The organism is Psychrobacter frigidicola (assembly GCF_007997305.1).
GTDB classification, from domain to species: Bacteria; Pseudomonadota; Gammaproteobacteria; order Pseudomonadales; family Moraxellaceae; genus Psychrobacter; species Psychrobacter frigidicola.
The window spans coordinates 288357-342376 of sequence record NZ_VORZ01000003.1; the positions used below are offsets into that span (position 1 = coordinate 288357).

General features: G+C 41.5%; 65 protein-coding genes (1 of these 65 only partly in view). 52 read left to right on the plus strand and 13 right to left on the minus strand.

The window, feature by feature from the left end:
- From rpsS to rplQ, 23 genes are all read left to right on the plus strand, one after another.
- Positions 1-132, plus strand: the 3' portion of a protein-coding gene (gene rpsS, locus ES754_RS10465) for a 30S ribosomal protein S19 (RefSeq protein WP_068034604.1). 144 nt of this gene lie to the left of the window's left edge; 132 of the gene's 276 nt are visible here — the last part of the coding sequence; the start codon falls outside the window, past its left edge; its stop codon occupies positions 130-132.
- A gap of 10 nt (positions 133-142) precedes the next feature.
- A complete protein-coding gene (gene rplV, locus ES754_RS10470; protein ID WP_010196689.1) occupies positions 143-472 on the plus strand; it encodes a 50S ribosomal protein L22 in 330 nt (109 codons plus the stop codon).
- A gap of 3 nt (positions 473-475) precedes the next feature.
- Positions 476-1201: a 30S ribosomal protein S3 gene (gene rpsC, locus ES754_RS10475; protein ID WP_147224130.1), complete on the plus strand. Its 726-nt coding sequence runs from the start codon at positions 476-478 to the stop codon at positions 1199-1201.
- A 3-nt stretch (positions 1202-1204) separates the two neighbouring features.
- Positions 1205-1618 carry a 50S ribosomal protein L16 gene (rplP, locus tag ES754_RS10480; protein WP_147224131.1) on the plus strand — a complete coding sequence of 138 codons (414 nt, stop codon included), beginning with the start codon at positions 1205-1207 and terminating at the stop codon, positions 1616-1618.
- Positions 1618-1815, plus strand: coding sequence for a 50S ribosomal protein L29 (rpmC, locus tag ES754_RS10485; protein ID WP_147224132.1), 198 nt, complete (start codon positions 1618-1620; stop codon positions 1813-1815). Before rplP ends, rpmC begins: the two co-directional genes overlap by 1 nt.
- Positions 1812-2087 (plus strand): 30S ribosomal protein S17, encoded by a 276-nt coding sequence (gene rpsQ, locus ES754_RS10490; RefSeq protein ID WP_147224133.1) that lies wholly within the window; start codon positions 1812-1814, stop codon positions 2085-2087. The genes rpmC and rpsQ overlap by 4 nt, the downstream gene beginning before the upstream one ends.
- Before the next feature lie 181 nt (positions 2088-2268).
- Positions 2269-2637, plus strand: a complete 369-nt coding sequence (rplN, locus tag ES754_RS10495) for a 50S ribosomal protein L14 (RefSeq protein ID WP_010196702.1) — start codon at positions 2269-2271, stop codon at positions 2635-2637.
- An 8-nt stretch (positions 2638-2645) separates the two neighbouring features.
- Positions 2646-2963, plus strand: coding sequence for a 50S ribosomal protein L24 (rplX, locus tag ES754_RS10500; RefSeq protein ID WP_147224134.1), 318 nt, complete (start codon positions 2646-2648; stop codon positions 2961-2963).
- A 21-nt stretch (positions 2964-2984) separates the two neighbouring features.
- Positions 2985-3521 carry a 50S ribosomal protein L5 gene (gene rplE, locus ES754_RS10505; protein WP_147224135.1) on the plus strand — a complete coding sequence of 179 codons (537 nt, stop codon included), beginning with the start codon at positions 2985-2987 and terminating at the stop codon, positions 3519-3521.
- Between the two features lie 12 nt (positions 3522-3533).
- A complete protein-coding gene (gene rpsN, locus ES754_RS10510; protein ID WP_147224136.1) occupies positions 3534-3839 on the plus strand; it encodes a 30S ribosomal protein S14 in 306 nt (101 codons plus the stop codon).
- A gap of 11 nt (positions 3840-3850) precedes the next feature.
- On the plus strand, positions 3851-4249 hold the full coding sequence (gene rpsH / locus ES754_RS10515) for a 30S ribosomal protein S8 (protein WP_147224137.1): 399 nt from the start codon (positions 3851-3853) through the stop codon (positions 4247-4249).
- 219 nt (positions 4250-4468) lie between these two features.
- Positions 4469-5002, plus strand: a complete 534-nt coding sequence (gene rplF, locus ES754_RS10520; RefSeq protein ID WP_147224138.1) for a 50S ribosomal protein L6 — start codon at positions 4469-4471, stop codon at positions 5000-5002.
- A gap of 11 nt (positions 5003-5013) precedes the next feature.
- Positions 5014-5364 carry a 50S ribosomal protein L18 gene (rplR, locus tag ES754_RS10525; protein ID WP_147224139.1) on the plus strand — a complete coding sequence of 117 codons (351 nt, stop codon included), beginning with the start codon at positions 5014-5016 and terminating at the stop codon, positions 5362-5364.
- Positions 5365-5366: 2 nt separating this feature from the next.
- Positions 5367-5882 carry a 30S ribosomal protein S5 gene (gene rpsE, locus ES754_RS10530; RefSeq protein ID WP_147224140.1) on the plus strand — a complete coding sequence of 172 codons (516 nt, stop codon included), beginning with the start codon at positions 5367-5369 and terminating at the stop codon, positions 5880-5882.
- A gap of 20 nt (positions 5883-5902) precedes the next feature.
- Complete coding sequence (gene rpmD, locus ES754_RS10535) at positions 5903-6082, plus strand: 50S ribosomal protein L30 (protein WP_147224141.1); 180 nt, start codon at positions 5903-5905, stop codon at positions 6080-6082.
- Positions 6082-6522: a 50S ribosomal protein L15 gene (rplO, locus tag ES754_RS10540; RefSeq protein WP_147224142.1), complete on the plus strand. Its 441-nt coding sequence runs from the start codon at positions 6082-6084 to the stop codon at positions 6520-6522. Before rpmD ends, rplO begins: the two co-directional genes overlap by 1 nt.
- 19 nt (positions 6523-6541) lie before the next feature.
- Positions 6542-7873, plus strand: coding sequence for a preprotein translocase subunit SecY (gene secY, locus ES754_RS10545; RefSeq protein WP_201538838.1), 1332 nt, complete (start codon positions 6542-6544; stop codon positions 7871-7873).
- A gap of 31 nt (positions 7874-7904) precedes the next feature.
- Positions 7905-8021 carry a 50S ribosomal protein L36 gene (gene rpmJ, locus ES754_RS10550; RefSeq protein ID WP_147224144.1) on the plus strand — a complete coding sequence of 39 codons (117 nt, stop codon included), beginning with the start codon at positions 7905-7907 and terminating at the stop codon, positions 8019-8021.
- A 257-nt stretch (positions 8022-8278) separates the two neighbouring features.
- A complete protein-coding gene (rpsM, locus tag ES754_RS10555) occupies positions 8279-8635 on the plus strand; it encodes a 30S ribosomal protein S13 (RefSeq protein WP_102077936.1) in 357 nt (118 codons plus the stop codon).
- Between the two features lie 20 nt (positions 8636-8655).
- Positions 8656-9045 (plus strand): 30S ribosomal protein S11, encoded by a 390-nt coding sequence (rpsK, locus tag ES754_RS10560; RefSeq protein ID WP_045454458.1) that lies wholly within the window; start codon positions 8656-8658, stop codon positions 9043-9045.
- 47 nt (positions 9046-9092) lie between these two features.
- Complete coding sequence (rpsD, locus tag ES754_RS10565; protein WP_147224145.1) at positions 9093-9734, plus strand: 30S ribosomal protein S4; 642 nt, start codon at positions 9093-9095, stop codon at positions 9732-9734.
- A gap of 99 nt (positions 9735-9833) precedes the next feature.
- On the plus strand, positions 9834-10841 hold the full coding sequence (locus ES754_RS10570) for a DNA-directed RNA polymerase subunit alpha (RefSeq protein ID WP_147224146.1): 1008 nt from the start codon (positions 9834-9836) through the stop codon (positions 10839-10841).
- A 19-nt stretch (positions 10842-10860) separates the two neighbouring features.
- A complete protein-coding gene (gene rplQ / locus ES754_RS10575; RefSeq protein WP_147224147.1) occupies positions 10861-11220 on the plus strand; it encodes a 50S ribosomal protein L17 in 360 nt (119 codons plus the stop codon).
- Positions 11221-11310: 90 nt separating this feature from the next.
- Here the strand turns inward: rplQ and ES754_RS10580 are convergent, their stop codons facing one another.
- Together ES754_RS10580 and ES754_RS10585 are read right to left on the minus strand one after the other, a co-directional pair.
- Positions 11311-11931 carry an L-threonylcarbamoyladenylate synthase gene (locus ES754_RS10580; RefSeq protein WP_147224148.1) on the minus strand — a complete coding sequence of 207 codons (621 nt, stop codon included), beginning with the start codon at positions 11929-11931 and terminating at the stop codon, positions 11311-11313.
- A gap of 352 nt (positions 11932-12283) precedes the next feature.
- A complete protein-coding gene (locus tag ES754_RS10585) occupies positions 12284-13051 on the minus strand; it encodes an elongation factor P hydroxylase (RefSeq protein ID WP_147224204.1) in 768 nt (255 codons plus the stop codon).
- Between the two features lie 193 nt (positions 13052-13244).
- Here ES754_RS10585 and ES754_RS10590 point away from each other — a divergent pair, with 193 nt between their 5' ends.
- From ES754_RS10590 to lysM, 6 genes are all read left to right on the plus strand, one after another.
- Complete coding sequence (locus ES754_RS10590) at positions 13245-13841, plus strand: YceD family protein (RefSeq protein WP_147224149.1); 597 nt, start codon at positions 13245-13247, stop codon at positions 13839-13841.
- A 332-nt stretch (positions 13842-14173) separates the two neighbouring features.
- The gene (gene rpmF, locus ES754_RS10595) at positions 14174-14356 is read left to right on the plus strand and encodes a 50S ribosomal protein L32 (protein WP_147224150.1); all 183 of its coding nucleotides are present in this window, start codon (positions 14174-14176) and stop codon (positions 14354-14356) included.
- Between the two features lie 327 nt (positions 14357-14683).
- Positions 14684-15652: an ACP S-malonyltransferase gene (gene fabD / locus ES754_RS10600; RefSeq protein ID WP_147224151.1), complete on the plus strand. Its 969-nt coding sequence runs from the start codon at positions 14684-14686 to the stop codon at positions 15650-15652.
- Positions 15649-16377, plus strand: a complete 729-nt coding sequence (fabG, locus tag ES754_RS10605) for a 3-oxoacyl-ACP reductase FabG (protein WP_147224152.1) — start codon at positions 15649-15651, stop codon at positions 16375-16377. Before fabD ends, fabG begins: the two co-directional genes overlap by 4 nt.
- Before the next feature lie 303 nt (positions 16378-16680).
- Positions 16681-16917: an acyl carrier protein gene (acpP, locus tag ES754_RS10610; RefSeq protein WP_147224153.1), complete on the plus strand. Its 237-nt coding sequence runs from the start codon at positions 16681-16683 to the stop codon at positions 16915-16917.
- 356 nt (positions 16918-17273) lie between these two features.
- Positions 17274-17783 (plus strand): peptidoglycan-binding protein LysM, encoded by a 510-nt coding sequence (gene lysM, locus ES754_RS10615; RefSeq protein WP_147224154.1) that lies wholly within the window; start codon positions 17274-17276, stop codon positions 17781-17783.
- A 122-nt stretch (positions 17784-17905) separates the two neighbouring features.
- Here lysM and queG read toward each other — a convergent pair whose 3' ends face one another.
- Positions 17906-19024 (minus strand): tRNA epoxyqueuosine(34) reductase QueG, encoded by a 1119-nt coding sequence (gene queG / locus ES754_RS10620; protein ID WP_420825348.1) that lies wholly within the window; start codon positions 19022-19024, stop codon positions 17906-17908.
- Positions 19025-19314: 290 nt separating this feature from the next.
- On the opposite strand from queG, the gene ES754_RS10625 reads away from it, so the two are divergent.
- Entirely contained in the window at positions 19315-21111 is a 1797-nt protein-coding gene (locus ES754_RS10625; protein WP_147224156.1) for an NAD(P)H-hydrate dehydratase, read from the plus strand.
- 8 nt (positions 21112-21119) lie between these two features.
- Here the strand turns inward: ES754_RS10625 and ES754_RS10630 are convergent, their stop codons facing one another.
- Positions 21120-21566 carry a DUF4124 domain-containing protein gene (locus tag ES754_RS10630; RefSeq protein WP_227677810.1) on the minus strand — a complete coding sequence of 149 codons (447 nt, stop codon included), beginning with the start codon at positions 21564-21566 and terminating at the stop codon, positions 21120-21122.
- Between the two features lie 812 nt (positions 21567-22378).
- Here ES754_RS10630 and ES754_RS10635 point away from each other — a divergent pair.
- The 8 genes from ES754_RS10635 to ES754_RS10670 all read left to right on the plus strand — a co-directional run bounded on the left by ES754_RS10635 (position 22379) and on the right by ES754_RS10670 (position 30230).
- Positions 22379-24211, plus strand: a complete 1833-nt coding sequence (locus ES754_RS10635; protein ID WP_147224205.1) for an acetolactate synthase 3 large subunit — start codon at positions 22379-22381, stop codon at positions 24209-24211.
- Complete coding sequence (gene ilvN / locus ES754_RS10640; RefSeq protein ID WP_147224158.1) at positions 24211-24708, plus strand: acetolactate synthase small subunit; 498 nt, start codon at positions 24211-24213, stop codon at positions 24706-24708. Before ES754_RS10635 ends, ilvN begins: the two co-directional genes overlap by 1 nt.
- A 150-nt stretch (positions 24709-24858) precedes the next feature.
- Positions 24859-25875: a ketol-acid reductoisomerase gene (gene ilvC, locus ES754_RS10645; protein WP_147224159.1), complete on the plus strand. Its 1017-nt coding sequence runs from the start codon at positions 24859-24861 to the stop codon at positions 25873-25875.
- Between the two features lie 247 nt (positions 25876-26122).
- On the plus strand, positions 26123-26548 hold the full coding sequence (locus ES754_RS10650) for a hypothetical protein (protein WP_147224160.1): 426 nt from the start codon (positions 26123-26125) through the stop codon (positions 26546-26548).
- 403 nt (positions 26549-26951) lie between these two features.
- Positions 26952-27164, plus strand: coding sequence for a cold-shock protein (locus ES754_RS10655; RefSeq protein ID WP_057758834.1), 213 nt, complete (start codon positions 26952-26954; stop codon positions 27162-27164).
- 266 nt (positions 27165-27430) lie between these two features.
- Positions 27431-28015, plus strand: coding sequence for a DUF421 domain-containing protein (locus ES754_RS10660; RefSeq protein WP_147224161.1), 585 nt, complete (start codon positions 27431-27433; stop codon positions 28013-28015).
- A gap of 409 nt (positions 28016-28424) precedes the next feature.
- Positions 28425-29174 carry an electron transfer flavoprotein subunit beta/FixA family protein gene (locus ES754_RS10665; protein ID WP_147224162.1) on the plus strand — a complete coding sequence of 250 codons (750 nt, stop codon included), beginning with the start codon at positions 28425-28427 and terminating at the stop codon, positions 29172-29174.
- Between the two features lie 123 nt (positions 29175-29297).
- Positions 29298-30230, plus strand: a complete 933-nt coding sequence (locus tag ES754_RS10670) for an electron transfer flavoprotein subunit alpha/FixB family protein (protein WP_147224163.1) — start codon at positions 29298-29300, stop codon at positions 30228-30230.
- A gap of 117 nt (positions 30231-30347) precedes the next feature.
- Here the strand turns inward: ES754_RS10670 and ES754_RS10675 are convergent, their stop codons facing one another.
- A complete protein-coding gene (locus ES754_RS10675; RefSeq protein WP_147224164.1) occupies positions 30348-31151 on the minus strand; it encodes a TrmH family RNA methyltransferase in 804 nt (267 codons plus the stop codon).
- Positions 31152-31218: 67 nt separating this feature from the next.
- Positions 31219-32202 (minus strand): class 1 fructose-bisphosphatase, encoded by a 984-nt coding sequence (locus ES754_RS10680; RefSeq protein WP_147224165.1) that lies wholly within the window; start codon positions 32200-32202, stop codon positions 31219-31221.
- 399 nt (positions 32203-32601) lie between these two features.
- Between ES754_RS10680 and ES754_RS10685 the strand changes: the two genes are divergently transcribed.
- From ES754_RS10685 to ES754_RS10695, 3 genes are all read left to right on the plus strand, one after another.
- Positions 32602-33684, plus strand: a complete 1083-nt coding sequence (locus ES754_RS10685) for an aspartate carbamoyltransferase catalytic subunit (protein ID WP_147224166.1) — start codon at positions 32602-32604, stop codon at positions 33682-33684.
- A gap of 113 nt (positions 33685-33797) precedes the next feature.
- The gene (locus tag ES754_RS10690; protein ID WP_201538798.1) at positions 33798-35009 is read left to right on the plus strand and encodes a dihydroorotase; all 1212 of its coding nucleotides are present in this window, start codon (positions 33798-33800) and stop codon (positions 35007-35009) included.
- Entirely contained in the window at positions 35002-35559 is a 558-nt protein-coding gene (locus ES754_RS10695; protein ID WP_227677808.1) for a DUF2127 domain-containing protein, read from the plus strand. The genes ES754_RS10690 and ES754_RS10695 overlap by 8 nt, the downstream gene beginning before the upstream one ends.
- 113 nt (positions 35560-35672) lie before the next feature.
- Here the strand turns inward: ES754_RS10695 and ES754_RS10700 are convergent, their stop codons facing one another.
- The 3 genes from ES754_RS10700 to ES754_RS10710 all read right to left on the minus strand — a co-directional run bounded on the left by ES754_RS10700 (position 35673) and on the right by ES754_RS10710 (position 40307).
- Entirely contained in the window at positions 35673-36941 is a 1269-nt protein-coding gene (locus ES754_RS10700) for a cation:proton antiporter (RefSeq protein WP_147224168.1), read from the minus strand.
- 119 nt (positions 36942-37060) lie between these two features.
- Positions 37061-38683 carry a DUF2254 domain-containing protein gene (locus tag ES754_RS10705; RefSeq protein WP_227677806.1) on the minus strand — a complete coding sequence of 541 codons (1623 nt, stop codon included), beginning with the start codon at positions 38681-38683 and terminating at the stop codon, positions 37061-37063.
- 109 nt (positions 38684-38792) lie between these two features.
- Positions 38793-40307 carry a YihY/virulence factor BrkB family protein gene (locus ES754_RS10710; RefSeq protein ID WP_147224169.1) on the minus strand — a complete coding sequence of 505 codons (1515 nt, stop codon included), beginning with the start codon at positions 40305-40307 and terminating at the stop codon, positions 38793-38795.
- 204 nt (positions 40308-40511) lie between these two features.
- On the opposite strand from ES754_RS10710, the gene wrbA reads away from it, so the two are divergent.
- Both wrbA and ES754_RS10720 read left to right on the plus strand, forming a co-directional pair.
- A complete protein-coding gene (gene wrbA, locus ES754_RS10715; RefSeq protein WP_147224170.1) occupies positions 40512-41129 on the plus strand; it encodes an NAD(P)H:quinone oxidoreductase in 618 nt (205 codons plus the stop codon).
- Between the two features lie 225 nt (positions 41130-41354).
- Positions 41355-41750, plus strand: a complete 396-nt coding sequence (locus ES754_RS10720) for a hypothetical protein (RefSeq protein WP_227677992.1) — start codon at positions 41355-41357, stop codon at positions 41748-41750.
- Positions 41751-41959: 209 nt separating this feature from the next.
- On the opposite strand, the gene ES754_RS10725 is transcribed toward ES754_RS10720, so the two are convergent.
- Positions 41960-42640, minus strand: coding sequence for a DUF3108 domain-containing protein (locus ES754_RS10725; RefSeq protein ID WP_420825347.1), 681 nt, complete (start codon positions 42638-42640; stop codon positions 41960-41962).
- Positions 42641-43175: 535 nt separating this feature from the next.
- On the opposite strand from ES754_RS10725, the gene ES754_RS10730 reads away from it, so the two are divergent.
- Together ES754_RS10730 and groL are read left to right on the plus strand one after the other, a co-directional pair.
- Positions 43176-43466: a co-chaperone GroES gene (locus ES754_RS10730; RefSeq protein WP_011279842.1), complete on the plus strand. Its 291-nt coding sequence runs from the start codon at positions 43176-43178 to the stop codon at positions 43464-43466.
- 148 nt (positions 43467-43614) lie between these two features.
- A complete protein-coding gene (groL, locus tag ES754_RS10735; RefSeq protein ID WP_147224172.1) occupies positions 43615-45264 on the plus strand; it encodes a chaperonin GroEL in 1650 nt (549 codons plus the stop codon).
- A 148-nt stretch (positions 45265-45412) separates the two neighbouring features.
- Here the strand turns inward: groL and yaaA are convergent, their stop codons facing one another.
- Positions 45413-46213: a peroxide stress protein YaaA gene (gene yaaA, locus ES754_RS10740; protein ID WP_147224173.1), complete on the minus strand. Its 801-nt coding sequence runs from the start codon at positions 46211-46213 to the stop codon at positions 45413-45415.
- 282 nt (positions 46214-46495) lie between these two features.
- On the opposite strand from yaaA, the gene ES754_RS10745 reads away from it, so the two are divergent.
- The 4 genes from ES754_RS10745 to ES754_RS10760 all read left to right on the plus strand — a co-directional run bounded on the left by ES754_RS10745 (position 46496) and on the right by ES754_RS10760 (position 48739).
- Positions 46496-47032, plus strand: coding sequence for an acyl-CoA thioesterase (locus ES754_RS10745; protein WP_147224174.1), 537 nt, complete (start codon positions 46496-46498; stop codon positions 47030-47032).
- Between the two features lie 82 nt (positions 47033-47114).
- Positions 47115-47324, plus strand: coding sequence for a Fe-S cluster assembly protein IscX (gene iscX / locus ES754_RS10750; RefSeq protein WP_147224175.1), 210 nt, complete (start codon positions 47115-47117; stop codon positions 47322-47324).
- Between the two features lie 86 nt (positions 47325-47410).
- A complete protein-coding gene (locus ES754_RS10755) occupies positions 47411-47938 on the plus strand; it encodes a GyrI-like domain-containing protein (RefSeq protein ID WP_147224176.1) in 528 nt (175 codons plus the stop codon).
- Between the two features lie 138 nt (positions 47939-48076).
- Positions 48077-48739, plus strand: coding sequence for a hypothetical protein (locus ES754_RS10760; protein WP_147224177.1), 663 nt, complete (start codon positions 48077-48079; stop codon positions 48737-48739).
- An 87-nt stretch (positions 48740-48826) separates the two neighbouring features.
- Here the strand turns inward: ES754_RS10760 and dapE are convergent, their stop codons facing one another.
- Both dapE and ES754_RS10770 read right to left on the minus strand, forming a co-directional pair.
- Positions 48827-50074, minus strand: a complete 1248-nt coding sequence (dapE, locus tag ES754_RS10765; RefSeq protein WP_147224178.1) for a succinyl-diaminopimelate desuccinylase — start codon at positions 50072-50074, stop codon at positions 48827-48829.
- 79 nt (positions 50075-50153) lie between these two features.
- Positions 50154-50921, minus strand: a complete 768-nt coding sequence (locus tag ES754_RS10770) for a 2OG-Fe(II) oxygenase (protein ID WP_147224209.1) — start codon at positions 50919-50921, stop codon at positions 50154-50156.
- Positions 50922-51051: 130 nt separating this feature from the next.
- Between ES754_RS10770 and ES754_RS10775 the strand changes: the two genes are divergently transcribed.
- The 3 genes from ES754_RS10775 to ES754_RS10785 all read left to right on the plus strand — a co-directional run bounded on the left by ES754_RS10775 (position 51052) and on the right by ES754_RS10785 (position 53693).
- A complete protein-coding gene (locus ES754_RS10775) occupies positions 51052-51927 on the plus strand; it encodes a 23S rRNA (adenine(2030)-N(6))-methyltransferase RlmJ (RefSeq protein ID WP_147224179.1) in 876 nt (291 codons plus the stop codon).
- Between the two features lie 10 nt (positions 51928-51937).
- On the plus strand, positions 51938-52855 hold the full coding sequence (pssA, locus tag ES754_RS10780; RefSeq protein ID WP_227677804.1) for a CDP-diacylglycerol--serine O-phosphatidyltransferase: 918 nt from the start codon (positions 51938-51940) through the stop codon (positions 52853-52855).
- Between the two features lie 523 nt (positions 52856-53378).
- On the plus strand, positions 53379-53693 hold the full coding sequence (locus tag ES754_RS10785) for a hypothetical protein (RefSeq protein ID WP_227677802.1): 315 nt from the start codon (positions 53379-53381) through the stop codon (positions 53691-53693).
- Positions 53694-54020 lie beyond the last annotated feature (327 nt).

Below are 54020 nucleotides of genomic sequence, written 5' to 3' on the forward strand. Positions count from 1 at the left end.
TTATCTGTTCACAACGGCCGTACTCATGTACCGGTTATTGTAAGCGAACAGATGGTTGGTCATAAACTAGGTGAATTTGCTCCGACTCGTACGTATCGTGGTCATGGCATTGACAGAAAAGCTAAGAAATAAGGTGCTCACCATGGAAGTAACTGCAAAATTACGCGGTGCCGCCATATCGGCACAAAAAGTTAGACTCGTTGCTGATGAAGTTCGTGGCAAATCTATCGAGCGTGCTTTGGATATCCTAACGTATAGCAATAAAAAAGGCGCTGTATTCGTTAAGAAATGTCTTAACTCAGCCATCGCCAATGCTGAAAACAACAACGGTTTAGATATCGATACTCTTAAAGTATCAACTATCTACGTTGATGAAGGCATTACGCTAAAACGTATCCTACCACGTGCTAAAGGTCGCGCTGACCGTATCAGTAAGCGTACCTGTCACATCACTATAAAGGTAGGAGAATAAGTTATGGGTCAAAAAGTACATCCAATCGGAATTCGTCTTGGTGTTGTCAAGAAGCATAATGCAAATTGGTATGCTAGCCCTAAACAATACTCAGAATACCTCATCAACGATATACAAGTACGCGATTATCTACGTAAAAAGCTAGATAACGCTATGATTAGTAATATCATGATTGAGCGTCCTACTGGTGCCGCTAAGATTACCATCGCCACTGCGCGTCCTGGTATCGTTATCGGTAAAAAAGGCGAAGATATTGAGAGACTTCAAAAAGAATTGACCAAGATGATGGGCGTACCCGCTCAGGTCAACATTGAAGAAATCACCTCACCTGACCTTGATGCTCGTCTGGTAGCAGATGGCATTGGTAGCCAGCTTGAGCGCCGTGTTATGTTTCGCCGTGCAATGAAGCGCGCCGTACAAAATAGCATGCGTTCTGGTGCTAAAGGTATTAAAGTTGAGTTGTCTGGCCGTCTTGGCGGTGCTGAGATTGCTCGTACTGAATGGTACCGTGAAGGTCGTGTGCCACTACATACGCTACGTGCCGATATTGACTATGCGTCAGTACGTGCGGAAACCACTTACGGCACCATTGGTGTTAAAGTTTGGATTTTCCGTGGCGAAATTCTTGACGGTATGAACAGTGTATACAATCCCGTCAAAGAAGAGCAGACTCGTGCGCCAAAACGCCGTGGTCGTGGTGGAAACCGTCGAAACACAGACAGAGGTTAAACTATGTTACAGCCAAAACGTACCAAGTTTCGTAAAATGCACAAAGGTCGTAACACTGGGCTCGCTCATCGTGGAAGCACCGTTGCATTTGGACAATTTGGTCTAAAATCTTTGACTCGCGGTCGTATGACTGCCCGTCAAATTGAAGCGGCACGTCGTACCATTACTCGTAAAATTAAGCGTGGTGGTAAAATTTGGATTCGTGTTTTCCCAGACAAACCTATTTCCAATAAACCATTAGAAGTACGTATGGGTAAAGGTAAAGGTCCTGTAGAATACTGGGTATGCGAAGTCAAACCTGGTAAAATGCTATATGAACTTGAAGGGGTTTCAGAAGAGCTGGCTCGCGAAGCTTTAACGCTTGCTGCAGCAAAACTGCCCTTTAAAACTACCATTGTTAAGCGGACGATAATGTAATGAAGATCAGTGAATTACGTGATAAATCATTAGAAGAACTGACCCAGTTACTTGATGAAAAGCAACTTGATGCTTTCCGTATTCGTATGGCTAAAGCAACTGGTCAGTTGGGGAATACCCATGAAGTCAGAGTTAATCGTCGTACGATTGCTCAGGTTCAGACTTTGATTAACGAGAAACAACGAGGCGACTCATGAGCGAAAACGATCAAGCAACTACCAACGCTAGCGTATTGACAGGAAGAGTTGTCAGCGACAAGATGGACAAATCCATCACGGTTTTGATTGAGCGTCTTGTTCGTCATCCTTTATATGGCAAACAGCTTCGTCGTTCGACTAAAATTAAAGCCCATGATGAGAATAATGTCTGCCAACAAGGTGACCTTGTCCGCATCAAAGAAACGCGTCCAATCTCAAAAACTAAGTCTTGGACTTTAGTTGATGTGGTTGAAAAAGTAGAAAAAATCTAAGTAAATTGCATTAAAAGTCAGAAGCTGTTAAAATGTCCGCCTTTTTAAGGATGCTGATTGCGCCGAGCGTATATCACTCACATTAAGAGTAAGCTGCGGTTATTTACATTAAATGCCGTCTACTCATACTGTGCTAGCGGCAGCAACTGGCTTTTATTGCTCATACGTGCGGAGTAACGCTATGATTCAGGTTGAGTCAATGCTGGAAGTTGCAGATAATAGCGGTGCAAGACGAGTTCAGTGCATTAAAGTACTGGGTGGTTCTCATCGTCGTTATGCATCAGTCGGCGATATCATTAAAGTAACGGTTAAAGAAGCCATTCCTCGTGGTCGTGTCAAAAAAGGCGACGTGATGAATGCAGTAGTTGTACGTACCAAAAAAGGCGTTCGTCGTCCTGATGGTTCTGTGCTACGTTTTGATGACAATGCTGCGGTATTGTTGAACCAGAACAAAGCACCGATTGCAACTCGTATTTTTGGACCGGTAACTCGTGAACTACGTGGTGATCAGTTTATGAAAATTGTATCCCTAGCACCAGAAGTATTGTGAGGTAATCCATGTCAAAATTACGTAAAGGCGATACAGTCGTTGTGATTGCTGGTAAAGACAAAAGCAAGCAAGGTACTGTACAAGCTGTAAAAAACGATCGTATTAAAGTTGAAGGTGTTAATATTGTTACTAAACATCAGAAGCCAAATCAGGCAACTGGCGTTGAAGGCGGCATTATTAAGAAAGAAGCTTTTCTACATATCTCAAATGTCGCAATTCTAAATGCGCAAACCCAAAAAGCAGACCGTATTACTTACCAAACCAATGATGATGGCGTTAAACAACGCGTTTATCGTTCAAATGGTGAAGTCGTGGCGACTGCGTAAGACACTAAGGGTGTAATTGTAATGGCAAGATTAAAAGCTTTATATAACAATGAACTAAAGCAGCAAATCAAAGAAGAGCTTGGTTTAGCTAATGTGATGCAAGTGCCTAAAATCACTAAAATCACACTTAATATGGGTGTAGGCGGGGCATCTCAAGACAAGAAATTGCTTGAAGGCGCTGTAGCTGACATGACTGCGATTGCTGGTCAAAAACCTGTAGTCACCAAAGCGCGTAAATCAATCGCTGGCTTTAAGATTCGTGAAGAATGGCCAATTGGTTGTAAAGTAACGCTACGCGGTGAGCAAATGTACGAATTTTTAGATCGTCTCATTGCCGTTGCAATTCCTCGTGTTCGTGACTTCCGTGGTTTTTCACCTAAAGCTTTCGACGGACGTGGCAACTACTCATTGGGTATTAAAGAACAAATCGTATTCCCAGAAGTAGACTTTGACAAGATTGATCGTATCCGTGGTATGGATGTGACTATCACTACGTCAGCTGCTACTGATGATGAAGGTCGTGCGCTGCTTAAAGCATTCGGCTTCCCATTTAAATAAGGTAAAGACGTTATGGCAAAGAAGAGCATGATTAACCGCGAATTAAAGCGCGAAAAAATGGTTGCTAAATATGCTGATAAGCGTATCAAGCTAAAAGAGACCATCGGTGATATGAATGCAAGTGACGAAGAGCGTATGGACGCGATGTTAGAGCTACAAGCTTTACCACGTAACTCATCGCCAGTACGTCTGCGCAATCGTTGTGCTATCACAGGTCGTCCTCATGGCTACTTCCGTAAGTTTGGCTTATCACGCAATATGCTGCGTGAGCGAGTCATGCAAGGCGATGTGCCTGGTGTTCGTAAAGCAAGCTGGTAAGGAGTAACTACATGAGTATGCAAGATACCGTTGGGGATATGCTAACCCGTATTCGTAACGCACAAATGGCTAATAAAGTTTCAGTGGCTATGCCAAGCTCAAAACTACGTAAATCTATTGCTGATTTATTAGTTAATGAAGGCTATGTAGCTAGTGCTGTTGTTAAAGCAGAAGACAACAACAAAGCGACCCTATCTATCGAATTAAAATACTTCGAAGGTAAACCTGTCATCGAAACAATCCAACGTTTCAGCCGTCCTGGCTTGCGCCAGCATCGCGGTAAAGATGCTATCCCTACTGTTAAGCAGGGTATGGGTGTTGCTATCGTATCAACTAGTAAAGGTATCATGAGTGATCGTGCTGCTCGCGCTGCTGATATCGGTGGTGAAGTCGTCGCGTTTGTAGCATAAGCTACACACTGGCAAAGTCTATTTGTATCTCGTTAGACTCACGCCATCCTAATAATTCTTTATTTCAAGGATGGCGTACAACATACCTCAACAATTATTTAAAATTGATGAGTGTCTAATACGATCAATTATGCTAAACTAACACGCTTTTTAGCCTGTTAGTTTTTTCGCTATTATTTATCGCTAACAGAAGTTGTTAATTTTTTAAGGAATACTCCTATGTCTCGTGTGGCTAAAGCCCCAGTGACGCTGCCAAACGGCGTAAGCGTTACTTTGAACGATCGGCAGGTCGAAGTGAAAGGCAAGAACGGCAATTTGTCTTTACGCCTGCATGAATTGGTCGAGCTGAAACAGGAAGATGATGCTATTCTTCTCTCACCTGCAGTCGACTCAAAAGAAGCCATGATGCACACTGGCACTATCCGCGCTCTACTTAACAATTATGTTATAGGCGTGACTGAAGGCTTTGAAAGACGTCTTCAATTGATTGGTGTTGGTTATCGCGCTCAAGCTACTGGTAATAAAGTAACTTTAAACGTTGGTTACTCACATCCAGTAGAATATACGCTACCTGAAGGTGTGTCAGCTGAAACCCCAACACAAACTGAAATCGTTTTAAAATCAAACGATAAGCAGCAACTTGGTCAAGCAGCGGCTAAAATCCGTGGTTTCCGCCCACCGGAGCCTTACAAAGGTAAAGGTATTCGCTATAGCGACGAACATGTGATTCGTAAAGAAGCTAAGAAAAAATAAGGTGAGTTGAAATGTTTGATAAAAAAGCAGCTCGTCTGCGTCGATCTAAGAAAACCCGCGCGCATATCCGTTTCTTGGGCGTTCATCGTCTAACGGTTAATCGCACGCCAAAGCATATTTATGCCCAGATTATCTCTCCGAACGGTGGTGAAGTGATTGCTCAGGCATCTACCTTAGACGGCAGCTTGCGTTCAGGCGCGACTGGTAACGCTGATGCAGCGACGTCTGTAGGCCAAATGATCGCAGAACGTGCAAAAGCAGCTGGTATTACTAAAGTTGCATTTGACCGTAGTGGTTTCAAATATCATGGTCGAGTAAAAGCTTTAGCTGAAGCGGCTCGCGAAAACGGATTGGAGTTTTAATCATGGCTAGAAATGATAAAAATGATAAAAACGAACAGACTGACGGTTTAGTAGAACGCTTAGTTACCGTTGATCGCGTTGCAAAAGTGGTTAAAGGTGGTCGTATCTTCTCTTTCACTGCTTTAACAGTAGTAGGTGATGGCAATGGCCGTGTTGGTTTTGGTCGTGGTAAAGCACGTGAAGTGCCAGCTGCTATTCAAAAAGCGCTAGAAGCTGCCAAACGTAATATGATTACGATTGAGCTTAACGACACAACTTTGTTCCACCCTATTAGCGCTCGTCATGGTGCAAGTAAAGTCTATATGCAGCCTGCATCTGAAGGTACTGGCGTAATCGCTGGTGGCGCAATGCGTGCGGTATTAGAAGTTGCTGGTGTCAAAGACGTTTTGACTAAATGTCATGGTTCTACCAACATGGCTAACGTTGTACGTGCAACATTCAATGGTTTACGTGATATGTCAACTCCAGAAAAGATGGCAGCCAAACGTGGTAAATCTGTAGACGAAATTTTGGGCTAACTTAGACTAGGTGAGTTACGATGAAGACAATGAGAGTCACTCAATTAAAATCAGGTGCCCATCGCCTCAAGAGCCACAAAGCTAGCTTGAAAGGATTGGGTTTACGCCGTATCGGTCATACTGTTGAAATAGAAGATACACCTTCAACTCGTGGCATGGTACATCGCGTCAACTACATGGTAAAAGTGGAGGAAGCGTAATGGGTCTTAGATTAAATGAATTATCACCAGGTGTTGGCGCAAAGAAAACTGCCCAACGTCGTGGTCGTGGTATCGGTTCAGGTCTTGGTAAAACAGGTGGTCGTGGTGTAAAAGGCCAAAAATCACGTTCAGGTTCTAGCGTTCGCGCAGGATTTGAGGGTGGTCAAACACCATTGTATCGCCGTCTGCCAAAATTTGGCTTTACCAGTAGAATGGCAATGACGACTGCAGAAGTTCGTCTGTCTGAACTGAATAAAGTGGAAGGTGATGTGGTAAGTGTTGCAAGTCTAAAAACTGCTAACATTATTCGTCACGATATGAAGCGTGCTCGTATTATTTTGTCAGGCGACGTCACTAAAGCTTACACCTTTCAAGGTGTAAAAGTGACTAAAGGCGCCAAGCAAGCAATCGAAGCTGCTGGTGGTAGCATCGAGGAGTAGGAACGTGTCAAAACAATCAATGTCATCGTCTGGTATCCCGCTCAATCCTTTTGCTTTTATACGTAAGTATGATGAGCTATGGACTCGTTTACTATTTCTAATCGGCGCATTGATTGTCTATCGTTTAGGGTCACATATTCCGGTACCTGGGATTAATCCAGTCAATTTGGCAGACTTGTTCTCGCGCAATGAAAATACTATCTTAAGCATGTTCAACATGTTCTCAGGTGGTGCGCTTGAACGTATGTCTATCATGGCGCTTGGCATCATGCCGTATATTTCAGCGTCAATTATTGTACAGATGATGTCAGCGGTATTACCATCGCTTGAAGCTCTCAAAAAAGAGGGCGAAGCAGGACGGCGCAAGCTTAACAAGTATACTCGTCAAGGGACGCTTGCTTTAGCACTTGTGCAGTCATTAGGTATGTCTGCTGGTTTGATAAGTCAGAATTTAACTCTGTCTTCTGGTCTTACTTTTTATATTCCAGCGGTTACTTCTCTAGTAGCAGGCGCTATGTTTTTAATGTGGCTTGGTGAGCAGATTACAGAGCGCGGTGTAGGTAACGGTATCTCAATGCTAATTTTTGCGAGCATTGTTGCCGGTACACCAGGTATGATTTCGCAGTCTATCGAACAAGTAAATCAAGGGCAAATGAACTTGATTGTTCTGTTTATTTTTGTGGTACTAGGTGTCGCAGTAACTGCAGGCATTGTGTATATTGAACGAGCGCAGCGTCGCGTTCCTGTTAACTATGCTCAAAAGCAACAGCAAGGTCGAAAAATATATGCTCAGCAGCAGTCACACTTGCCTTTGAAAATTAATATGGCGGGCGTTATTCCTGCTATTTTTGCCAGTTCGTTGTTGCTGTTTCCTGCTAGTTTAGGGCAATGGGTCGGGCAGTCCACAGATCCCACCTTTACTCAAAAGATATTACAAAATATGGCATTAGTGTTGTCTCCAGGACAACCTCTATATTTAGTTCTATTCGGCGCAATGATAATTTTCTTCTGTTATTTTTATACGGCGTTAGTCTTTAGTCCTCGTGAAGTTGCTGAAAACCTTAAACGTAGTGGTGCTTACATCCCAGGTATTCGTCCTGGACAACAGACCCAGCGTTACCTCGATCATGTATTAAATCGTCTAACTTTTATTGGCGCAATATACATGACTGTTATTTGTCTAATGCCGATGGTTATCCAGTCATCATTTGGTGTGCCGTTCAACCTCGGCGGTACGTCACTCTTAATTATGGTGGTTGTAGTAATGGATTTCATCTCACAAATTCAAGCGCATTTGATGACCCACCAATATCATGATCAGACGTTAATTCAGTCGCCTACTCGATCTTAGATGAGTAGTGCAATACTTTAAGGAGCATGTGATGAAAGTCCAAGCATCAGTTAAGAAAATTTGTGGTAGTTGTAAAGTTGTACGCCGTAGAGGCGTTGTACATATTATTTGTACAGCTGAACCTCGTCACAAACAGCGTCAAGGTTAATCAGTAAGTAGCATAAGGCAGTAAGCCTAAACTATAGATTGAATTAACACTTGAAAAATAACGGCGGATGCGTTATTATCCGCCACTTGCCGTAGTTCATACTAATGTTTTCTATGTCTTGAATCCGCCGATTTATTTACTAAATAATTGGTGTGATGATAATAATAAAAGCAAATGTATCAACAGCAACAAATCTGAGAAATAATGCAATATTATTTAAGAAATAATGCTTATTTCTCGTTAATGGAGAGAAATCAATGGCTCGTATTGCCGGCGTAAATATTCCGGATAATAAGCATGCTGTTATTTCACTAACTTACATCTTTGGTGTAGGTCGTACCACTGCTCAGAAAATCTTAGAAGCAGTTGGCATTGCCCATACTACTAAAGTAAGTCAGTTAGATGATACACAGTTAGATGCTATCCGCGCACAAGTTGCAAATTACATGACTGAAGGTGACCTTCGTCGTGAAGTGTCAATGAATATCAAGCGCTTGGTTGACCTTGGTTGTTACCGTGGCATTCGCCATCGTCGTAACTTACCAGTTAGAGGTCAGAACACCAAGAACAACGCTCGTACTCGTAAGGGTCCGACACGCCCTCTCAAAAGATAATTAACTTAGGAAGCTAAAAGATGGCAAAAGACACTCGCAGTCGCAAAAAGGTGACTCGTCGTTCAGTATCGGAGGGCATAGCCCATATCCATGCGTCTTTTAATAACACCATTGTTACGATTACCGATCGTCAAGGTAATGCATTGGCTTGGGCCACTTCAGGTGGACAAGGCTTCCGTGGTTCACGTAAATCTACGCCATTTGCAGCTCAGGTTGCAGCTGAAGTTGCTGGTAAAGCAGCTCAAGAATATGGTGTTAAGAATATCGATGTTTTGGTCAAAGGACCAGGACCGGGTCGTGAGTCTGCGGTAAGAGCACTAGGTGCATTGGGTTATAAAGTTAACAGTATTTCTGATGTAACCCCAATTCCACACAATGGTTGCCGTGCGCCGAAAAAGCGCCGCGTCTAATATTAGAGACGAAGCTTTTATAATAAAAGCTTATAGGAGACATAACAATGGCCCGTTATATTGGACCAAAACTCAAATTATCACGTCGTGAAGGTACGGACTTAGGTCTTAAGTCTGGCGTTAAACCATACGACGTAAAAACGAAAAAAGCTGGCCGTCCGCCAGGTCAACATGGTGTTAGTCGCAACAAGAGCTCTGAATATTCTTTACAGCTGCGCGAAAAGCAGAAAGTTAAGCGTATTTACGGCGTACTTGAGCGTCAGTTCGCTAATTACTATAAAGAAGCGGCTCGTAAGCGTGGCGCTACTGGTGAAAACTTACTAGCTATGTTAGAGAGTCGACTCGACAACGTCGTATACCGTATGGGCTTTGGCTCAACGCGTGCCGAAGCGCGTCAGTTAGTTAGCCATCGTACTGTCATGGTAAAAAAAGCTGGTCGTGATGAGTTCATTCGTGTGAATATTCCATCAATTCAGCTTCAAGATGGTGATGTCATCGCTATCCAAGAGAAGTCTCGCGAACAATTGCGTATTAAAAACGCTATTGAATTGGCTACCCAACGTGGTATTCCAGAATGGCTTGATGTTGATCACAGCAAACTACAAGGCACGTTTAAAAAAGCGCCTGATCGTATTGATCTACCTGCTGAAATTAACGAAAGTTTGATCGTTGAGCTATACTCTAAGTAAATGATGTTAGGTATCATATTGATAGAGATTATTTTTATTAATAACTCTATTAATATAAGTGACATCAATTAAACCAGTTAAATAAATCGAGGTGACATCATGATGCTAAATGCAACTGAGTTTCTAACCCCGAACGCCATTAATGTGGATACGGTTAATGAGACGATTGCGAAAGTCACGCTCGAACCGTTAGAACGCGGCTTTGGACATACCCTTGGGAATGCCCTACGCCGTATTTTATTATCTTCATTACCTGGTGCTGCAGTCATTGAAGCTGAGATTGATGGTGTTGATCATGAATACTCAACACTTGAAGGCTTACAAGAAGACGTACTTGACCTCCTTTTAAATTTAAAAGGTTTGGCAATAACCCTTCATGACCAGAATGAAGTATTTTTGACCTTGGATAAACAAGGTCCAGGCACTATTACTGCCGCAGACATCGTGCTTCCACATAATGTAGACATCATCAATCCAGAATTGGTATTGGGTACATTAAGTGAGCGTGGTCATCTTAAGATGCGTTTGCGCGTAGTTATGGGTCGTGGATATGAGCCAGCAAATCAGCGCCGTGAAGATGGTGATACCAAGGCTATTGGACGCTTAAAGCTTGATGCAAGCTTTAGTCCAGTGCTACGAGTCGCTTATCAGGTTGAGAACGCACGTGTAGAACAACGTACTGACCTTGATCGTCTTATCATCGAGCTTGAAACTAATGGCACTATTGATCCAGAGGAAGCAATTCGTAAAGCAGCCACTATCTTACAACAACAGATTTCGATCTTTGTTGACCTAGAAGCTGAAGAAGCGCCTGAGCCTGTGAAAGAAAAAGAAGAGGTTGATCCGGTGTTATTACGCCCTGTGGACGACCTTGAACTAACGGTTCGCTCAGCCAACTGCTTGAAAGCTGAAAACATTTACTATATCGGTGATTTGGTCCAGCGTTCAGAGACTGAACTACTTAAAACCCCAAATCTTGGTAAGAAATCATTAACGGAAATCAAAGACGTACTAGCATCTAAAGATTTAGAGCTGGGCATGCGCCTTGATAATTGGCCACCCGCTGATTTACGTGTTGATGATCGCTTTTCTTATCGTAGCCGTTAAACTTTAAGGATATTTGACCATGCGCCATCGTAAGAGTGGAGTCAAGCTGGGTCGTACCGGCAGTCATCGCAAAGCAATGTTCCAGAACATGACCAACTCATTGTTTGAGCATGAACTGATTAAAACCACGTTACCAAAAGCTAAAGAATTACGTCGTGTCGCTGAGCCATTAATTACTATGGCTAAAGATGATAACGTTGCTAATCGTCGTTTAGCATTCAGCCGTATGCGTAGCAAAGCTATGGTAGGTAAACTATTTGGCACGTTAGGTCCTCGTTACCAAACGCGTCCAGGTGGCTATTTACGTATCGTGAAATGCGGTAACCGTGATGGCGATAACGCACCAATGGCTTATGTAGAACTAGTTGATCGTGACTAATTTTATACGCTAATTGTATACTGTCTTAAAAAAGCTCCAATTTATTGGAGCTTTTTTTGTGTCTGTCGTTTTTAAAGTTTACGTTCTGGCCTACAACAGTAATGAGCTAACGTCAGCTGCACCTTGTCTAATAATAATTGGCTGACCGCTAGTCATATCGACAATGGTGGTCAGCTTAGTCGTCTTAATACCGGCATTGATTAATCCGTCTATTTGATTGCTCAATAACTCTTCAATATCAAAAGGATCATCAAGTATCGTGTCATGAGTCGGGAGTATTAGGGAACTGGTTAAAATCGGCTCATCCATCGCTGCTAATAGCGCTTGAGCGATAGGATTACTCGGTACTCTAATACCAATGGTCTTTTTCTTAGCATGAGCCAGTTTTTTAGGAACATCTTTAGTAGCGTTTAAAATGAAGGTGATTGGTGCCGGCGTATGTGCCCTTAGCTGTTTAAACTGTACATTATCTACCGCGGCATAAGTAGCAATTTCACTCAAATCACGACAAAGCAGGGTAAATTGGTGCTTATCATCAAGCTCTCGGATTTGCTTGAGCTTATCTAAAGCATCCTTGGCGCCTAAACGGCAACCAAAAGCATAGCTAGTATCGGTAGGGTAAATAATTAGCTTGTCGTTGCGTAGCATTTCAGCTGCTTGTTCAATGAGGCGTGGTTGTGGGTCTTCTGGATGAATATAAAATGTTTGCATGATAAATCCTTATTCTTTACATTTCGATTGTTCTATTAGTCTTGTATTTTCGCTACTGTGTTTTTAATTTATCAAATTGGATATTGATGATACTGTTGAGGGTAGTACTGAATATATCAGTGAGTTTTTAACGTGCTATTATTTACACTGTTAGTATAGCGATAAAGAAGAGTGAGGATATAGTAGCAAGGCGTTACTATTGGTAGGAGAGCGTTAATAGTACGAAGTTTTAATGAAAGGGAAGCATTGAATAGGTGAAAAGAGATCAAGTAGATAGTGATTTACTAATGAGCTTAACTTTTAATCGTTAGTAGGAGAAAGTTGTTAACAGCGAAGAATCACCAATAAATTGTTATCCGCAAATAATAAGTAGTGCTCTTAATAAGGTTTGCGCGTCGCTAGGTAAGGTTTGTGGTTTAGTTATATAATGTGCTGCCTGTTGATAGACGTCGTTAGCAAAGGTACTGTGACTGGTATCAAAATCTGCAAATAAGTTATCTTGTGAGACATGAAAGGGGCGCTTAGACGCAATACTAAATAAACACTCTAAGGCTTGCGGTTTGATTTCTACACGCTCAAAAGCTTGCTGCTGAGCACTGCTACGACCATCAGGAGCGTACCAGTAACCAAAGTCACTTAACTGCCTTCGTGCTTTACCTGCAACGCACCAATGACTTATTTCGTGTAAGGCACTGGCAAAAAAGCCATGGGCAAACTCTATCCGTGCCAGCTCGCCATTGTTAGCAGGAAAATATTCTGGTTCATGCTTTCCGCGAACCAATTGCACATGATGCTTGCTAAATAAAGTATTAAATAAATCTATGAGCCAGTCAGTAGCTGCTTGCTCACTGTCTCCAAATGAAATGTCACTATTTATTTCACTTTCTGTATCGTTTTTCACACTATTTCTATTTTTAGCGCCGCCAAGGTTAGCCAGTCGCTGCCATTGCCGTTCTTTTTGAAGTAGGTATGCTGAAGATTCATCTATTTGAATCTCCACAGTTATATTTGAGGCTTCTGTTATTTTGTCATTTAATTCACTAAGACGTTGCAATAATAATTTCTCACTATTGTCCTTAAACGAAGTAGTGATATCAGGTAGGAGGGTGTTTGACATCATCATTACAAAAGTAACCGAATTAAAAATGAGTTTGCTAACATAGGGTTTTGCATCTTTTAAGCATAAATAATAAAATCGCATCATATAGTGCCAGCTAGCAAAAATATTAACACACTAGCGCTAGCGTCATACTAAGGTTTCCGTTAGTATGACAGCCAATATTATACACCGTTTTTGACTAATGAGGTCGCGTATGTCAAGCACTCCAGCCAGTAAACTATCCGCCGTTCAAGAGGAGAGCACTCAGGCTTTTAACTCAGCAACTATGCCTGAGCATATTTCTTTAGATAAGTGGGCTGATAATGGTTTTGAGTGGGCAGGAGAAGTGGCACCAACGTCATTTGAGCGTCTGGCCACCCAATTGACCACAGAGCACGAACAATCAACATTACGCATTCAGGCAAATTTATATCATCGTAATAATGTATTACATCTTGCCTTTGAACTGGTAGGTGACGTATGGCTCATTTGTCAGCGTTGTCTACAACCTATCGCAATAGATCTAACCGATGATTACGATATCGCCTTGCTAGATGACGATAGTCAAATACGTATGGTAGATGAGAGCCAAGATTACTTGATACTAGATGAAATAACGAGTAATCAAACTCCTGAGCGTCTGTTACCCTTCAAGAAATTAATTGAAGATGAGATATTACTTAAGGCGCCTATGGCACCTAAGCATGATGACTGTGACATGGCAGTTGATCAAGTAGGTGAGATTCCTGAAGAGGAAAACGAGAATCCTTTTGCTGCTCTTGCTGCCTTAAAAGGCAAACTACCTGAATAATGAATGTCACTACGGTACTTATTTGCCAACAACTCGGTTATTAGTAGGCTCTTTTATCAGCTTTTTGAATAAGAATAAAAGCCAGGGCTTTATTAATCTTTTAAACATGCGTATAATGTCCGGTTTATTGCATTCTGACAACATATTATTTACTATTGAAATAATTAAGCGAAATATCCATAGATTTTAGACTTAATCAGCATTTTAGTAGGTAAGTGATACATTATTTTTAATAATGCGTAAAGCTTAGGTCGCTGTGATTATATGACCTATGTCAGTATCGATTAAAGCCGAATTTTCAAGCTTATCCCTTTAAGTATAGGAGCTATATCATGGCCGTTCAAAAAAGTCGCAAAAGCCGTTCACGTCGTGACATGCGCCGTTCACATCACCATATGACTGTGGCTGAGCTTAGCATAGATGCCACTACTGGCGAAAAACATCAGCGTCATCATATGACTAAAGATGGTTTTTACCGTGGTCGTCAATTATTTAAAGTTAGTCAAGACGCATAATTTATTTACTATTTGATAATTAATGCAATTATCATTGGATAACAAGCGTTGAGTTAACGAAAGCCAAGTTATTTTGCTATCATATATTATATAGCCGAATGACTTGGCTTTTTATTATTTTCTTTTTTGCAAGTTTTCCATCAATTACAGTAGATGGTCACTAACTATGATAATAGATCGTAGCAGTGTATAGTTTAGTAATAATCAGCTACTATTGATTGCTTCTCAAAAGAATATCCTAAGTTATTTCTAACTATACAATAATATTCTAAAATAATACCCGATTGATTCTACGGACATCTCCAATTTACTTAAGGAATATTGGCTATGGCATCTGCACCCGATATAACGATAAAACAGCCACCTCGTATTGCAGTTATCTTTCCTGGACAAGGCTCGCAAGCTGTTGGTATGACCACTGAACTGGCAGAGATTTATCCTGAGATTCACGCCACTTTTGCTGAAGCAAGCGCTGCACTTGGTGAAGATTTGTGGGCTATTTGCCAAGATGAAGAGCGTTTAAACCAAACGCAGTATACACAACCAGCGTTATTAACGACTAGCATTGCCATTTGGCGTATTCTGCAAACGAAGTTAGACAAAGCCCCACTTTATTTATCGGGTCACTCTTTAGGAGAGTACAGTGCCCTTTGTGCTGCTGGCGTTATCACTTTCTCTGATGCAATACGCTTGGTTCACAAACGTGGTCAGTTGATGCAAGAGGCAGTGATTGGTATTGATACGGCTATGGCGGCAGTATTAGGGTTGGAGGATCACCGAGTTGAGACCTTATGCGAACAAGCGACTGAGCACGTTGATGGCGCAGTCGTTAATGCAGCAAACTTCAATAGCCCAGGCCAAGTTGTAGTGTCAGGCAATGTGGCTGGTGTTACTGCAGTCATTGATAAAGTGCAAAATACTGGCAAAAAAGCCATTCCTTTGAAGGTCAGTGTCCCGTCACACTGTGCCTTGATGCAGCCGGCGAGCAGCGCGCTTGCTGAAGCGCTTGCAGCTATTAAATTTGATCAGGCTCATATTCCTGTCATTCAAAACCGTCATGCTCGCGTTGAAACCAGTGCATTAGGTATTAAGAAAGCATTAACTGAACAGTTGAGTGAGCCTGTCTTATGGTCACAGACCATGGAGGAGCTGGCTGATAAGCAGATTAATCTTTTAATTGAATGCGGTAGCGGCAATGTGCTAACTAATTTAGCCAAACGCCAAGCCCATCCTATAGTGAGTTATCCTGTTGACAAGCCTACCCGACTAGACAAACTAATAGAGGTGTTATCATGAGTAGAACGATTATTTTAGTGACTGGCGCAAGCCGAGGTATTGGTAAAGCAGTGGCCAAGCGTTTTGCAAAAGAAGGCCATTTTGTCATTGGCACTGCAACTACTGAGAAAGGTGCAGCACTCATCAATAGTTATCTTCATGATTCAGGGGGTATTGGGAGAGTTTTAGATGTGCGTAACAATGCGCAGATTGATAAACTGTTCGAAGAGATTGAAAGCGTGTACGGTGCGGTACAAGTACTCGTCAATAATGCAGGTATAACCCAAGACGGTTTACTGATGCGCATGAAAGATGAAGATTGGGAAAATGTTATCGATACTAATTTGTCATCAATATATCGCATGAGTAAACGAGCAGTACGCGGAATGATGAAAGCCCGACGCGGTCGTATTATCAATATAAGCTCTGTAGTTGCACAAATGGGTAACGCTGGACAGTCAAACTATGCCGCTACCAAAGCTGGCGTCGAAGGTTTTAGTCGTACGCTCGCTCGTGAAATTGGTTCTCGCCAAGTGACTATTAACTGTGTCGCCCCAGGACTTATTGAAACCGATATGACCGATGAGTTGGATGAGCGTCTACTCAATTCTATGCTGGATGCGGTGCCTATTGGTCGTCTTGGGCAACCAGAAGATATCGCTGCCGCAGTGTCATTTTTAGCAAGTGATGAGGCAAGCTATATTACTGGTGCCGTCATACCAGTTAACGGTGGCATGTATATGTAAGATTAATATTAATCAGAAGAAAGTACTATTGAAATGAATACGGGCGTTACACTTGTATAATGAAATACTGTGTGAACGAGTGTAAACTCTAATAAACAGTGTTATAATATCGGATACTTTTACGTCAAAGACTTGTATTATAAATAAGTTTTATGAAACATTGAGCGCAAGCTACAGTTTATTATGATAAGTTGGTGCTGCAAAGATGACATGACGTAGTATGATGAACATAACGCTATAAGTTAAAAAACATAACCGTTTGGTAGTTTTTAAAAATTAATGGATAAAAAAGGAGCAGTTTATATGAGTAATGATACTGAGCAAAGAGTAAAATCTGCAGTAGCAGAACAATTAGGTATGAATATTGAAGACATCAATAATGAGGCTTCTTTTATGGAAGACTTAGGTGCTGATTCACTAGATCTAGTTGAGCTAGTTATGTCATTTGAAAGTGACTTTGGCATCACGATTCCTGATGAAGATTCAGCTGAATTGACTACGGTTCAAAAAGCAGTTGATTATGTCCAAGCTCAATTGTAATCAGTAGTTGCTACAGTAGATAGTATTAGGCCGCTTGTCTCATAGTCAGGCGGTTTTTTATTGTGTTATTTTTTACATGTACCAGTTTTGTATATCCAACTTATCTGCATATCTCCTGTTATTAAGACTATAAATACTTAGTTATTTTAAATTCAAGAATTTGAGATTGAGACTTCATTAACATAAACCACATGAAATCAACACTACTCAACATACGCTTACTATGCAAATTTTATGCTCTTGTTATAATTGTTTGCAGCGGTAAACGATACCTTCTACCTTCTACCTACTGCCAAGATGATTAACAGTTTAAGAAAAATGGCGTTATAAATAATAATATCTAAAGGAGCATTTATATGGGCGTTTTTAGTTTTGCAAAAGATATCGGCGATAAAATCTTTAATCGTGACGATGATAAACATCAAGCTAAAGTTGAAACCAAAGCGGACGTAAATACACCAGTAAAAAGCACTGAACCATCTGCCCAATCAGTTGCTAATATTTTATTAACACGTATTCAACAACAGCATTTAAATATTAGCAATTTGAAAGTTAAATATAACGGTTCAACTGATACTGCCGAAATTAGTGGTTCAGCTAAGACTCAGGCTGATCGTGAGAAAGCGATTATTGCTATTGGTAACGTACAACACGTCGCAAAAGTTATTGATAACATCAGTATTGAAGAAGATGCGCCAGAATCAACGATGTATACTGTGAAATCTGGTGACAGTTTGTCTAAGATTGCACAAACTGTATATGGTTCAACCAGTGACTATATGAAGATATTTGAGGCGAACAAGCCAATGCTATCTGATCCTAATAAAATTTATCCTGGCCAAGTACTACGTATTCCAAAGCCATAGTTTCAGCATTTAGTTATATTTAATTGAAAGCTAGGTCTACATAATCATCATAATAAAAAACGTCCTTTAATAATTAAAGGGCGTTTTTTATTATAGGCCTGATGTTTATATCATATTGACAGTTATTTATTAATACTACTCAACTTACTTTGTTGCTCATCTATTGCCCACTGAATGTGCTCATCGAGCATATCACTATGAACGCCTAATCTTGTGTGTAGCTGGGCAATAATATCAGTACTAACATCGGCGTTACCAAGTCCGATAGTGATGTTACGTAAAAAGCTAACATAGCCGGTACGCCTGAGAGGACTCCCTTGAGTGTTTTGCAAAAACTTTGCTTCTGTCCACTGCCATAACTTCAGTAAGCTGCTGTCATCAAAATTGTGCCTTGGTGCAAAATCATCTACCGAAGTTAGCTTAGCGTAGCGATTCCACGGGCAAATTAGCTGACAGTCATCACACCCAAATACGCGGTTGCCGATAGCACGGCGATACTTATGATCTATAGTACCTTTATGTTCAATCGTTAAATAAGAGATGCAAGCCGCTGCGTTGAGCTCATGAGGCGCGACAATTGCTTGTGTTGGACAGATATCGATACAAGCGTTACAACTGCCACAATGTGCCTCGACAGGTTTATCGTCAGGAAGCTCTAAGCTAATAAACAGCTCGCCCAATACAAAGAACGATCCAGCTTGTTTATTAAGCAGTAAGGTATGCTTTCCTGTCCAGCCAAGCCCAGCGGCATCCGCTATCGGGCGCTCAAAGATAGGGGCAGAATCACTAAATGGCCGAAAAACGAAATCTGTTTTATTGCCGATATCTAAATGTTGCCACTCAGGTAAGGCGGCTTCAATTTGAAGGGCTAATTGCTTGAGACGGCTACGCATGGTTTTATGATAATCACGACCACGTGCGTAACGCGCGATAATGCCATTATTAGGACGACTATTATCTGCTACCGTTCGCGGCTGCGGTGCTTCGGTCAGGTAATCCATGCGTACACTAATGATGGTTCTTGCACCTGCTACTAGCTGCTCTGGATGTGCCCGCAGGTGATGATTGTTGTGCATGAACTGTAATTGTCCCTCGTACCCTTTGTCCAGCCATTTTTGCAGTTGCTTCATCTGCTGTGTAAATAAAGGATGGTGTACGGATAAGAAGCCGCAATCAGCAAATCCTAATGCTTGCGCTTGAGTTTTAATCCAGTATTTAACATCCTCTGGCGTTGTAAACATGGCTGTATTGACCACGGCAATATTATTGGTTGCAGGAAGATTTATCGAGGAATTTCTTGCTGTAGGTTTTATAGTCATAAGTAATCATAAATAATAGCGCGTAAGAGACTATGATAAGCTAGATAACCCAGCACGCAAGTATAAAGAATAAATTAATAGTGATGTGGCAGCAAATCGACAGCGACTTGGTTTTGATAGGTATTATTGATATCAATACATAGTAATAAGAAAAATTTTGCTACGCTTATAATAATAAAGCCAGCATATAGCAAAAATAATAGAGGTTCATTATGCAAACGCTAAGACAAAATTACTCTCCTTTGACACAAGCAAGCATGCCAATCGCTTTATACAGCAGTCAGCAAGTTTATGCTATGGAGCAAGCTTGGTTCGCGTATGGGTATGATAGCTTTGCATTGATGCAGCAAGCTGCGTGGCAAATGACACAGCACATTATTCAGCTTGATAATCAAAAATATCACGCTAGATCAAACGCTTTAGTAGACTTTTCAACTGGTTCTTCAGTGAACCATAATAAAATTTATGGTCACCATTGTAGACAGCCACTAGCAAGTATTTGGGTCGGTCACGGTAATAATGGTGGTGACGGCTGGTTGATAGCGCACTACCTACAGCAAGCGGGCTGGCAGGTAAAAGTCATGACTGTTGGCCTTGATATAGATTCTGATACAGCAAATGATGGATCATCTCATACGTTATCTGATGCAATTAAAGCTCAGCACTTAGCAGTGGCGGCTGGCTGTTCCTATCAGTGTTTTGAACACAGTGGCTCTATTCATAGTGGGCAATACTCTGATATATCACGAGCGTCATTACCCGTGGCAGGTGTTTATGTTGATGCGATATTTGGCATTGGTCTTGATCGTGCCCCTACAGGGATTTATAAACAGGCTATTGATACCTTTAATAAGTGTGCCAAAGCTAATGCCGCATTAGTTGTTGCTGTTGATGTTCCAAGTGGATTGGTGGCCTCTACTGGTCAAGTTTTCGACTGTCTAGCGATTCAAGCAGATGTAACTTTATGTCTAATTGCGCGCAAGTTTGGTCTGCATACCAAAGATGGTATGGATTATACTGGAGATGTGCTTGATATTCCGTTGATACCTCATACCGTAACAGAGTCGGCTGCGACCCTATTAAAGAGTGCGCATGGTTTGTTTGCACGTCAGAAAAATAGCTATAAAGGTAGCTATGGACATGTATTGATCATTGGTGGCAACCGAGTCGATGGTTCACAAGGAATGGGTGGAGCAGCGATACTATCTGCTTCCAGCGCTATGGCAACAGGGGCGGGTAAAATTACAGTAGCTTGTCATCAGGCTTTTCACGGAGCATTATTGACGTCGTTACCGGATGCGATGACGATAGATTTACATGATCAAGATAGCGTAAAAAATCTGATTAAAGAGGCCAGCGTCATTGCTATTGGTATGGGATTGGGACGCGATGACACTGCAAAATCGCTATTTGTCTGCTATGTTCAAGTGGCTATGACACATGGTAAATTTATAGTGATAGATGCCGATGGTCTCTATCATTTGGCCTCATTGCAAGCAGATAAGCATGAGTTAGTTACTCAACTGCAAGAATACAGCCGAGAGCATCAAGTTTGCTTAACACCGCATAGTGGTGAAGCTGCTAAATTGCTTGAGCAAGACATAAAGACAGTAGAGAGTGATAGATTGGCTGCTATAAAACAGTGTACAACGACTTATGGTGGTGATTGGGTGCTTAAAGGCGCAGGGTCCTTAGTACTAGAGCAAATATTAAAACAAAAGCAGGTATACGTCTGCGGCGTTGGTAATGCTGGCATGGCAACGGCTGGCATGGGGGATGTACTATCAGGAGTTATCGCCGGATTATTAGCCCAACAGGATTTAGAAGAAGAACAGCGCAGTTTACACCAAGCAGTACTTATTCACGGTCAGGCAGGGGATGTCTTAGTCAATAAGGAGTCAGTTGCTGCCAACAGAAACCATCAGCTACTTATTGGACAGCGTGGCTTACAAGCACAAGATATGCCTGCAGCCATTCGCCATGTCATGCAATTAATTACACTAGAATAGCTTTTAAATTAGCTACAGTATTGGCTAATGGCTTGTTGGACGCGCTCACGTTTTACCTCAATTTCACGGCTATCCAGATACTGACGTTTACCACTGGTATCCATCTCATAGATACGTCCGCCAACATTGAGGTTGGTTAAGTTATTACGTAGAGACTGACAGCGTTGCGCATTCGCGTTGGCTTCTTGATCTTTGATACGAGCTTCTAATTGCGCAACGCGTTGCTCTTCAGGATTTTGCGCATTATTATTTTGGTTAGCATCTGTTTTACCGGCTAATTGTCCGGCATCAGCTTGACGACCATCGCTACGAAATTCGATGACCTCCACATTTTTACTGTTTTGCGGTGGATGCTGGCTGTATTTGACCTCACCATGCGTGCCGATAGATTTATAAACCTGAATAGCGTAGCTAACATTCGTTGTTAGCGTTAGTATGCAGGTCGCACTGAGCATGATCAGCAGCTTAGTGATGGTATTTGTTATAATTGAATGAGCGATGATGGCAATCCTCTTAACCATAAAAGTGAGTGTTGATACTGCAGTGTGAATATTTTATAAACTCGACATGTAACTTAATAATATTACAGAACAGATGTCGGTACGGCTGGTGTTATTTTAACAAAAAATAATTATGAATGTATATTATTTAATAACCATTAGTTAGGGATAGGCTTTATAACTTTTTCTTGACAAGAGCGCCTAAACCACCGACTATATTGATAGTTGATTGGTCAGTGAGCGGCTTTTATGATATTGCCGTATCACTCGAAGGTAAAACCTATCTTGCTTCTTATCAGTAGCTGAGTTTGGTTTACTTTCTTTGTAACAATAGCGCAGTAAGGATAGCGATCACAACGATAACTGTCATTTTCTGTGTTGGTTGTTTCCGGACTTATCGGTCTACAACGACTAAGATAAACTTATTATTTTGATACATCAAATTGCTACGTTAAGTACAGTACAGTTGCTGAATACAATAGACATGCGCCTCTAATACTAGTTCGCTATGAACAGTTGTATAATTGATAGCGCTCCTCTTTATTTGATGACTGAACGTAATTGCATTTTTGGTACTTATATTAATAATAAGCCTCTTTTATAAGCGAACCTGCATTTAGTCATTGTCTATCGATAACCTCCTATCACAAAACCAGTCCCAAAAAATTCTGTGTTCAAATCTCATGCTGTCTTATAAAACAGCGGAATTTTGACATAGTGGGCATACATTCTTTATATGGATAAAGGTGACGATAGTGAAGCAAGATATGCAAGACACGCAGAATACGCAAAGTCCGAACATGACTGGACTGAACCAATCGGCTAATGCTGCCGAGCACTTTAGTGAAAAACAACAACTGCTGGCTGAACACAGTACGCAGCCGGTGATGATGACAGGCGCTGAGATGTTAGTGCAAGCGCTTACCGATGAAGGCGTCAAATATATATTTGGCTATCCAGGTGGCGCAGTTTTACATATTTATGATGCCCTATTCCAACAAGAAAATATCGAGCATATTTTAGTACGCCACGAGCAAGCTGCTGGTCATATGGCAGATGCTTACTCGCGTGTGACGGGTAATACCGGTGTGGTCCTGGCAACGTCTGGTCCTGGCGCTACTAATACAGTTACTGCTATCGCTACTGCCTTTATGGATTCAGTACCGATGGTGGTCATCGCAGGACAGGTACCAAGCAGTCTCATTGGCGAAGATGCTTTCCAAGAGACTGACATGATTGGAGTGTCACGTCCCATTGTTAAACACAGTTTTCAAATACGTCATGCCAGCGAAATTCCGATGATTGTTAAAAAAGCTTTTTATATCGCTCAGTCTGGACGTCCGGGTCCTGTTGTCATCGATATCCCTAAAGATATGACTGCGCCCAATGAGAAGTTTGCCTATGAATATCCAGAAGAGGTATTCGTACGTTCTTATCAGCCTTCAATGAAAGGGCATAGCGGTCAAATCAAAAAAGCAGTCGAGACGTTACTAGCAGCGAAGCGCCCAGTGGTTTATGCCGGTGGTGGCGTTATTTGGAGTAAAGCTGATAAGGAGCTCACCGAGCTTGCACACCGCTTGAACTTGCCTGTTACTAATACGTTAATGGGGCTTGGTACATTCCCTGGTTCTGACCGTCAGTTTTTGGGTATGCTGGGCATGCATGGTACCTATGAGGCCAATATGAGCATGCATCATGCGGACGTTATTTTGGCAGTTGGCGCCCGTTTTGATGACCGTGTGACCAATAATGTCAAAAAGTTCTGTCCTAATGCGACTATTATCCATATTGATATTGATCCTACCTCTATCTCAAAAACTATATTTGCTCACATTCCTATCGTTGGCGATGTAAAGTCGGTATTAACCGATATGTTAGAAATTATCGGTGAGGATAAAGAATTAAATCAGCCGGCGCTATTAGATTGGTGGTCACAGATTAATGAATGGCGTAAGCGTCATGGTCTGCGTTATGACACGAGCACTGAGCATGGTATTAAGCCGCAAGCCGCAGTACAAGCCTTAGATCGAGTGACTAACAGTAATGCCATTATCACTAGTGACGTCGGTCAACATCAGATGTTTGCCGCTTTATACTATACCTATAATGAGCCTGGTCAGTGGCTTAACTCAGGCGGTCTTGGTACTATGGGCGTCGGCTTGCCGTACGCGATGGCAGCCAAGCTTGCCTATCCAGAGCGTGATGTGGTTTGTATCACCGGCGAGGGCTCTATTCAGATGAATATCCAAGAGCTATCAACGTGTTTACAATACAATCTACCAGTCAAAATTTTAAACTTAAACAATGCGCAGCTTGGTATGGTTAAGCAGTGGCAGGATATGCTATACGAGGGTCGTCACGCACATTCGTATATGAATTCGTTACCAGACTTTGTGAAACTTGCTGAGAGCTATGGTCATGTCGGTATCAAAATTACTGATCCTGAAACCATGGAAGCACAGATTGCTGAAGCAATGGCTATGAAAGATAAATTGGTATTCATTGATGTTTATGTCGACCGTAATGAGCATGTATATCCGATGCAGATCGCTGGACAGACGATGCGTGACATGTGGTTATCAAAAGGGGAGCGCACTTAATGCAACAACAACATCTGATTTCGGTATTAATGGAAAACGAAGCGGGCTCGTTGTCGCGATTGGTCGGTTTATTCTCCCAGCGTGGTTATAACATTGAAACGCTAAATGTGGCGCCTACAGACGATCCTTCTATGTCACGCCTGACGCTAACTACTATTACCTCACCTGAAAAGATTGAACAAATAACCAAGCAATTGCATAAGCTTATTGAAGTGGTTAAAGTTTTAAATTTATCAGATACGGTACACGTTGATCGCGAGCTGATGCTAATTAAAGTTCGTGCGACTGGCAATGCGCGTGAAGAGATTAAACGTAGCGCTGATATTTTCCGAGCACAAATCGTTGATGTTAATACGAATCTATACACCATTCAAATTGTCGGTGATACCGCTAAGCTCGATGGCTTCATTGATGTTATCGGCCGCGAGCGTATTCTAGAAGTAGTACGTTCAGGTATGATTGGGATAGCTCGCGGTGAAAAAACGCTAAGTGTCTAATCATTATTGCGTTATCATGTCTCACACTTAACATTTACGTTATTTAAAACTTAACATGACGCTTATAACACGAACCATACTTATATAATGGTAGCGTTATAAGTGTTAACTACCCATGGCTCTCCATGATTGAGGAAAAGGACTCTACTTATGAACGTTTTTTATGATAAAGACTGTGATCTATCCATTATTCAAGGCAAAAAAGTTGCTATTATTGGCTACGGCTCACAAGGCCATGCGCATGCTTTAAACCTACAAGAATCTGGTGTCGATGTTACCGTTGGCCTACGCGCTAGCTCAGGATCATGGAAAAAAGCTGAAAACTCTGGCTTGAAAGTTGCTGAAGTTGCTGATGCGGTAAAAGCGGCTGACGTCGTCATGATTTTAACGCCTGATGAGTTCCAAAAAGAGCTATATCAAAACGAGATTGAACCCAATATTAAAGAAGGTGCAACGCTTGCCTTTGCTCATGGTTTTGCAGTTCATTACAACCAAGTTGAGCCTCGTGCTGATCTTGACGTCATCATGGTTGCGCCAAAAGCACCGGGTCATACCGTACGCTCTGAATTTGAAAAAGGTCGCGGTATTCCTGACCTTATTGCTATCTACCAAGATGCCTCAGGTCAAGCTAAACAGTTAGCACTATCTTATGCTGCTGGCGTTGGTGGTGGTCGTTCAGGTATCATCGAAACGACCTTTAAAGACGAGACTGAAACTGACCTATTTGGTGAGCAAGCAGTACTATGTGGCGGTGCAGTTGAGCTTGTTAAAATGGGTTTTGAGACCCTAACTGAAGCCGGCTATGCACCAGAGATGGCTTACTTTGAGTGTTTACATGAGCTAAAGCTTATTGTTGACTTAATGTATGAAGGTGGCATTGCTGATATGAACTACTCAATCAGTAACAACGCTGAGTATGGCGAATATGTGACAGGTCCTGAAGTTATTAATGAGCAATCACGTGAAGCCATGCGCAATGCACTTAAACGCATTCAATCTGGTGAATACGCTAAAATGTTCATCAGTGAAGGTGCCACTAATTATCCATCAATGACTGCTCGTCGCCGTAACAATGCTGAGCATGAAATTGAAGTCACTGGTGCTAAATTGCGCGCTATGATGCCTTGGATTGGTAGTAACAAAATCATCGACAAAGATAAAAACTAAGTAGTTATTTATATTAAGTAGTCACTAATAAATAGCCAAGCTACTTATATTCAAAACTAATTACTGCCCATGTTATCGTACAGATAGCATGGGTTTTTTAGTGGTGATTTTAAGGGTAGGGCTGTTATTGCTTTGCTATTTACCTTGAAAAGTAGTGAGAGTCCCCTTATATAGAACTTCGGTACAACGCTCAACGAGCTGACTGTTCCCTAATTTCTTTTTATTCTTACATAATAGGTTGTGTGTTGTGCAAATATCTTTTCCAGACTGGCTGACGCCGCAATTCGCATATATTGTTCTTAGCGCCATAGTTGCCGTACTGATTTGGATAGAAGGCGAGATGCTCAAGCGTAATGCAGGCAAATTACCCAAGTCATCATTTTTTCGGTTTAGCTCTTTAGTAGATACGGCATGGTTTTTTGTCTCTACCGTTATGTTATATATGATTGATTTTGAGCCGTTAGCTATTGCTGTACCTGCAGCTTATGGTCTTTACACTGTATATGGTTGGATTTACGGCACACGACTACTCAAGCGCGGCGGAATTCCCGACTCAGCTGAAGACTTAATAGTGCCACCCAAATATATTGCTTATAGTCAGTCATTTGCGCTGATATTTTTTGCATTATGCTTATTAGTTTTGGCTTCTCCTTGGTTACCAATATCGCTATAACTACACCTAACCAATTTAAAGTCCATTTATACTACTAAATGTCTGTTAGCAAAAGTTCAGCAATAAACACTTACACTAACTTATGAAATAGCTATTTTTGTTTTTTGTAATGAGTTTTCCAGATATATCGTTATAAAATAAAGTAAAAACAGTCTTTAAAAGTTTATTTATATCTATTTTTTGTAGGGTGAGATTTTTACAAAAACATATAATTTAATATGGCGCTATCAACAAAAAATGCTATACTGCACATGTACTCATAGGATTTGAGGCTAAAAAATCTGGTGTTATAACGACATATGATGACTTTAGTTTGAGCACTGGCTCGTAGATCAGGTGGGTATATATCAATTAACCGGTGATGACATACGTCTCGCCAACAGTTAAAGAGTTAGGAAAATTTATGTCAGATAAAGTTGAAGGCACTGTAAAGTGGTTTAATGAAGCTAAAGGTTTTGGTTTTATCGCTCAAGACAACGGCGGTCAAGATGTATTCGCTCACTATAGCGCTATTCAAGGCAACGGCTTCAAAACTCTAGCCGAAGGCCAAAAAGTATCTTTCATCTTAGGTGATGGCAAAAAAGGCCCACAAGCTGAGCAAATCGAAGCTATCTAGTGTCAATTATTAGTAAGTATAGTTGATTTATCAGTTGTCCTTACTATATTGAAATTAACAATACGCATTGATTGTTTTGTTTGATAAAACAACAAAAATACTGTCTAGACTGTATCCAAAAAGCAACCTCTTATCAGGTTGCTTTTTTTTGTGACTTAAAATAAGTTTTTGATTTATAACTACACCAGATAAATTAATTGATAACGCACTTAATCAAACCAATAAAATAAGACAGTGTAATCAAGACTGTATACTAAGGAAAAAGGATGAATTGGCAAGCGTGGTTTTCAATAGAATGGCAACAAGTACTAGGCATTTCTTTATCCGTTACAGGATTCTATTTTTGTTTGATACTATTTACTCGTATTGTAGGATTACGCAGTTTCTCAAAGCTGTCAAGTTATGACTTTGCAATGACGATTGCGATTGGTAGCATTTTGGCCTCGACGATATTATCAGACTCGCCTTCCTTGCTTCAAGGGCTGCTCGCTGTCAGTTTACTATTTATATTGCAAATGATGGTATCCATGGTTAGACGAAAATTTAAGCCTATAAAATCACTAATTGATAATCAGCCTATCATTTTGATGGCTCATGGTGAGTATTTTTGGGATAATTTAAAAGAAGCCAATCTTAGTACCAGTGACGTACAAGAAGTACTACGCAAAAATGGTATAAAGTCTAAGTGTGAAGTGTTTGCCGTTATTATGGAAACGACTGCTGATATGAGTGTGATTAAGAATAATGAAGTAACACCCGATTGGTCATTATTTAATGATGTGCGTGATAGTGAACGGTTAATGAATCCAGCTAAAAAGATTGAAAATTCGCACAATCAAGCCAGTCAATAACAAAAAATTAAGTATTTATAGGGTCACCAATGTTATAAAAGTAGAAAGTGCTAGATGTATTAATGAGGTTAAACCGTACTAGATGGCCTCAAGGTGCTGGCTTTTTAAAAATGGTGACAAATTTATGACGCATTATTCACGGCGTTGTCTTGACCTTATAACTAGGCTCACGCAAGATAGTTGAGTTGAATAAATGATGGTGGACTTAGGTTCAAGTTGAATAGCTATATCGAACAAGTATTATATTGATGAACTCTATTTCAATAGATTGCTACCAATATCTGCTCATTTTTGCTAATCAGTGTTTACCATCTCAGAATTACTCATCAAGTAAAAATCTTGAATGATAACGATGTGATCATTTTAAATGATAGTTTTTTAACTCATAACAAGCATAAAAGAGGAACGTATGAAAGCATTAGTCGCAGTCAAGCGTGTGATAGATTATAACGTCAAAGTTCGTGTCAAAGCAGATAGCTCTGGTGTGGATTTATCCAATACTAAAATGTCTATCAACCCCTTTGATGAAATTGCTGTCGAAGAAGCAGTACGTCTAAAAGAAGCTGGTGTTATTGACGAAATTATCGTCGCATCGATTGGTCCAAAAGAATCGCAAGAGCAAATTCGTGCAGCGTTGGCTTTGGGTGCTGACCGTGGGATTGTGGTTGTATCTGACAATAAGCCATATCCTTTGCAAGTCGCCAAAATTCTAAAAAGCATCGCTGAGCAAGAAAGCGCTGATATTATCTTATTAGGCAAACAAGCCATCGACGATGATAACAACCAAACCGGTCAGATGCTGGCAGCACTTATGGGTATCGGTCAAGGTACATTTGCCTCAGAAGTTAAAGTCGAAGGTGATAAAGTTAATGTCACGCGTGAAGTCGATGGGGGTTTCCAAACGGTGGCACTCTCGCTACCTGCAGTTATTACAACCGACTTACGCTTGAATGAGCCACGCTATGCCAAACTACCTAATATTATGAAAGCGAAGAAAAAACAGCTTGATGAAAAAACACCTGCTGATTTTGGTGTTGATATGACGTCTAAGCAAGAAATCATTAAAGTAGTACCACCGGCTGAGCGCAAAGCGGGCATCAAAGTAGGTTCGATTGATGAGTTGGTCGATAAGCTTAGAAATGAAGCAAAAGTCATCTAGTCCTTTGTTATGGCGTAACTACGAAGGCCTATCTTCTTCAGCGCCATATCTTGAAAGCTGTGTGACAAAAGTTTATGTAATAACATGATGATGACATGAATAAATAAATAAAGGACAAAAACAATGGCAATTTTGGTATATGCGGAACATGATAATGTCAGCCTAAAAAAGGCAACCTTGAATACAATCGCTGCTGCTAAGCAGATGGGAGATGAGGTTCATGTCTTGGTCGCCGGTAGCGGCAATCAGGGAGTGGCTGACGCAGCTGCTCAGGCAGAAGGTGTAAGTAAAGTATTGCTTGCTGATAATGCCGCTTATGAGCATCAAATGGCAGAAAATATCGCGCTATTGGTTGCTGATATCTCAGGTGACTATAGCCATATTGTCGCGCCTGCAACCACTACTGGCAAAAATTTTATGCCACGTGTCGCCGCGCTACTTGATGTGAGCATGATGTCAGATATTACAGCAGTTATTGACGCGCAGACGTTTGAGCGTCCTATCTATGCCGGTAATGCTACTGCCACGGTAAAAACGACAGAAGATAAAATTGTAGTGACTGTACGTACGACAGGTTTTGATCCGGTAGCAGATACAGGAGGTTCAGCCACTGTTGAAACTATTGATAATGTGCAAGAATCGGGCAAGGCAAGCTTTGTTAACGAAGAGATGGCAAAATCTGACCGTCCTGAATTAACGTCTGCCAGTATCGTGGTGTCAGGTGGTCGTGCTTTAGGCAGTGGTGAAAACTTCACCAAATATATGGAGCCGTTAGCGGATAAGCTGGGCGCTGCTATCGGCGCCTCACGCGCTGCCGTTGATGCAGGCTATGTCCCTAATGACATGCAGGTCGGACAAACAGGTAAAATCGTTGCGCCAGACCTATATATTGCCATTGGTATTTCAGGTGCCATTCAGCATTTAGCAGGCATGAAAGACTCTAAAGTTATCGTTGCGATTAATAATGATCCAGATTCTCCAATTGCAAGCGTCGCTGATTACTATTTAGAAGCTGATTTATTTGCAGCCTTGCCTGAGTTGACTAGCAAAATCTAAGTATTATTGAATAATCATGCAGATAAAAAATCCCACTATTAATAGCGGGATTTTTTTATGCTTAAAGGTTTCATGTTCAAAAAATAAGATGTTGCAAGATATTAAAGGTAGGACGCTTTAAGAGTAATGGCGCTGACGTAGAGTCTCATAAAGACATAATGACCCTGCAATGGCTACATTTAGGCTTTCCTGACCATTAGGTTGCGGTAGGGCGATAGGAGTAGCACATTGCATTAACTCTGCGCAAACTCCTTGACCTTCATGTCCCATAATCCAAGCAACCGGCGCTTGTAAATCATGTTCATAAATTAAAGTGTCCGTATGCGAGCTGGTGGCCAATAACGGGATTTGAACACAATTAAGTACATCTGCTACGCTAAGGTTTTCATAAATAGACAGTGCAAACTGCGCCCCCATGCCAGCGCGTAACGTCTTGGGTGACCATGCTTGAGCGGTAGCGCTGGTACAGAGTACAGTATCAATACCAACCGCTGCGGCAGTTCTTAGTAAGGTTCCGACGTTGCCACTGTCTTGTACGTCATTTAAAATTAAGCAGTCACTAGTAATCATCGATAATCTCGGCATTGGGATATTAACAATTGCCATAATATCAATGCCAGCCCCTAAGCTGCGAATACTTTGATAGAGCGCATCAGACAACACTAAGATAGAGATATATGTCGGCAGACGCGTTAAAATCTGCTGCACTTCGGCATGGTGTTGCGCTGACTCTGCCAGCAATATTTGCGCAAAAGGATAATCGCTACGTAGAGCCGCATCAATTAAATGTACGCCCTCAAGTACCGTTTGACCCTGTTTTTTGCGCTGGCGAGCTTGAGTAAGCAAAGCTTTTGCAAGTTTTACCGTTTGGTTTTTGTCTGAGGTGACGACAGTAGTGAGTTCATTGGTATTCGATGTCATAGTAGGCCGTTTAAAAGTAAATATTAAGTAAAGACAGCTTACAAAAATGCTTTATAAAGAATTAATCTTATTTAGCAGCATGTTGCACGTGTAAGTCTTTAACATAGTTGACTTCGTTTCTGCTACCTAGTACGACAGGGACGCGCTGATGAATATCGGTTGGTTCAATATCAAGAATACGATTGACAGCATCCGTGGCACTGCCGCCAGCACGTTCAATCAATAAGCTCATTGGGTTGGCTTCATACATCAGGCGCAGTTTACCGGGCTTATTGATATCTTTAGTATCAAAGGGATAAGTGAACAATCCACCACGGCAAAGGATACGGTGGACGTCGCCTACCATAGCAGCGACCCAGCGTGTATTAAAGTTGCGACCACGAACGCCATCTTTACCCGCGATTAGCTCGTCAATATACTGCTGCATAGGGGCGCGCCAGTAACGATAATTGGAGCCATTAATAGCATATTCGCTGGTATCAGCATCAACTTGAACGTTATCTTCTATCAATACATAGTCGCCGCTATCTGGATCTAGGCTAAACATCAGTACATTGTCATCTACTGTCAACGCTAGCATAGTGGAAGTGCCATATAACAAATAACCAGCAGCTAACTGTTGATTGCCAGCCTGTAGAAAATCAGCATTTTCACTCTCGTTACCTTGACGCTGATAAGGTAGAATAGAGAAGATAGTACCTACTGCCATATTGATATCGATGTTTGACGAGCCATCAAGTGGATCAAATAGTACCAATAAGCTGCCATCAGCATTGGCAGGGGTAGCATTATCCAGCTCTTCTGAGGCGACACCGGCACAATGTTTGTTTTCTGCTAAGGCATCAAGCAATAAATCATTAGCCAGTACATCGAGCTTTTTTTGGTCTTCGCCTTGTACGTTTTGATTACCCGCTTCTCCAAGAATATCAGCCAAGGCACCTTTTCTAAGTAACTGTGAGATGGTCTTTCCAACTTCAGTAATCGTGGTAATTACATCACTAACTGCGGGATTGGCGGCATGGTTGTTTAGGTAATGTGCTAAGGTCGTCATAAAGTTTCCTAATTAATTGAATTAAAATCTAAAGAGCGCTGAATATCAAAAGCAATACTCAATAGGTCAGTTTAAAGGCGCGAAAAAATATAAAATAAAAGGTATGAAGCGGCAAAATCAGCCAATATTCAAATAGCCGGTCTGGTATCTTTGAGCTAACCATAAAATCAGTTACACTAGCGCTATTAGTATTCGTAGCAAGCAAAAAAGCAGCCAGCTGCATTTATAATGCTTTCTTTATGACACTTGTTTTATAGCGCTGCAATCATTGCGGTAAAGTGTAGCAAATAAGCGGCAAAATGTCCTTGTCTCTATACTCATGGCTAAAAATGAATCAGTAATTATAAGCAATGCAATATAAACTAAATCAATATAAACCGACAATAAAGACTCGCCATTATGTCAAATTCTATAGATAGCAGTACAAAAAATACGGTTTCGCCATCTGCCACCGCTAAGTTCGATCCCGATAGCATTCATCAAAGATTAAATACTTCATTAAGTCGGCCACAGCTGAATGCTGACGGTAGTATCCGCCATTTTTTAGGTGTAGAAGGTCTAAACAAGGTGCAATTGCAGGCTATTATTGCCAAAGCCGAAACATTTTTTGATGAAAACGGTCAGCTGATTAACAGTCCTGAGCTTGACGGTTGTACGGTGATGAATCTATTTTTTGAGCCATCAACCCGTACGCGCACCACCTTTGAAGTAGCCGAGAAGCGACTGGGTGCTAACGTCCTTAATATTGATATTGAGCGCTCTAGCACTAAAAAGGGTGAGAGCTTACGCGATACGTTGTGGAATTTGCAGGCAATGACGGCTGATATCTTCGTGGTGCGGCATTCAGCATCAGGCGCTGCGCATTTTATGGCCACTGAAGTCACCCCTGATATTGCTATTATTAATGGCGGTGATGGCTGGCACGCGCATCCGACGCAAGGGATGCTGGATATGCTGACTATCCACCGTGAAGCGCCGCGCCCATTTGAAGAGCTATCGGTCGCTATTATTGGTGACATTAAGCATTCACGGGTGGCGCGCTCAGATATTAGCGCTTTGCAAACGCTAGGGGTAAAAGACATTCGGGTATGCGCCCCTCGTACTTTATTGCCCAAAGGTATTGAGCGCTTTGGCGTAACCGTCTATGAAGATATGAACCGCTGCGTGACAGATTGTGATGTCATAATAGGGTTGAGAATACAAAATGAACGTATTGGCTCACCTTTACTGGCCTCATCAAGTGAGTATTATAAGCATTATGGTATCACCCCTGAGCGAGTAGCGTTGGCCAAGCCTGATGCGCTCGTGATGCATCCAGGACCCATGAACCGTGGTGTTGAGATTGCCTCCAGCGTGGCTGATGGTGCGCAGTCGGTTATTTTAAAGCAGGTAAACAACGGTATTGCTATTCGTATGGCTGTCTTGTCGCTTGCGATGCAAGGGCAACGCGCTCATCAAGCAGATATACACTCGAATAGCTGACACTAAACATAGGGACTAAAATGAGGCGCTTAATGCCCCTTTTAGCGCTTTGTAGCTGATTTCTTTGAGAACTTAAGCGACTTATTTTAATTGTTAATACGGTAATAAAGCTCATGACCAACACACTCTCTACCAATACACAAATTACCAACTTACTGCCCAAAGCATTCAGAAAGCCATTACCCACTGCAGCGATAGATAAGCTTACCAATCTAGATGCTGGCCATGAAATGTGGCTACTACCGCCGCTGGTCGATTTATGCGCGCGCTTGCGTGAACCGGGGCAGCAGCAGCACGGAACGTTGGCCTCAGAAGGAAGGGCGGCACGCGCCAATGGCTTTTTGCATGTGGTCATTCCACCCGATACCAATCCTATTTTAGAAAATGGCTCCCTACTGAAGGGGTTGCGTGAGCGTGCATTGGAGGATGGCGGAATCTATTTGCATATCCTTGGCGCATTGACCGCAGGGTTAGAAGGCGCACGTCCCTCTAATATTGCTGGACTTAAAAAAGGCGGTTGTATTGCGGTTTCTAATGCGCGTCAGCCGTTTACTAATGATATGGTGCTACTGCGAACGTTGGAATATGCAGCGACCTTTGGAATGAAAGTATTCTTTTACCCTGACGAGCCGAGTCTATCAAAAGATGGGGTAGCGCACGAAGGTTATATCGCCTCTTATCATGGCCTGCAAGGTATTCCATGGATTGCCGAAACGGTTGCATTGTCTACTCAACTATTGATGGTAGAGGAGACCGGCATTGCCGCTCATTTTAGCCAATTATCCTGTAAGTCTTCAGTAGAACTCATGCGCTGGGCAAAAAACAAAAAACTGCCAGTAACTTGTGATGTGGCGATGCATCAGCTGTATTTAACCGATGATAATTTGGAAGGTTTTAATGCGATGGCCTATGTACTGCCGCCACTGCGCAGTAACACTGATCAAAAGGCACTACGTCGCGGGCTAACAGATGGCACTATTGATGCGATTTGTAGTCATCACGAGCCTTTAAATGCCACGGCTAAAAAGGCACCGTTTGAAGAAAGTACACCGGGTATTTCAAACTTCGATACCTTTATGGCGCTGGCCTGTCAATTGGTACGCGATGAGGTATTAACCTTAGAGCAACTGGTTGATAAAATTTGTCTTAATCCTGCAAAAATTGCTGGTATTACGACCCAATATGAAAATATTGGTGGCGCAGTATTGGTTGATCCTAACCTTAAATGGCAAGTAACGGCAGAGACGATGCTATCAAATGGTAAAAATACACCTTTCTTTAATCAGAATTTGCAAGGCCGCGTCGTGGAGACTTTCTTTGGCTAATCTACCCAAGCAGGATGGTCGCCAGCAACCATCGCCAGCGGGTCAACAACAAAAGCTAGCAGATGATAAGCGTAACGCCCCACATCAAGTAAGTGAGTCTAGCGAATCCATTAAAGCGGTCGCAATTTACGAGGTCGTCAAAGGGGTGGGTGCGCTGATAGGTGCGGTAGCATTATGGCAGTGGCATGCAGATATGGAGCGTTGGCTATCAACGGCAACTCATTCTTGGCAGCAATATTTTGGTCAGCTGCTGGCCCCGCAAGTTGATAGCGCGATACAAATTGCCCAACAAGCCAGTAAAAACTGGACAGTGTTTTTATTAATAATATTTGCTTATGCGAGTTTGCGCTTTCTTGAAGCTTACGGGCTATGGCAAGATAAAACGTGGGCATACTGGTTTGGTGTGGTGGGTTATGGAATATTTATTCCTATTGAACTCTATTATCTGATTGTGAGCCCATTTGACTGGTTTAAACTGGGTATTTTATTGCTAAATATTATCATTGTGATTGTGGTGTATCGCAATATGAAACGCAAAGGTTTGTTATAACCATCGGTTTTTTATAACATAAAGTCTGCCTAAAGATAATTTCTCTGGGCGGACTTTTGCTATTTAAGGCAATTGACTGGTCTTTATTCACATAGTAATGACGGTTTAAACATCTAACAATTTTCCTCACTAGGACAAATAGTTTTGGCAACCTTACCAATACTCAAGCCTTGAACTAAAATAGAAAATACCACTACCGCGTAAGTCAGTGCCAATAAAATATCACGCTCCGTACCTGAAGGCAGCTGTAAAACCAATGCCACTGAAATACCACCACGCAGTCCACCCCACGTTAATATTTTCCACGCGCCTGTTGGTAAATCGAGTTGTTTACTAAACGTTTTAGTAGTCATGCCGACTACGATAAGGCGCGCAAGTAGAGCAATGATAATGGTCAATCCAGCAGCGATGAACAAATTGCCTGAGTAGGCAATCATCACCACCTCTAACCCGATTAACACAAATAAAATCGCGTTTAATATCTCATCAATTAATTCCCAAAATAAGTCAATGTAGTGGCGGGTTTTATCACTCATTGCCAGCGCGCGCCCACGGTTACCGACCATTAAGCCCATCATTACCATTGCCAGTGGCCCTGATAAATGCCAGTGACTGGCCAGCGCATATCCACCAATCACGCCTGCTAGGGTTAATAGCACCTCTTCTTGGTAGCTATCAATACTTTTAAGTAGGTAAAATAAAATGGCACCCAGCACTAAGCCAAAGACAATACCGCCTCCGGCCTCGACTGCTAAGGTATGGACTACATAATTGACGGTGGGAATATCACCACTAGATAAAATACCGAGCAGTATCACAAAGATAACCACGCCAATCCCATCGTTAAATAGGGACTCGCCAGCGATGACGGTTTCAACACTTTTCGGCGCGCCTGCTGACGCTAAGATACCCATTACTGCAATGGGATCAGTAGGGGATATCAAGGCACCAAATAATAAGCACCAAATATAAGGCAGACCAAAACCGAGTAACGGCAGCACAACATAAATAGCGCTGGCAATGAGCACTGCGGATATAACCGTGCCTAGACACGCGAGTATGCCAATGGGCAGCTTATAACGCTTTAAGTCACCAATATTGACGTGCAATGCGCCTGCAAAAAGTAGCATCGAGAGCATACCATCGAGTAAGACCTCAGTGAAATCTAGCTGGTCTAACAAACTAACCTCATAATCAATCAGTTGATCAAACCCTAAAAAACCTAAAAATATAGCGCCAATAGATAACAGTATTGATATGACCATCACGCCAATCGTTGTTGGCAGACCAATAAAGCGATGATTAATATAGGTCAATAAGGCAGTAATAGATAAGAAGATGGCGCTGATGTCAAATACGGTTAGGCTGGTTGCAGATGCCATGAAAGAGGTCTCAGGTTACGATAGAAATTGCTCAAAGCCTAACGAGTATAAAAATTATATGCAGTGCGGATTTTGTTATTTTACAGTCGCTTGTTTGAGTTTGTTAATGCGTTGCGAACTTACTTTGAGGGTGTCTGTAACGCTTTATGAATATGGTCTGAAAACTCGCTGACATATTCAAAGTGTTGTTGGTTAGTATTATTGATGAACTGTCGCGCTTGTTTACCCATTGCCATTAGATCAACTACCAGCTCACTATAGCTAAGGTTTTCTTCTCCTGCGCGTTCAATTAAAGTCAACTCATGTAGTAGCGTTTGCCGTTGAGCGCTGTTGACACAGGCATAGTTCAAATCAGTCATCGCCTGACACAGTGCTTTTAACACCATTAAATCAGCAGTAGCATAACGACGTATCTCTCCAAGTGAGAGATCAATAAACTCGGATATTTTAGGATTGTTGGTCATAACGGATAATATTGCCATTCGCGGTTGATTGGCGAGGATGTCAGGCAAGTCATTATTATGTGGTGGGATAGAAAAATGATAAGGACTGGGTGGCTGCCTACGCATCATGATACTTAGACAGGCAGTCAATGACTGAACGCAGTTAATGGCTGTTTTTGGGTCATTAATTCCGGGTGATAAGGCGCGTACCGCAATTTCGGTCATTTGCCCTAAGCTATAATTAATGTCATCAGAATGGACTGGCCGACGTTCGAGATGAATAGAGGTGGCAAAGCGCTGCCAAAACAGACCATCAGGTGTACGTGACATAACAGCCAAGTTAGAGGTTTTAGTTTTTTGGAAATGGCTTTCATCGCTGGCTGGACGCTGGTAAAAATGCCCCATGACGTTTTTGTCAGTGACAAAGTTACCAATAGTAGTGTGCAGCTGTATTACACCACCATAGTCTTGCGCCAATGTAATGAGCGATTCAATATAAATTTGCTGGAGATAGCCCGCGCTCGGAGCATAAATGGGTGTTGCAGGCCAGGTAAGAAATGATTCGACATCTTGGTGCATCACATCGCGTTGGTGTTGGATATCACAAGTGTCTTTATACCGATAATGAATATTTTTAAGCGCATCATGACAGGCATCCTGAATAACATGTGACGCTTGGATAGCATGCACCATATGTTGCACAAAATAGACCAGTAATAACGCACAAACAATCGCCATGAAAATAGCAAAAGTTACCGCCAGTTGCGGCACACCAAATTCAACATCGTATTTATGAATGGATTTTAATACCAGTAAGCTGTAACTAAAGGTACCAATAAAGGCGCCAAGTACAAACTGGTTCGGAGTATCGGTCAAGAAGTTGCGTAGCAGCCTTGGGCCAAACTGCGATGAGGCCATAGAGAGTACAGCAATAGTGATGGAAAATGTCGTTCCTGCAACGCCCAATACCGCTCCTGCAATAGCGGTCATGATAGCGCGCGCTGCCTGATCATCACCAGTAAAAGCAAAACTGAGCTTTCTGACCGTTTCGCGATCAAAATGCTCATCTATAGTCACTAATATTGGCGCTAACAGTATACCAACTAGCACACAAGCTGTAGGGATAAACCAATAGGAACCAATCAGTTCTTCCCAAAGGTTCTTTATGCGTTCAGGTAAGTTGGTTAATGTTTGTGATGAGCATAGATGTACAAAATGTCTGAACGCCTTTAGACTGGCTGCCATAACATTTTTAGGCTGATTGCTTTTAGGCTGCCGGTTTTTAGCCTTATTGTTCATCGCTATAAGCTCCAATGTATATATTAAAAACTCTTGTTGTTTATGCGATGCGTTGTCAGACTCTATACAGATATTACTACTGTTATTTATTAGCAAGACAGCTTAAAAGCTACCTGTTTACTGTCGGATTGTCCGCCTCAGTTATAATGTTGCCCCTATTATCCCCTCTATTAGAACCACTTGATGGCTGGCTACGCGCGCCACTGTCATCCGGAATCAAGGTTTCAAGATTATTATTGTCGTAATCAACGTTACTGTCTTTATCATAAGCGGCGGCCTCAAAGCGTGGAGTGGTTTTATCCTCTGAGATATTATGCTTATGGTGGTTTTGCTTATCGTTACCGTTATCGTCAGCCGGCGTTTTTTCGCGAGGTTGACTGTTTGCAAATATTTCAGCTAACGATAAATTGAGCTGTTTTCTGGCACAGGCTTCGGTATTCTCAAATCGGTTTACCAACATGCCTAGCCACGGTTTTTGGTCTTGGTTTTTCATCTCATCAAGCTCATCCTTAATAGGCAACGGATAAGGCAGGGTGCGATAAAAATCCCACAACGTCATATTACTTAAATCTTTTTTGAGCACATACTCTTCTTTGACCGTCATCGTAATCAGTTTGCTGTCTTGCAGGTAATTAATATAGGTATACCATTTTGGTAGCTCTTTTCGGCCTAATACATTACGCAGCTCTTGCTCGCTCACCGAATCGCCTTTTAGATGACTTTTATAAACTAAGTTCAACATATCTAGCAAGCTAAGTAGCGGATGACGTGGATAAATTTCTTTAGTTTCAAAAATTGTTAAGGTATAGCTAATCTCAACCCCTAATAAAACTAAATTCCATGATAAGAAAATCCATAATAAGAAGATCGGCAGGGCCGCAAACGCACCATAAATGGCTTCATAGCTGGTGAAGTTGCTCATCACTATACCAAAAACGTGCTTGAGCAGCTCAAATACGATAGCCACAAAAACACCAGCGATAGCCGCATTCTTTACTGGCACACGTGCTTTCGGAATAAACCAATACATGCCAATGAAGCCAGCTGTCGTCACCCCAATCGATACAATCTGGACCCAAAATGCCCAGTCAATACCATAACCACCAATTTGTCGATTTAAAAAGCTGAGACTCTGTACGGTACTTGAGGCGATAAATGCTGTTCCCAGTACCAGTGGTCCCAAAGTCACTATTGTCCAATAGCGCAGCATACTTTTGATACCACCTGAGCGATTTTCCACACGCCAAATTTGATTAAATGCGCGCTCAATGGTGGTTAAAGTCATGATGGTGGTGACAAACAAAATCACCACACCGATAGCGGTCAGGTTGGTTGATTTCTCAGCGAAGCTATTAATGTATTTACTGACTTGTAAGCTTGATTGCGGTATCAAGTTGCTATAAATAACTTCATAAATCTGCGCTCTGACTGAAGCTAATGCCGGTACAGAGGATAGAATCATCAACATTACGGTCAGGATAGGTACAATTGACAACATCGTAGTGTAAGTGAGAGAGGCCGCTTTTTGTTGGCAGTTGTCTTCGAAAAAGTGCCGTGTCAAAAATCGCAAAAATTGGAACCAGCTTTGCTGTAAAAAAGGGAGTTTTTTTAATATTTTTTCCATGTCGACCATTTAAGCAGTGTAAAAGTGAGAATAGTGTAACAAAAATATGCCTGGCGCATCTGCCCATTCTTTGTGTCGAAATGCATAGTATTTTAATGGTCTATGTTTGCATGTCAGTTGATGAGTCGGGCATAATGTAGCCATCAGTGTTAGCTTTTAATAGTGACCCTCTTACCAAGGCAATTTTAAAAGGAAGCGTTGCTCATGAGTCAAGCCGCCCCATACGTACTGGTGCTTTACTATTCTAGTTATGGTACAACCAAAACACTTGCTTATGCCATCGCTCAAGGTATTGAAGAGGCTGGCATGACAGCGCGTATTCGTACTGTGCCGACGGTTGCACCTGAAACTACCGCGAGCAAGCCCGCCATCCCCGATGAGGGCGACCTTTATTGTACGATGGATGATTTGAAAGACTGTATGGGCTTGGCGCTAGGCAGTCCGACTCACTTTGGCAATATGGCCGCTCCCATGAAATACTTTTGGGACAATACTGTGACCATTTGGCTGGCAGGTAATCTGCAAAATAAGCCGGCATCAGTATTTACTGCAACCGGCTCTATGCATGGCGGGCAAGAAACGACGTTGTTGACCATGATGTTGCCACTGATTCATCATGGCATGATGATAGTTGGTATTCCCTACGGCGAGCCTGCGCTTAACCGTACCAGTCGCGGCGGTACGCCTTATGGTGTGAGTCATGTCAGTGGTGCCGCCCATGATCAGCCAGTATCTGATGACGAGCGTGAATTAGCCATAGCCCAAGGTCGTCGCCTTGCTATTAGCGCCACAGCCTTAGCGCAAGCGGATTGGTCGCGCTAAGTTAAGCCTGATCATTTAAGCATAACGCTATAAACTAGGAAGTAAATATACCTGATGCCCGACTCTCCTAAGAATCAAGTCAACAACCAAACGCCAAAGCCAAGCAATAATGAGGCAGTTGCTAACGTGACATCACCTAGCGAGGCAATAACGGGTCGTATTGCTACGCCCAAAGCATCTGGTAAACCCAGCAAGCCTGTGAAACCGAGTAAACCTATTGCCCCAATGCAGCAGCGCTTAATGGTAACGTGGTTAGCTTGGCTGGTCTATCGCTTGCTAGGACTGCCTATTTTAATCAGTATTTTTAATCCGATGAATCCTGATATTGTCGGTGGTATTGCATGGCAAGCGTTATGGCTGGTGCCGGCCTTAGTATTAACCCCGTCGATACTACGCGGACGCTCACCTTATGCGCTATTGATAGACAGTATGGTGACCTTAGTTTATTTAGGGGCTAGTGGGGTAGTGCTATTCACCCGTGTCTATGGCAGTAGCTGGGCTGAAATCTTGGTTTATCTGCTTGATTTTGTATTATTGCTGTTGGTTAATACTTGGCTGTTTTTACTGTTAAAACGCTTACCTTCGATGAATAATGTGGTTAAACAGCCGCGTGCTCGCTAGACATTTAGATGCCTATTAACTATATAATCATTTAACTGTTAGTTAGGTGCTTATTGAATAAATACCTGCTACTACTGATTAATGATATGGTTTAATCAACCAAATTCTAGCCAATAAAAAGCTGCGTCCTATTTTAGGATGCAGCTTTTTTATTTATCAAGATTTTACATTATAAAATTCATATTAAGCTAAATTAAATAAGTTACCAATTAATTAACTTTGGTCAATTCTAAGTCCATTTTTTTACCATCGTTGATTTGGCTAACTTTCACTGGTAGATAATCAAGGCTTGGTGCCAACCAGAAGCTGGTAGAGCGGCTATTGTCATCATGAATACGGTCGACGCGTACGGTATCAAAAGTGCCGGCTGGAACTGTAATTTTAGGAGTGCCTGATTTTTTAAACGGTGTTTTTTCGATTTTATCTTTTTTCGCCATATAATAATTACCAGAGAATTTACCATTCAGTAAGTCTTGGCGAATTTGCACCTCAAGGCTCAAATCATCAAAGGCTTGTTGCGCCATATTCAGGTTAATGGTTTTGCCTTTATAGGTGCTTGCTACTTGTTTTTTACCACCATTAAAATTTAGATTATGAGTACGCCCGACACCGAATATTTTATAAGTCGTGCTGGCTTGAGTGGGCGATACATTGTCGCCTACTAGGACAAAATTGCTACTTTGCGAGGCAGTGGCGACCCCAGCCACGCGGGCATTCACATTATATTTCCAGATATTGCCTGATTTACTCAAGTTACGGGTTGCCGTTCCTTTGTATTTATCTTCGACCGTAAAGCTATAGTCCGCACTTGAAGGTTTTACTGTTTTTGCGCTGGCAATAGTAGGGGCGGTCATACTTAAAGCTCCAATAGCAGCAATGCTAGCACCCATAGTTAAGGAAGATAAAAGCTTGCTGCGAGATTTTTTATGTATAGAGTTATTTTTTACTGGTGATAAGTTCATAGATATCCCTTAATTTATTTACGTATGTAGTGCCATTTATAGTAGGTAGGCTTCTCTTATGATTGCTTTAATAACTATGATATGAGCTCAACAACTATAATGGTTATATGTTGTTACATTTTCAAGGGCAGTAAGCTTTGTTGGCGTTTGGCTCTTGTAGTCGATGTTACAACAATTGGCCAAGACAGCAAATTAAGTAACGCCTTGTGACTAAAGTTACTAATAGCAATCAATACAGGCAGAAATTACAGAGCGAAGAACTGGTTTCGATTAATCTTCTTGTAAATTTTTTGACTTTACACTTGAAGCGCTCTCATCTTGCCCCCATTTTTTGGTACAAGCTCAATGCTTATAACCCTTATAATATAACCAAGATTATTATTTGATTGTTTTGGTATTAGCGTTTGAGACAGTTAACTTAAATAATTTTTCATTTAAACAATCAACTTTTGGAGTCATATCGATGAATATTCGTCCTTTACATGATCGTATTGTTGTTCGCCGTATAGAAGAAGAAACAAAAACAGCTGGTGGCATCTTATTACCGGGTTCAGCACAAGAAAAGCCGTCACAAGGTGAAGTGCTAGCAACCGGTAACGGTCAGATTCGTGACAATGGCGAGACTCGTGCGTTAGACGTTAAAACTGGCGACAAAGTTTTATTCGGTCAATATGCTGGTCAGACGGTTAAAGTTGACGGCGAAGAATTATTAATCATGAAAGAGTCTGATGTATTGGGTGTGTTAGAAGGCTAATGGTTGTTATCTACTGCGAAATACGCTAGTAGAAAATGATTAAGGGTTTAAAACTAAAGTGCAGCCCTTATAACAACAGACAACCTATTTAATCGCATTCTCAATAATCTCATTAGATTATTTAACCAAATTATTGGAGCAAATTATCATGGCAAAAGACGTAAAATTTGGCAGCGATGCCCGTAAACAAATGATGGATGGTGTAAATATCCTAGCAAACGCCGTAAAAGTAACGTTAGGTCCTAAAGGTCGTAACGTGGTTATCGATAAATCTTTTGGCGCGCCTACCATCACTAAAGATGGTGTTTCTGTTGCTAAAGAAATCGAACTTGAAAACAAATTTGAAAATATGGGTGCACAATTGGTCCGTGAAGTGGCTAGCCGTACTAATGATGTGGCTGGTGATGGTACGACTACTGCAACTGTATTGGCACAATCAATCTTGCAAGAAGGCATGAAATCAGTTGCTGCTGGCATGAACCCAATGGATCTAAAACGCGGTATCGATAAAGCAGTACGTGCTGCCGTTGAGCAAATCCATTTGCTATCTACTCCTGCTGATGACGAAAAAGCCATTGCGCAAGTAGGTTCTATCTCTGCTAACTCAGACACCAAAATCGGCGAGTTGATTTCGCAAGCGATGCAGAAAGTTGGCAAGCAAGGCGTTATTACTGTTGAAGAAGGTTCAAGCTTCGAAGACAGCTTAGAAGTTGTCGAAGGTATGCAGTTCGACCGTGGTTATATCAGCCCGTACTTTGCCAATAAACAAGATAGCTTAACTGCTGAATTTGAAAACCCGTACATCTTGCTTGTTGATAAAAAAATCAGCAATATTCGTGAGATCGTGCCATTACTTGAGCAAGTCATGCAGCAAAGCAAACCTTTGCTTATCATTGCTGAAGACGTTGAAAACGAAGCATTGGCAACGTTAGTAGTAAATAACATGCGTGGCGGCTTAAAAACTTGTGCGGTAAAAGCACCAGGTTTTGGCGATCGTCGTAAAGCGATGCTGCAAGATATCGCAACGCTAACTGGCGGTACGGTTATCTCAGAAGAAATTGGTCTGAGCTTAGAGACCGCTACGCTTGAGCAATTGGGTACCGCTAAAAAAGTCACAGTTGGTAAAGAAAACACCGTAATTGTTGATGGCGCTGGTGATAAAGCAGCTATCGATGAGCGTGTAGACTCTATCCGTCGTCAAGTTGAAGAATCAACGTCTGACTACGATAAAGAAAAGCTACAAGAGCGTATGGCTAAACTAGCTGGTGGCGTTGCCGTTATCAAAGTTGGCGCCGCAACCGAAACTGAAATGAAAGAGAAGAAAGACCGCGTTGACGATGCGCTACATGCCACTCGTGCTGCGGTTGAAGAAGGGGTTGTTCCTGGCGGTGGTGTTGCATTGGTTCGTGCTATGAATGCATTGTCTGAGCTAAAAGGCGACAACGATGACCAAGACGCAGGTATCAACATATTACGCCGCGCGATGGAATCTCCATTACGTCAAATCGTAACCAACTCAGGTGAAGAAGCTTCAGTGGTGGTTAACGAAGTAAAAAATGGTACCGGTAACTACGGTTATAACGCAGCGACTGGCGTCTATGGCGATATGCTTGAGATGGGTATTCTTGACCCAGCGAAAGTTGCACGTTCAGCCCTAGAGAACGCTGCTTCTATCGCAGGTTTGATGCTGACTACCGAAGCTATGATTACCGACCTACCAGAGAACGATGATGGTATGGCTGGCATGGGCGGTGCTGGTGGAATGGGCGGTATGGGTGGAATGGGCGGCATGATGTAAGCTGCGCTAAAACTTATATTCCTATTGGCTAAAAACCATCAATGATTGTTATTGATGGCTACAGCTAAAAAAAGCCCCAACTCATTGAGTTAGGGCTTTTTTTATATTAATTTAACTGATTTTTAGCTTCTATTACTACTTAAAATTATTACTGGTCCGCTTCTGCACGCCTAAAAGTCCAAGTTTGCTCATCGGAGGCCTCCGCACAATAATAATAACCCGCCAAATTAAATTGTTTAAGTTGTTCAGCATTGGTCAGTTTGTTATCAGCAGCATATTTCACCATTAGGCCACGCGCTTTTTTCGCATAAAAGCTAATGATTTTATAAGTACCATTCTTTTCATCTTCAAAGCGTGGTGTGATGATTTCTGCCTCTAGTTTTTTTTTCCTAACGGCCTTAAAGTATTCATTCGAGGCCAAATTAACCAATACAGTTTGCTCATCTTCTGATTGAGCATCTTTGATGCGCTCATTCAATAGCTCAGTAATATGCTCACCCCAAAACTCGTATAAGTTGTCGCCTTGCTCATTTTTAAGCTTAGTTCCCATCTCTAAACGGTATGGCTGTATTAAGTCTAATGGTTTTAGAACACCGTATAAGCCGGATAAAATTCCTAAGTGCTCATTCAAGTACAGCATGGTTTCCTTATCCATACCATAACTGTCTAAGCCGTTATAGACATCGCCATCGAATAGATAAGCAGCAGGCTTAGCGTTATCATCATTAAACGGTAGCTGCCACACTTGATTGCGCTCAGCATTTAAAGTAGCAAGCTCATATGAGATACTCATAAGTTCCTGTAAATCTATCGGATCTTTGCTTTTAAGGATTTTGATAAGTTTTGCTGATTGGTCAATAAGTGTCGGCTGGCTGTAGTGATTACCAATATTTAACGGAACGGCATCTTTCTCGTTCAATGATTTGGCAGGCGAGAGTACAAAATACATAGTTATTCCTTATTATTAGTACAGTATATTTATTTGCTATTATGAAACCTTATGCAGCGTACCTTAGACTAAACGCTGGCGTCTAGGGTGTTACCTGCTGAAAGTTAACAATGATGGTAAAATATCTACAAGAGTATGTCTTTTTAGGGCTATGCGGATATTTGAAAGTCACTGAGGTGGCTTTTTTTGTATTCAATGCGTTTACATTTAGCGCTCAGGACTATTATCCACTAGCTACTACCTACTACTGACCATTATTAATAATGAACAAGAGAGCTGCCTATGAATATGTTACTGCGCTTTTTTATGATGAGTAGTTTGCTAAAGCAGCAACTTAACAAGCAGTCGGTAGGTGTGTCGCTTAGTAATGAAGTATTAACAGCATCTACCGTGCGCCACTATCGCGTATTACCACATGATATGGGTTTTCGCAATCACTTGCCCAATTATCGTTACTTATCATTTATTGAGCTTAATATTACCCAGTGGCTGCTGGCGTGCTGCCATCAAAAGGGGTTGAAAGGAGTGCAATGGATTATTGCTATGCAAGAGGTGATTTATCTTAAAGAAATTAAATTCTTAGATAAAATGACTGTGACTAGTATGGTTGTCGGTTGGGATAATAAGTATGTTTATTTTGAACATCGGTTTTTTGTGAAGAACCAACTCATGGCAGTTGGTATGACTAAGTTTGTATTAATGAATAATCAAGGAAAGTGTAAGCCAAGTGTCCTTGATATGGTCGGGGAGCAGCTTACTGATGTCATTACTTCTTGGAATACACATCAAACAGCGGTAAAGTCTGCACCGACTTCATAATGGGTTAACTTGGCTATAATCCTTTAGCGAAGTTTGCTAGGATAGCGTATCTATTTTTGTGTTTTAACTTAAAGGAACAACTATGACTCCGCAACCCTTAAAATGGACAGACAGCTTGGACATCGCTATTGAGCTTTACGAGAAATTTCCTGAAACTGATCCACAGTATGTGCGCTTTACTGATTTGCACCGCTGGGTAACCGAGCTTGAAGGCTTTGATGATGATCCACAAAAATCAAATGAAGGCATATTGGAGTCTATTCAAATGAACTGGATCGATGAGGCAGATTAATTTGATTCTGCTTTAAGAAAAACTTAAACACCCATTCTAGTAATTATAAATTTAACATCATAAATCTAAATAACACAGGCGGTATTATGACCTCAAACATTCAACAGCTACCCGAAGCGCTCGTTTGCAAAGGTATCAGCATTCGTACTACTAATAATGCCGAAATCAGCCATGACACCGCTAAGTTAGGCAGATTGTGGCAAAAGTTCCATCAAAGCCATGTTAGTCATTTGAGTGAGGGTGCTGATATTTATGGTATTTATCGTAACTATGAAAGCCAGGACTTGGTAGGCGCGTTTGATGTAGTCGCTAGTTGGGAAGTTAAGAGTGAGCAAGCAGCAGCTGAAAGTGTCGATGTTCTCAGTCCTGAGAATATTCTTAGCGCTGCAAATGATAGTGATGTTGTAGCGGTGACCATTCCTGCTGGCAAATATTTAGTATTCTCTGAAGAAGGCCATATGCCAAATACGGTAATGAATGCATGGGAGAAAGCTTGGGAGTATTTCCATGATCGAGAGTGCGAGCACACTAGAACCTATAGTGTCGATTTTGAGCGCTATGTTGAAGGCAATTTAGAATATGGTCAGGTTGAGCTGTATATCGGGATTGAGTAGGGTATTTTAGAACTTGATACTCATTATTGCGAACTAAACAAAATGTCTTTACAGTTTTTTTTAATTAACCTAAATTTAAGTTGAGTCAAAAAAATAACTTTAGTAGCATTAAATCTTAGTTATCATTCTGGAGTAATAATGAATCAATTAGAACCAAATTCTAAAGATAGATTGGTTAGTGTTGCTAAAGCAGTAGCAGGTACACTTCCGTATATAGGAACTCTAGTTTCAGAACTGCTTGATAATGTTGTGCCAAATTTAAGGTTTGAACGTATAGTAGTATTTCTTCAAGCACTTGATCTAAGAGTGTCTCAAATTGATGAGAAGCTTGAGTATTTTAAAATAAATCTAGCTAGTGAAGAAGGAATAGATTTACTAGAAGAAGGTATGTTGCAAGCCTCTCGATCGATAAGTCGTGAACGCAAAGAAAGACTTGCATCCATACTCGAAAAATCCTTAACTAAAGAAAATTTAAAGTACGAAGAATCAAGAAAAATTCTAAATATATTTAGAGAGCTAACCGACCCTGAAGTTATTTGGTTAATATGCTATTCTCTTGAACCAAGCTTTGGTAAAGGTCCACATTCTGATTGGGTTGAACAACATCCAGATGTCCTGAATCCTATATCTAGAACTATTACTGGATTAAATGAACAATCAGAAAATGAAAATTCAGAAAAAGCTGCTCTACAAGATAGTTATAAAGAGACGTTAATACGCTTAGGCTTGATTCAAAGTAATGAACGTACAACTAATATGACAACGTTGGGTCAAATGGTTATTAAATATATTAAAGATTAAAATTAATTCACGTAATATCTAGAAAAATGAAGCGCCATTTACTTATTAAGTGGTGCTTTCTTACATCAAAAAAAACTGATTCAATTATCAACCCAATAATAAATTCTCCAATACCCTCTCATAAATCTTCGCCAATCTTCCTAAATCATCTACCTCAACTTTTTCATCGACCTGATGAATGGTGGCATTACGTACACCTAGCTCAACCACTTGCGCGCCGGTAGGGGCAATAAAACGACCATCGGATGTACCGCCAGACGTTGATAATGTGGTATTAGTTCCAGTCACTGACTTAATCGCTTGCTGGCACGCCGAGACCAGTTTGCCTTCAGAAGTTAAAAATGGTTCGCCTGATAGCTTCCAGCTTATGTCATATTCAGCTTTGCTATCAGCGAAGTGCTTATCAAATATCGCATGCGTTTTCTCTTTGAGTTCATCAGCTGTGGTTTCAGTTGAAAAGCGAAAGTTAAAGACAGCTTCTAAGGTTTCAGGAATGACGTTGGTTGCGCCAGTTCCGCCATCAATATTGGAGATTTGCAGGGATGTTGCAGGGAAGTAGTCATTACCATTATCCCAAGTCGCAGCAGACAGTTCAGCCAAAGCTGGCAGGGCAGCATGAATAGGGTTGCTTGCCAGATGCGGATAGGCGACGTGTCCTTGTTTACCGGTTACGGTTAAAACTGCACCTAAGGAACCGCGACGACCATTTTTGATAATGTCGCCGAGAGTGTCGGTACTTGAGGGTTCACCAACGAGGCAGTAAGTAATTTTCTCCTCTCGTGCTTCTAATGTCTCAATCACTTTTACTGTGCCATTAATGGAAGGCCCTTCTTCATCAGAGGTAATTAAAAAGGCAATTGAGCCGTTATGCTCTGGATGATTTGCCACAAAACGTTCTGCTGCCACGGTAAATGCGGCAATACCCGTTTTCATATCAGCAGCACCGCGTCCCCACAGGTAGCCATCAGCAATCGTTGGCGAAAATGGCGGATACGTCCAATTTCTCTCATCACCTGTTGGTACAACATCGGTATGACCAGCAAAGCAAATCATGGGTTCAGCAATTCCGCGCCGAGCCCATAAATTTTTGACCTCAGCGTGTTCACCGCTTTTGGCTTTATCACCAAAATACATAAACTCGCAGTCAAAGCCTGCCCGTGTCAATCGCTCTGACAGTACATCTTGGCAACCGGTATCATCAGGCGTTACCGAAGCACGTTCCATCAAGGCGATGCTTAAGGCTAAAGTCGCTTGCTGATAAGTATCTGTTGCAGATTTTTTTATGGTTTCGATGTTGTTGTTAGCAATTTTCGCTATTGAGTCGTTATTTGACATGGATAACCTTTTAACAGTTAGCATTATTAATGACAGTTAATGGTCACGCTAATGATTTATTATTTGAATTTTTTCAATACTAACTATCTTCAATAAAAGGCACTAAGCCGTCACGGCGCATCCAAGTCGCAATAGAGTAGCGTTGCCGATGGGCGATTTGCACCTGATGTTGGAGGTTGCTATCAAATATTATTAAGCGATTGGCAACCGGCATGACGTTATGAGGCTTGCCATGATTATCAACCACTTCTAACGCGCCGCCGTCACTGGTTGCCCATTCATCGTTGAGATAAAACACTGCTGAGATAACGCGCTCATTGCGCCCAGCAGGATTGTCACTATGCCAGTGGTAGCCAAAACCGATTGGATAGCAAGCATAATGCGCTTCACTATGACGAATGCCTGCGAATAAGCTACGGTTGAGGGTTAATGCGAGTTCATTAATGCTTTGCAGATAATAATATCCTGCAAATAAGTCTGGGGTAATCCAGCGGATTTTATCACCGCGGATATCACTAACCCGAATACCGGTAGTGAGCTGTGCATCACGATAGTCAATAAAGCCACTTTCAGCTTGTAGCGCTAATAAAGCCTTGCACTTAAACACGTCGTCAATAATTATCCAGCCATTATTAACAAGCTGATCAAGCTGAATATCAGTAAGTCTATCTTCCCAATTAACGTCAAAATCAGACAGTTGTAGAGCATGTTGGGTAAGCGGTATATCAGTAACATCATTAATATTAGGAGTAAGGAGTGGCGGATTATCATGACCTATCGGATTATCGATGGTCAACTCAGTTGAGCTTAAACCTGTTACGTCAAGATTGCTGATTATCTCTGTCATTTCGTCGCCGCCCTTATTCATCAACTCGCAATCGACCATCAATCAACGCCTATTTACCAAAACCTTCGTTATCTTTCGCTATTCCTATGCTACCATAGATGCAATTTTTCTTATTTAAACTTTTGAACTTATGAATTATAAACACGCTTATCACGCCGGTAACTTTGCTGATGTGGTTAAACACATTTTATTGGTACAACTGCTTAACCAATTAGGCCAAAAAAACAAACCTTTTTATGTGCTTGACGCTTATGGTGGCCGCGGATTGTATTCGCTGGCCAGTGAAGAGGCGCGCAAGACGGGTGAAGCCAAAGGCGGTATCCAAGCCTTAATGAAAGCAGATATTGAAAAGGCGCCAGCCGCTGTTAAAGAATATGTAGAAGGCATCAAGCAGGCTCGCTTCACTTATGATAATAAAGTTTATCCTGGTTCGCCGTGGTGGATTGCTCATCATGTTGAAAAAAATCCTGATGGCGGTGTTCGCGGTGAAGCGTTTGAAGCTAAAGCCAGTGAGTATGATGCGCTCAACTACCAGTTGCATAAACTACCAATCGGTATTCATCATCGTAGCTCGTTCGAAGGGATAGCCGCAGTTATTCCGCCAAAAGAGAAACGTGGTCTGATTTTCCTTGATCCCCCCTATGAGCAAGAACATAAAGACTTTACGCGTCTAATTAATTTGTTAGTTGCTTCTTATAATAAATGGCCGCAAGGCACTTATGCGTTATGGTTCCCTATTAAGAACATTGAAGCGGTAGAACTATTTTATAAAAAATTAAAACGTACTGAGATGAGACGTCAACTTGTCTGTGAGCTGAATATCTATCCTAATGATATTGCGGTCGGTCTAAATGGTACTGGTATGCTTATTATTAATCCACCGTGGCAGTTTGATAACCATGCTCGTGAGATATTACGTTTCTTACAACCTGTATTTAAAGTTGCTGATGCGCCAAACCTAACCCCAGATAGTGCGACCAATGTGCGCTGGCTAGTTGGCGAATAAGGACACGGTTATGACTACTGAGCAATTACCCAAAAATCAACCGAATAGCAATAATCCAAACGATGTTTTATTACGTGATGGATTGTCACAGGATAGCGCGGCTACTCAGCCACCCTTCGTTGACGAGCATGAGTTTAATATTCATCTAGCGAATAATGATAACTATGATGGTCTAACTTTTGAGGTGATTGAAGCAGAAGTTGCTGAAGGTAAGCGCGTGGTGAGTCGTGGTGTTTATTTAGCCCCTAATCTAATTACTACCTTGTCGCTATTATCTGGTTTTTATTCAATTTTGGCCAGTACTGATGGTAAGTTTTATCAAGCGTCTTTAGCGATTTTTCTATCCGCTATCCTTGATGGCGCAGATGGTCGAGTTGCGCGAATGCTTAATGCGCAAAGTCCATTTGGTGAGCAATATGACTCTTTAGCAGATATGTTAGCATTTGGTATCGCTCCAGCTATTTTGATTTATAGTTTCGCCTTAGAGCCATTAGGTCGCATCGGTCTAGGTTGTGCGTTTGTCTTTACCGCTTGCGGAGCTTTTCGCTTGGCGCGGTTCAACGTGCAGGTCGGCACTGTCGATAAAAAGTACTTTGTCGGTCTAGCGAGTCCGCTTGCTGCAATCTTAGTAACAGCTGCTGTCATGGTGGCGATGGATCATAACGAATGGGTAGGGCAATACGATAGTCTAGTGATGACTTTATTTGCCGCTTGGGTCGTTATTTGTGGTCTGCTTATGGTCAGTAATGTAAAATATTATAGCTTTAAAGAGTTCGATAAAAAGAAAGTTCCGTTCGTGGTGCTTATCGTTGGCGTACTAGTCATGAGCATAGTGCTGTATGACATACCGGTTGGCATCTTAGCGATTGGGATTATCTACGCCTTATCAGGTATTGTAACTACCTTAAAAGCTAAATCTAAAAGTTAACCTTTATCACTGTTCCATTGTAGGTGTTACCTCAGTAAAAACGAAAAAACCGCTTATTTTTAATAGGCGGTTTTTTTGCGTGTTAGAGCTCATTGAGCAGCGATTTTTTATAGACATTGCCGCAGAGTTTTGGGCGACACTTATACTAGTAAGATGGTATTGTATAATATATCTATTAGTATTTTACTATTAGACAATGTTTTTTAAAGCTTTGGATAAACGTATTCGTTAATCCAAGTGAATCCATTTGACAATAAAAGCCGAGGTTATTATGTTGCAATTAAATAGTTCTAACCCGTTATCGTCTATCTTAAAGTTATCAACTCATTTACTGTCAACTAAATTACTGAAAGGGTTGATAGTTAGCACTTTACTTTCATTGTCATTCATTTCAATATCTGCGCATGCAGCCACTAGTAATTTAACAAGTGTAATATCTCGGGCTGAAGCTGCAAATCCAACTAACTTTAAGCGTTTAAATGTTAATGGTCGCGCAGCAACTTATGCATCAGCGCCGTGTTCTGTGAAAAAAGGGTTGATTATTTGTGGGCTTGAAAAGCTCAAACTAATCAATAGTAGTATTAATGAAGTGAATGCGGACTATGATTTGGCGCAAACTTTTTTCTTTCCATCAAAAGCTCAGCCACGGACAGCCGTTGTTGTCATCACTCGTTCTGGCCTAATGGATGATAGTGTCAGTGCTGAACGTTATCGTATTAGCTTTAAGTTAGAAGGTAAACCATCTGATTTAAACTGGCATTGGGTTCAGTACGGTGTCCAATATCAATGTGCCCGCGGTAGCAAAGCAGGTAAATGGACTAAGAATATTTGCCCTTAATGTAGTCCTATATTGATAGGTATATTTAGAATCATTGAAGAATTATAAAATTAAATCATCTAACCCCCTTGACCGTCTCTGAAATATGCGTATAATGCTTCCCTGTTGGAAGGGAAGGCGTTTTTGGAAGTGGTTTACTACTGAAAGAAGTTAACCAAATAAATTACTTTTAATTAGAATGATTTATTCCTTGACACCATCTTAAAAGCGTCTATAATACGCCCCTCAGCAAGGGAGAGCAGCGACATAAGTAACACACTTATAACCTGACTCACTTACTGAAACGAATTAGAACAAAGGGTTGACAGACTTACATTTTATGTTATA

Bases quoted from the DNA above. Each gene is read 5' to 3' on its own strand.
- rplV (WP_010196689.1), top strand. From the start codon at position 143: ATGGAAGTAACTGCAAAATTACGCGGTGCCGCCATATCGGCACAAAAA.
- rpsC (WP_147224130.1), top strand. From the start codon at position 476: ATGGGTCAAAAAGTACATCCAATCGGAATTCGTCTTGGTGTTGTCAAG.
- rplP (WP_147224131.1), top strand. From the start codon at position 1,205: ATGTTACAGCCAAAACGTACCAAGTTTCGTAAAATGCACAAAGGTCGT.
- rpmC (WP_147224132.1), top strand. From the start codon at position 1,618: ATGAAGATCAGTGAATTACGTGATAAATCATTAGAAGAACTGACCCAG.
- rpsQ (WP_147224133.1), top strand. From the start codon at position 1,812: ATGAGCGAAAACGATCAAGCAACTACCAACGCTAGCGTATTGACAGGA.
- rplN (WP_010196702.1), top strand. From the start codon at position 2,269: ATGATTCAGGTTGAGTCAATGCTGGAAGTTGCAGATAATAGCGGTGCA.
- rplX (WP_147224134.1), top strand. From the start codon at position 2,646: ATGTCAAAATTACGTAAAGGCGATACAGTCGTTGTGATTGCTGGTAAA.
- rplE (WP_147224135.1), top strand. From the start codon at position 2,985: ATGGCAAGATTAAAAGCTTTATATAACAATGAACTAAAGCAGCAAATC.
- rpsN (WP_147224136.1), top strand. From the start codon at position 3,534: ATGGCAAAGAAGAGCATGATTAACCGCGAATTAAAGCGCGAAAAAATG.
- rpsH (WP_147224137.1), top strand. From the start codon at position 3,851: ATGAGTATGCAAGATACCGTTGGGGATATGCTAACCCGTATTCGTAAC.
- rplF (WP_147224138.1), top strand. From the start codon at position 4,469: ATGTCTCGTGTGGCTAAAGCCCCAGTGACGCTGCCAAACGGCGTAAGC.
- rplR (WP_147224139.1), top strand. From the start codon at position 5,014: ATGTTTGATAAAAAAGCAGCTCGTCTGCGTCGATCTAAGAAAACCCGC.
- rpsE (WP_147224140.1), top strand. From the start codon at position 5,367: ATGGCTAGAAATGATAAAAATGATAAAAACGAACAGACTGACGGTTTA.
- rpmD (WP_147224141.1), top strand. From the start codon at position 5,903: ATGAAGACAATGAGAGTCACTCAATTAAAATCAGGTGCCCATCGCCTC.
- rplO (WP_147224142.1), top strand. From the start codon at position 6,082: ATGGGTCTTAGATTAAATGAATTATCACCAGGTGTTGGCGCAAAGAAA.
- secY (WP_201538838.1), top strand. From the start codon at position 6,542: ATGTCATCGTCTGGTATCCCGCTCAATCCTTTTGCTTTTATACGTAAG.
- rpmJ (WP_147224144.1), top strand. From the start codon at position 7,905: ATGAAAGTCCAAGCATCAGTTAAGAAAATTTGTGGTAGTTGTAAAGTT.
- rpsM (WP_102077936.1), top strand. From the start codon at position 8,279: ATGGCTCGTATTGCCGGCGTAAATATTCCGGATAATAAGCATGCTGTT.
- rpsK (WP_045454458.1), top strand. From the start codon at position 8,656: ATGGCAAAAGACACTCGCAGTCGCAAAAAGGTGACTCGTCGTTCAGTA.
- rpsD (WP_147224145.1), top strand. From the start codon at position 9,093: ATGGCCCGTTATATTGGACCAAAACTCAAATTATCACGTCGTGAAGGT.
- ES754_RS10570 (WP_147224146.1), top strand. From the start codon at position 9,834: ATGATGCTAAATGCAACTGAGTTTCTAACCCCGAACGCCATTAATGTG.
- rplQ (WP_147224147.1), top strand. From the start codon at position 10,861: ATGCGCCATCGTAAGAGTGGAGTCAAGCTGGGTCGTACCGGCAGTCAT.
- ES754_RS10580 (WP_147224148.1), bottom strand. From the start codon at position 11,931: ATGCAAACATTTTATATTCATCCAGAAGACCCACAACCACGCCTCATT.
- ES754_RS10585 (WP_147224204.1), bottom strand. From the start codon at position 13,051: ATGATGTCAAACACCCTCCTACCTGATATCACTACTTCGTTTAAGGAC.
- ES754_RS10590 (WP_147224149.1), top strand. From the start codon at position 13,245: ATGTCAAGCACTCCAGCCAGTAAACTATCCGCCGTTCAAGAGGAGAGC.
- rpmF (WP_147224150.1), top strand. From the start codon at position 14,174: ATGGCCGTTCAAAAAAGTCGCAAAAGCCGTTCACGTCGTGACATGCGC.
- fabD (WP_147224151.1), top strand. From the start codon at position 14,684: ATGGCATCTGCACCCGATATAACGATAAAACAGCCACCTCGTATTGCA.
- fabG (WP_147224152.1), top strand. From the start codon at position 15,649: ATGAGTAGAACGATTATTTTAGTGACTGGCGCAAGCCGAGGTATTGGT.
- acpP (WP_147224153.1), top strand. From the start codon at position 16,681: ATGAGTAATGATACTGAGCAAAGAGTAAAATCTGCAGTAGCAGAACAA.
- lysM (WP_147224154.1), top strand. From the start codon at position 17,274: ATGGGCGTTTTTAGTTTTGCAAAAGATATCGGCGATAAAATCTTTAAT.
- queG (WP_420825348.1), bottom strand. From the start codon at position 19,024: ATGTTTACAACGCCAGAGGATGTTAAATACTGGATTAAAACTCAAGCG.
- ES754_RS10625 (WP_147224156.1), top strand. From the start codon at position 19,315: ATGCAAACGCTAAGACAAAATTACTCTCCTTTGACACAAGCAAGCATG.
- ES754_RS10630 (WP_227677810.1), bottom strand. From the start codon at position 21,566: ATGCTCAGTGCGACCTGCATACTAACGCTAACAACGAATGTTAGCTAC.
- ES754_RS10635 (WP_147224205.1), top strand. From the start codon at position 22,379: ATGCAAGACACGCAGAATACGCAAAGTCCGAACATGACTGGACTGAAC.
- ilvN (WP_147224158.1), top strand. From the start codon at position 24,211: ATGCAACAACAACATCTGATTTCGGTATTAATGGAAAACGAAGCGGGC.
- ilvC (WP_147224159.1), top strand. From the start codon at position 24,859: ATGAACGTTTTTTATGATAAAGACTGTGATCTATCCATTATTCAAGGC.
- ES754_RS10655 (WP_057758834.1), top strand. From the start codon at position 26,952: ATGTCAGATAAAGTTGAAGGCACTGTAAAGTGGTTTAATGAAGCTAAA.
- ES754_RS10660 (WP_147224161.1), top strand. From the start codon at position 27,431: ATGAATTGGCAAGCGTGGTTTTCAATAGAATGGCAACAAGTACTAGGC.
- ES754_RS10665 (WP_147224162.1), top strand. From the start codon at position 28,425: ATGAAAGCATTAGTCGCAGTCAAGCGTGTGATAGATTATAACGTCAAA.
- ES754_RS10670 (WP_147224163.1), top strand. From the start codon at position 29,298: ATGGCAATTTTGGTATATGCGGAACATGATAATGTCAGCCTAAAAAAG.
- ES754_RS10675 (WP_147224164.1), bottom strand. From the start codon at position 31,151: ATGACATCGAATACCAATGAACTCACTACTGTCGTCACCTCAGACAAA.
- ES754_RS10680 (WP_147224165.1), bottom strand. From the start codon at position 32,202: ATGACGACCTTAGCACATTACCTAAACAACCATGCCGCCAATCCCGCA.
- ES754_RS10685 (WP_147224166.1), top strand. From the start codon at position 32,602: ATGTCAAATTCTATAGATAGCAGTACAAAAAATACGGTTTCGCCATCT.
- ES754_RS10690 (WP_201538798.1), top strand. From the start codon at position 33,798: ATGACCAACACACTCTCTACCAATACACAAATTACCAACTTACTGCCC.
- ES754_RS10700 (WP_147224168.1), bottom strand. From the start codon at position 36,941: ATGGCATCTGCAACCAGCCTAACCGTATTTGACATCAGCGCCATCTTC.
- ES754_RS10705 (WP_227677806.1), bottom strand. From the start codon at position 38,683: ATGAACAATAAGGCTAAAAACCGGCAGCCTAAAAGCAATCAGCCTAAA.
- ES754_RS10710 (WP_147224169.1), bottom strand. From the start codon at position 40,307: ATGGAAAAAATATTAAAAAAACTCCCTTTTTTACAGCAAAGCTGGTTC.
- wrbA (WP_147224170.1), top strand. From the start codon at position 40,512: ATGAGTCAAGCCGCCCCATACGTACTGGTGCTTTACTATTCTAGTTAT.
- ES754_RS10720 (WP_227677992.1), top strand. From the start codon at position 41,355: ATGCAGCAGCGCTTAATGGTAACGTGGTTAGCTTGGCTGGTCTATCGC.
- ES754_RS10725 (WP_420825347.1), bottom strand. From the start codon at position 42,640: ATGGGTGCTAGCATTGCTGCTATTGGAGCTTTAAGTATGACCGCCCCT.
- ES754_RS10730 (WP_011279842.1), top strand. From the start codon at position 43,176: ATGAATATTCGTCCTTTACATGATCGTATTGTTGTTCGCCGTATAGAA.
- groL (WP_147224172.1), top strand. From the start codon at position 43,615: ATGGCAAAAGACGTAAAATTTGGCAGCGATGCCCGTAAACAAATGATG.
- yaaA (WP_147224173.1), bottom strand. From the start codon at position 46,213: ATGTATTTTGTACTCTCGCCTGCCAAATCATTGAACGAGAAAGATGCC.
- ES754_RS10745 (WP_147224174.1), top strand. From the start codon at position 46,496: ATGAATATGTTACTGCGCTTTTTTATGATGAGTAGTTTGCTAAAGCAG.
- iscX (WP_147224175.1), top strand. From the start codon at position 47,115: ATGACTCCGCAACCCTTAAAATGGACAGACAGCTTGGACATCGCTATT.
- ES754_RS10755 (WP_147224176.1), top strand. From the start codon at position 47,411: ATGACCTCAAACATTCAACAGCTACCCGAAGCGCTCGTTTGCAAAGGT.
- ES754_RS10760 (WP_147224177.1), top strand. From the start codon at position 48,077: ATGAATCAATTAGAACCAAATTCTAAAGATAGATTGGTTAGTGTTGCT.
- dapE (WP_147224178.1), bottom strand. From the start codon at position 50,074: ATGTCAAATAACGACTCAATAGCGAAAATTGCTAACAACAACATCGAA.
- ES754_RS10770 (WP_147224209.1), bottom strand. From the start codon at position 50,921: ATGACAGAGATAATCAGCAATCTTGACGTAACAGGTTTAAGCTCAACT.
- ES754_RS10775 (WP_147224179.1), top strand. From the start codon at position 51,052: ATGAATTATAAACACGCTTATCACGCCGGTAACTTTGCTGATGTGGTT.
- pssA (WP_227677804.1), top strand. From the start codon at position 51,938: ATGACTACTGAGCAATTACCCAAAAATCAACCGAATAGCAATAATCCA.